This window comes from Enterobacter sp. LM3 (assembly GCF_046622475.1).
In the GTDB taxonomy this organism is placed as follows: Bacteria; Pseudomonadota; Gammaproteobacteria; order Enterobacterales; family Enterobacteriaceae; genus Enterobacter; species Enterobacter cloacae_P.
The window spans coordinates 57,101-113,692 of the sequence record NZ_JBJURN010000002.1; the positions used below are offsets into that span (position 1 = coordinate 57,101).

At 54.4% G+C, this 56,592-nt stretch carries 55 protein-coding genes and 1 pseudogene (2 of these 56 only partly in view); 20 read left to right on the forward strand and 36 right to left on the reverse strand.

Features of this window, described 5'->3' with window-relative positions; all coding sequences use genetic code 11:
* A protein-coding gene (gene proQ / locus ACJ9N4_RS02375; protein ID WP_411500215.1) for an RNA chaperone ProQ crosses the window boundary here: on the reverse strand, positions 1–79 show its beginning. It extends 608 nt beyond the left edge of the window; only the first 79 of its 687 coding nucleotides appear in the window; it begins with the start codon at positions 77–79; the stop codon falls past the left edge of the window.
* A gap of 96 nt (positions 80–175) precedes the next feature.
* The gene (locus ACJ9N4_RS02380) at positions 176–673 is read right to left on the reverse strand and encodes a GAF domain-containing protein (protein WP_182271790.1); all 498 of its coding nucleotides are present in this window, start codon (positions 671–673) and stop codon (positions 176–178) included.
* Positions 674–805: 132 nt separating this feature from the next.
* Between ACJ9N4_RS02380 and yebS the strand changes: the two genes are divergently transcribed.
* From yebS to ACJ9N4_RS02400, 4 genes are all read left to right on the forward strand, one after another.
* Positions 806–2,089 (forward strand): membrane integrity lipid transport subunit YebS, encoded by a 1,284-nt coding sequence (gene yebS / locus ACJ9N4_RS02385; RefSeq protein WP_182271791.1) that lies wholly within the window; start codon positions 806–808, stop codon positions 2,087–2,089.
* Positions 2,058–4,691: an MlaD family protein gene (locus ACJ9N4_RS02390; RefSeq protein ID WP_411500216.1), complete on the forward strand. Its 2,634-nt coding sequence runs from the start codon at positions 2,058–2,060 to the stop codon at positions 4,689–4,691. The genes yebS and ACJ9N4_RS02390 overlap by 32 nt, the downstream gene beginning before the upstream one ends.
* A 76-nt stretch (positions 4,692–4,767) precedes the next feature.
* Positions 4,768–6,210 carry a 16S rRNA (cytosine(1407)-C(5))-methyltransferase RsmF gene (gene rsmF / locus ACJ9N4_RS02395; protein WP_411500217.1) on the forward strand — a complete coding sequence of 481 codons (1,443 nt, stop codon included), beginning with the start codon at positions 4,768–4,770 and terminating at the stop codon, positions 6,208–6,210.
* 105 nt (positions 6,211–6,315) lie between these two features.
* Positions 6,316–6,555, forward strand: coding sequence for a YebV family protein (locus ACJ9N4_RS02400; RefSeq protein WP_182271794.1), 240 nt, complete (start codon positions 6,316–6,318; stop codon positions 6,553–6,555).
* 38 nt (positions 6,556–6,593) lie between these two features.
* Here ACJ9N4_RS02400 and pphA read toward each other — a convergent pair whose 3' ends face one another.
* Positions 6,594–7,238: a protein-serine/threonine phosphatase gene (pphA, locus tag ACJ9N4_RS02405; RefSeq protein WP_182271795.1), complete on the reverse strand. Its 645-nt coding sequence runs from the start codon at positions 7,236–7,238 to the stop codon at positions 6,594–6,596.
* A 178-nt stretch (positions 7,239–7,416) separates the two neighbouring features.
* On the opposite strand from pphA, the gene ACJ9N4_RS02410 reads away from it, so the two are divergent.
* Positions 7,417–8,358, forward strand: coding sequence for a VirK/YbjX family protein (locus ACJ9N4_RS02410; RefSeq protein ID WP_182271796.1), 942 nt, complete (start codon positions 7,417–7,419; stop codon positions 8,356–8,358).
* A gap of 475 nt (positions 8,359–8,833) precedes the next feature.
* Here the strand turns inward: ACJ9N4_RS02410 and ACJ9N4_RS02415 are convergent, their stop codons facing one another.
* Genes ACJ9N4_RS02415 through yobA form a run of 3 tightly spaced genes read right to left on the reverse strand, consistent with a single transcriptional unit; the run spans position 8,834 to position 10,431 of the window.
* On the reverse strand, positions 8,834–9,172 hold the full coding sequence (locus ACJ9N4_RS02415; RefSeq protein WP_182271799.1) for a YebY family protein: 339 nt from the start codon (positions 9,170–9,172) through the stop codon (positions 8,834–8,836).
* A gap of 16 nt (positions 9,173–9,188) precedes the next feature.
* Positions 9,189–10,058: a copper homeostasis membrane protein CopD gene (gene copD, locus ACJ9N4_RS02420; RefSeq protein WP_196390106.1), complete on the reverse strand. Its 870-nt coding sequence runs from the start codon at positions 10,056–10,058 to the stop codon at positions 9,189–9,191.
* A gap of 1 nt (position 10,059) precedes the next feature.
* The gene (yobA, locus tag ACJ9N4_RS02425; RefSeq protein WP_182271801.1) at positions 10,060–10,431 is read right to left on the reverse strand and encodes a CopC domain-containing protein YobA; all 372 of its coding nucleotides are present in this window, start codon (positions 10,429–10,431) and stop codon (positions 10,060–10,062) included.
* Between the two features lie 137 nt (positions 10,432–10,568).
* Between yobA and ACJ9N4_RS02430 the strand changes: the two genes are divergently transcribed.
* From ACJ9N4_RS02430 to exoX, 3 genes are all read left to right on the forward strand, one after another.
* Entirely contained in the window at positions 10,569–10,799 is a 231-nt protein-coding gene (locus ACJ9N4_RS02430; RefSeq protein WP_182271802.1) for a DNA polymerase III subunit theta, read from the forward strand.
* Positions 10,800–10,909: 110 nt separating this feature from the next.
* Positions 10,910–11,560, forward strand: a complete 651-nt coding sequence (locus tag ACJ9N4_RS02435; protein WP_196390107.1) for a carbon-nitrogen hydrolase family protein — start codon at positions 10,910–10,912, stop codon at positions 11,558–11,560.
* A 24-nt stretch (positions 11,561–11,584) separates the two neighbouring features.
* Entirely contained in the window at positions 11,585–12,247 is a 663-nt protein-coding gene (exoX, locus tag ACJ9N4_RS02440; protein WP_182271804.1) for an exodeoxyribonuclease X, read from the forward strand.
* On the opposite strand, the gene ptrB is transcribed toward exoX, so the two are convergent.
* On the reverse strand, positions 12,244–14,304 hold the full coding sequence (gene ptrB, locus ACJ9N4_RS02445) for an oligopeptidase B (protein WP_411500218.1): 2,061 nt from the start codon (positions 14,302–14,304) through the stop codon (positions 12,244–12,246). The genes exoX and ptrB overlap by 4 nt on opposite strands.
* Before the next feature lie 195 nt (positions 14,305–14,499).
* Here ptrB and purT point away from each other — a divergent pair, with 195 nt between their 5' ends.
* Entirely contained in the window at positions 14,500–15,678 is a 1,179-nt protein-coding gene (gene purT, locus ACJ9N4_RS02450) for a formate-dependent phosphoribosylglycinamide formyltransferase (protein WP_411500219.1), read from the forward strand.
* Positions 15,679–15,719: 41 nt separating this feature from the next.
* Here purT and kdgA read toward each other — a convergent pair whose 3' ends face one another.
* The 3 genes from kdgA to zwf all read right to left on the reverse strand — a co-directional run bounded on the left by kdgA (position 15,720) and on the right by zwf (position 19,922).
* Positions 15,720–16,361 carry a bifunctional 4-hydroxy-2-oxoglutarate aldolase/2-dehydro-3-deoxy-phosphogluconate aldolase gene (kdgA, locus tag ACJ9N4_RS02455; RefSeq protein WP_006811025.1) on the reverse strand — a complete coding sequence of 214 codons (642 nt, stop codon included), beginning with the start codon at positions 16,359–16,361 and terminating at the stop codon, positions 15,720–15,722.
* A 39-nt stretch (positions 16,362–16,400) separates the two neighbouring features.
* Positions 16,401–18,212, reverse strand: coding sequence for a phosphogluconate dehydratase (edd, locus tag ACJ9N4_RS02460; RefSeq protein WP_182271807.1), 1,812 nt, complete (start codon positions 18,210–18,212; stop codon positions 16,401–16,403).
* A gap of 234 nt (positions 18,213–18,446) precedes the next feature.
* The gene (gene zwf / locus ACJ9N4_RS02465) at positions 18,447–19,922 is read right to left on the reverse strand and encodes a glucose-6-phosphate dehydrogenase (protein ID WP_182271808.1); all 1,476 of its coding nucleotides are present in this window, start codon (positions 19,920–19,922) and stop codon (positions 18,447–18,449) included.
* Between the two features lie 355 nt (positions 19,923–20,277).
* Between zwf and ACJ9N4_RS02470 the strand changes: the two genes are divergently transcribed.
* Together ACJ9N4_RS02470 and pyk are read left to right on the forward strand one after the other, a co-directional pair.
* Positions 20,278–21,147 (forward strand): MurR/RpiR family transcriptional regulator, encoded by an 870-nt coding sequence (locus ACJ9N4_RS02470; protein ID WP_182920023.1) that lies wholly within the window; start codon positions 20,278–20,280, stop codon positions 21,145–21,147.
* Positions 21,148–21,263: 116 nt separating this feature from the next.
* Positions 21,264–22,706, forward strand: a complete 1,443-nt coding sequence (gene pyk / locus ACJ9N4_RS02475; protein ID WP_182271810.1) for a pyruvate kinase — start codon at positions 21,264–21,266, stop codon at positions 22,704–22,706.
* 51 nt (positions 22,707–22,757) lie between these two features.
* Here pyk and lpxM read toward each other — a convergent pair whose 3' ends face one another.
* The 3 genes from lpxM to znuA all read right to left on the reverse strand — a co-directional run bounded on the left by lpxM (position 22,758) and on the right by znuA (position 26,130).
* On the reverse strand, positions 22,758–23,729 hold the full coding sequence (gene lpxM / locus ACJ9N4_RS02480) for a lauroyl-Kdo(2)-lipid IV(A) myristoyltransferase (protein WP_182271811.1): 972 nt from the start codon (positions 23,727–23,729) through the stop codon (positions 22,758–22,760).
* 121 nt (positions 23,730–23,850) lie between these two features.
* Positions 23,851–25,170, reverse strand: coding sequence for a murein DD-endopeptidase MepM (mepM, locus tag ACJ9N4_RS02485; RefSeq protein ID WP_182271812.1), 1,320 nt, complete (start codon positions 25,168–25,170; stop codon positions 23,851–23,853).
* A 15-nt stretch (positions 25,171–25,185) separates the two neighbouring features.
* Positions 25,186–26,130, reverse strand: a complete 945-nt coding sequence (znuA, locus tag ACJ9N4_RS02490; protein ID WP_182271813.1) for a zinc ABC transporter substrate-binding protein ZnuA — start codon at positions 26,128–26,130, stop codon at positions 25,186–25,188.
* Positions 26,131–26,207: 77 nt separating this feature from the next.
* Here znuA and znuC point away from each other — a divergent pair, with 77 nt between their 5' ends.
* Both znuC and znuB read left to right on the forward strand, forming a co-directional pair.
* Complete coding sequence (gene znuC / locus ACJ9N4_RS02495; RefSeq protein ID WP_182271814.1) at positions 26,208–26,963, forward strand: zinc ABC transporter ATP-binding protein ZnuC; 756 nt, start codon at positions 26,208–26,210, stop codon at positions 26,961–26,963.
* Positions 26,960–27,745: a zinc ABC transporter permease subunit ZnuB gene (znuB, locus tag ACJ9N4_RS02500; protein WP_411500220.1), complete on the forward strand. Its 786-nt coding sequence runs from the start codon at positions 26,960–26,962 to the stop codon at positions 27,743–27,745. The genes znuC and znuB overlap by 4 nt, the downstream gene beginning before the upstream one ends.
* A gap of 59 nt (positions 27,746–27,804) precedes the next feature.
* Here the strand turns inward: znuB and ruvB are convergent, their stop codons facing one another.
* From ruvB to aspS, 6 genes are all read right to left on the reverse strand, one after another.
* Positions 27,805–28,815, reverse strand: a complete 1,011-nt coding sequence (gene ruvB, locus ACJ9N4_RS02505) for a Holliday junction branch migration DNA helicase RuvB (protein ID WP_182271816.1) — start codon at positions 28,813–28,815, stop codon at positions 27,805–27,807.
* Between the two features lie 8 nt (positions 28,816–28,823).
* A complete protein-coding gene (gene ruvA / locus ACJ9N4_RS02510) occupies positions 28,824–29,435 on the reverse strand; it encodes a Holliday junction branch migration protein RuvA (protein ID WP_182271817.1) in 612 nt (203 codons plus the stop codon).
* Positions 29,436–29,708: 273 nt separating this feature from the next.
* Entirely contained in the window at positions 29,709–30,230 is a 522-nt protein-coding gene (gene ruvC, locus ACJ9N4_RS02515; RefSeq protein WP_014832404.1) for a crossover junction endodeoxyribonuclease RuvC, read from the reverse strand.
* Between the two features lie 37 nt (positions 30,231–30,267).
* Positions 30,268–31,008 (reverse strand): YebC/PmpR family DNA-binding transcriptional regulator, encoded by a 741-nt coding sequence (locus tag ACJ9N4_RS02520; protein WP_182271818.1) that lies wholly within the window; start codon positions 31,006–31,008, stop codon positions 30,268–30,270.
* Positions 31,009–31,035: 27 nt separating this feature from the next.
* The gene (gene nudB, locus ACJ9N4_RS02525) at positions 31,036–31,479 is read right to left on the reverse strand and encodes a dihydroneopterin triphosphate diphosphatase (RefSeq protein ID WP_182919884.1); all 444 of its coding nucleotides are present in this window, start codon (positions 31,477–31,479) and stop codon (positions 31,036–31,038) included.
* Position 31,480: 1 nt separating this feature from the next.
* Complete coding sequence (gene aspS / locus ACJ9N4_RS02530) at positions 31,481–33,253, reverse strand: aspartate--tRNA ligase (protein WP_182919883.1); 1,773 nt, start codon at positions 33,251–33,253, stop codon at positions 31,481–31,483.
* A 263-nt stretch (positions 33,254–33,516) separates the two neighbouring features.
* Between aspS and ACJ9N4_RS02535 the strand changes: the two genes are divergently transcribed.
* The 5 genes from ACJ9N4_RS02535 to cmoB are packed head-to-tail and all read left to right on the forward strand — an operon-like array spanning position 33,517 to position 37,098.
* Complete coding sequence (locus tag ACJ9N4_RS02535) at positions 33,517–34,083, forward strand: hydrolase (protein WP_182271819.1); 567 nt, start codon at positions 33,517–33,519, stop codon at positions 34,081–34,083.
* The gene (locus tag ACJ9N4_RS02540; RefSeq protein ID WP_196390113.1) at positions 34,080–34,898 is read left to right on the forward strand and encodes a DUF72 domain-containing protein; all 819 of its coding nucleotides are present in this window, start codon (positions 34,080–34,082) and stop codon (positions 34,896–34,898) included. The genes ACJ9N4_RS02535 and ACJ9N4_RS02540 overlap by 4 nt, the downstream gene beginning before the upstream one ends.
* Before the next feature lie 52 nt (positions 34,899–34,950).
* Complete coding sequence (locus ACJ9N4_RS02545) at positions 34,951–35,346, forward strand: MAPEG family protein (RefSeq protein ID WP_182271829.1); 396 nt, start codon at positions 34,951–34,953, stop codon at positions 35,344–35,346.
* Between the two features lie 40 nt (positions 35,347–35,386).
* On the forward strand, positions 35,387–36,130 hold the full coding sequence (gene cmoA / locus ACJ9N4_RS02550; RefSeq protein ID WP_182271830.1) for a carboxy-S-adenosyl-L-methionine synthase CmoA: 744 nt from the start codon (positions 35,387–35,389) through the stop codon (positions 36,128–36,130).
* The gene (gene cmoB / locus ACJ9N4_RS02555) at positions 36,127–37,098 is read left to right on the forward strand and encodes a tRNA 5-methoxyuridine(34)/uridine 5-oxyacetic acid(34) synthase CmoB (RefSeq protein ID WP_182271831.1); all 972 of its coding nucleotides are present in this window, start codon (positions 36,127–36,129) and stop codon (positions 37,096–37,098) included. Before cmoA ends, cmoB begins: the two co-directional genes overlap by 4 nt.
* A gap of 203 nt (positions 37,099–37,301) precedes the next feature.
* Here the strand turns inward: cmoB and cutC are convergent, their stop codons facing one another.
* Both cutC and ACJ9N4_RS02565 read right to left on the reverse strand, forming a co-directional pair.
* On the reverse strand, positions 37,302–38,045 hold the full coding sequence (gene cutC, locus ACJ9N4_RS02560; RefSeq protein ID WP_182271832.1) for a copper homeostasis protein CutC: 744 nt from the start codon (positions 38,043–38,045) through the stop codon (positions 37,302–37,304).
* Positions 38,046–38,123: 78 nt separating this feature from the next.
* Positions 38,124–38,684 (reverse strand): VOC family protein, encoded by a 561-nt coding sequence (locus ACJ9N4_RS02565; protein ID WP_411500221.1) that lies wholly within the window; start codon positions 38,682–38,684, stop codon positions 38,124–38,126.
* Between the two features lie 239 nt (positions 38,685–38,923).
* Between ACJ9N4_RS02565 and argS the strand changes: the two genes are divergently transcribed.
* On the forward strand, positions 38,924–40,657 hold the full coding sequence (argS, locus tag ACJ9N4_RS02570) for an arginine--tRNA ligase (protein ID WP_182271834.1): 1,734 nt from the start codon (positions 38,924–38,926) through the stop codon (positions 40,655–40,657).
* A gap of 33 nt (positions 40,658–40,690) precedes the next feature.
* On the opposite strand, the gene ACJ9N4_RS02575 is transcribed toward argS, so the two are convergent.
* The 13 genes from ACJ9N4_RS02575 to ACJ9N4_RS02635 all read right to left on the reverse strand — a co-directional run bounded on the left by ACJ9N4_RS02575 (position 40,691) and on the right by ACJ9N4_RS02635 (position 54,534).
* Positions 40,691–41,083 carry a flagellar protein FlhE gene (locus tag ACJ9N4_RS02575; protein ID WP_182271835.1) on the reverse strand — a complete coding sequence of 131 codons (393 nt, stop codon included), beginning with the start codon at positions 41,081–41,083 and terminating at the stop codon, positions 40,691–40,693.
* Positions 41,083–43,161, reverse strand: coding sequence for a flagellar biosynthesis protein FlhA (flhA, locus tag ACJ9N4_RS02580; protein ID WP_182271836.1), 2,079 nt, complete (start codon positions 43,159–43,161; stop codon positions 41,083–41,085). Before flhA ends, ACJ9N4_RS02575 begins: the two co-directional genes overlap by 1 nt.
* Entirely contained in the window at positions 43,154–44,302 is a 1,149-nt protein-coding gene (flhB, locus tag ACJ9N4_RS02585; RefSeq protein ID WP_182271837.1) for a flagellar biosynthesis protein FlhB, read from the reverse strand. Before flhB ends, flhA begins: the two co-directional genes overlap by 8 nt.
* A 151-nt stretch (positions 44,303–44,453) precedes the next feature.
* Positions 44,454–45,098 (reverse strand): protein phosphatase CheZ, encoded by a 645-nt coding sequence (gene cheZ / locus ACJ9N4_RS02590; RefSeq protein WP_182271838.1) that lies wholly within the window; start codon positions 45,096–45,098, stop codon positions 44,454–44,456.
* A gap of 10 nt (positions 45,099–45,108) precedes the next feature.
* Positions 45,109–45,498 carry a chemotaxis response regulator CheY gene (cheY, locus tag ACJ9N4_RS02595; RefSeq protein WP_060460463.1) on the reverse strand — a complete coding sequence of 130 codons (390 nt, stop codon included), beginning with the start codon at positions 45,496–45,498 and terminating at the stop codon, positions 45,109–45,111.
* 17 nt (positions 45,499–45,515) lie between these two features.
* Positions 45,516–46,565, reverse strand: coding sequence for a chemotaxis response regulator protein-glutamate methylesterase (locus tag ACJ9N4_RS02600; protein WP_182271840.1), 1,050 nt, complete (start codon positions 46,563–46,565; stop codon positions 45,516–45,518).
* Positions 46,562–47,428, reverse strand: a complete 867-nt coding sequence (gene cheR / locus ACJ9N4_RS02605) for a protein-glutamate O-methyltransferase CheR (protein WP_182919875.1) — start codon at positions 47,426–47,428, stop codon at positions 46,562–46,564. Before cheR ends, ACJ9N4_RS02600 begins: the two co-directional genes overlap by 4 nt.
* 124 nt (positions 47,429–47,552) lie before the next feature.
* Entirely contained in the window at positions 47,553–49,220 is a 1,668-nt protein-coding gene (gene tar / locus ACJ9N4_RS02610) for a methyl-accepting chemotaxis protein II (protein WP_182919874.1), read from the reverse strand.
* Positions 49,221–49,304: 84 nt separating this feature from the next.
* Positions 49,305–50,267, reverse strand: a complete 963-nt coding sequence (locus ACJ9N4_RS02615) for a spore coat protein U domain-containing protein (RefSeq protein WP_182919873.1) — start codon at positions 50,265–50,267, stop codon at positions 49,305–49,307.
* A complete protein-coding gene (locus ACJ9N4_RS02620) occupies positions 50,264–52,648 on the reverse strand; it encodes a fimbria/pilus outer membrane usher protein (RefSeq protein ID WP_182919872.1) in 2,385 nt (794 codons plus the stop codon). The genes ACJ9N4_RS02615 and ACJ9N4_RS02620 overlap by 4 nt, the downstream gene beginning before the upstream one ends.
* Positions 52,624–53,382 (reverse strand): molecular chaperone, encoded by a 759-nt coding sequence (locus tag ACJ9N4_RS02625; RefSeq protein WP_182271845.1) that lies wholly within the window; start codon positions 53,380–53,382, stop codon positions 52,624–52,626. The genes ACJ9N4_RS02620 and ACJ9N4_RS02625 overlap by 25 nt, the downstream gene beginning before the upstream one ends.
* A 16-nt stretch (positions 53,383–53,398) precedes the next feature.
* On the reverse strand, positions 53,399–53,947 hold the full coding sequence (locus tag ACJ9N4_RS02630; protein ID WP_182919871.1) for a spore coat U domain-containing protein: 549 nt from the start codon (positions 53,945–53,947) through the stop codon (positions 53,399–53,401).
* Positions 53,948–53,961: 14 nt separating this feature from the next.
* Positions 53,962–54,534, reverse strand: coding sequence for a spore coat U domain-containing protein (locus ACJ9N4_RS02635; protein ID WP_182271847.1), 573 nt, complete (start codon positions 54,532–54,534; stop codon positions 53,962–53,964).
* A 419-nt stretch (positions 54,535–54,953) separates the two neighbouring features.
* On the opposite strand from ACJ9N4_RS02635, the gene ACJ9N4_RS02640 reads away from it, so the two are divergent.
* Entirely contained in the window at positions 54,954–56,213 is a 1,260-nt protein-coding gene (locus ACJ9N4_RS02640; protein WP_182271848.1) for a dicarboxylate/amino acid:cation symporter, read from the forward strand.
* 100 nt (positions 56,214–56,313) lie between these two features.
* Here ACJ9N4_RS02640 and ACJ9N4_RS02645 read toward each other — a convergent pair.
* Both ACJ9N4_RS02645 and ACJ9N4_RS02650 read right to left on the reverse strand, forming a co-directional pair.
* A pseudogene (locus ACJ9N4_RS02645) lies at positions 56,314–56,541 on the reverse strand (IS4 family transposase); the annotation flags it as partial.
* Positions 56,450–56,592: the 3' portion of a hypothetical protein gene (locus ACJ9N4_RS02650; protein ID WP_182919870.1), read on the reverse strand. 55 nt of this gene lie beyond the right edge of the window; the window shows 143 of its 198 coding nt (coding positions 56–198); the start codon falls outside the window, past its right edge; it ends in the stop codon at positions 56,450–56,452. The gene ACJ9N4_RS02650 and the pseudogene ACJ9N4_RS02645, both read right to left, overlap by 92 nt.

Consider the following 56,592-nt stretch of genomic DNA (forward strand, 5'->3'; position numbering starts at 1 on the left):
CGCTGAAGCACTGTGGGAAACGCTCGGCCAGAAATGCGATAACTTCTTTACTGCTATTCAACTTAGGTTGATTTTCCATGAAATTTCCTGATTACAACGGACGTTGCCAACAAGCGCAGGCATGAACAGGCGTCATTATAATGACGCTATCAGTAAATGCTACGTTATCCGTTGATTATCCTGCGACGCTCGCAAAGAATTTTTGATAATCGGTTGCTGCAAGAACGTTTTCCAGGTTCGCTACCAGCTCGCGCAGCCCTTGTTCGTCCTCGGTTGTAAAGCGACTGAAGACCGTACTGTCGATATCCAGAACGCCAATAATCTGATTTTTCACCACCAGCGGAAGGACGATTTCGGCGTTGCTGGTCGCATCGCAGGCAATGTGCCCATCAAAGGCATGAACATCTTCTACGCGCTGAACCTGATTTGTCGCAACAGCGGTGCCACACACTCCGCGTCCCACCGGAATACGCACGCAGGCAATTTTCCCCTGGAATGGCCCAAGCACCAGCGTTTCACCTTCAAGAAGATAAAAACCGGCCCAGTTCACACCAGACAGACGCTCAAACAGTAACGCACTTGTATTTGCCAGAGTGGCTAAGAAGCTGGTTTCACCTGCCATCAATGCCTTAAAATCGCGGTTAAGATCCGCGTAGAATTCTGTTTTGTTCATTATTCAATCACTTGGTTGTCTTACAAAACTACCGCATAGCCTATTAAAATAAGCATTAAATGCGCTTATGCTCAAGATGAATCCGTTCATGAGTTAATATAACGTTCAACATTACTTATTTGTGCGCAACTGATGGCCTTAAAAATAACCAGAATTACGCCGACCAAAAAGATAACTGTCCGTACGGTAAGCGAAGCGCTGCCTCGAGCACATTATCAGCGTTGCCCTCAGTGCGATACGCTTTTTATGTTGCCGAAGATGAAATCGCACCAAAGTGCCTTTTGTCCTCGCTGTAACGCCAAAATTCGCGACGGCCGCGACTGGTCACTCACTCGACTCGCTGCAATGGCGGTCGCCATGCTGTTGCTGATGCCGTTTGCCTGGAGCGAACCGCTGCTGAAACTCTATCTTCTGGGCGTGCGCATTGATGCCAACGTGCTGCAGGGGATCTGGCAGATGACACGCCAGGGTGATCCACTCACCGCCTCAATGGTGCTGTTCTGCACCGTTGGCGCACCGCTGGTTCTGGTCGCCGCCATCGCTTACCTTTGGCTTGGCAACATTCTGGGGATGAACCTGCGCCCTGTCCTGCTCATGCTGGATAAACTCAAAGAGTGGGTGATGCTGGATATTTATCTGGTTGGCATTGGCGTCGCCTCAATTAAGGTACAAGACTATGCGTTCTTACAGCCCGGCATTGGCCTGGTGGCCTTTATCTCGCTGGTGTTGCTCAGTATTTTGACCCTGATCCACCTGAATGTTGAACAGCTCTGGGAGCGATTTTATCCGCAGCGCCCTGCCACGCGCCCCGATGAAAACCTCCGCGTCTGCCTGGGATGCCACTACACCGGGTTAGCTGACGCGCGCGGACGCTGCCCCCGCTGCCATATCCCGTTAAGACTTCGGCGCAACAACAGCCTGCAAAAATGCTGGGCGGCGCTGATTGCCTCGGTGATGCTCCTGATCCCTGCCAACATGATGCCGATTTCCATTATTTACGTGAATGGCAGCCGTCAGGAAGATACCATCCTCTCCGGTATTGTCTCGCTCGCCCATAGCAACGTTGGCGTGGCGGCAATTGTCTTTATCGCCAGTATTCTGGTGCCGTTTACCAAAGTGGTGGTGATGTTTACCCTGCTCATCAGTATTCACTTTAAATGCGAGCAGGGGTTACGCTCGCGCATTCTGCTTCTGCGGCTGGTCACCTGGATTGGCCGCTGGTCGATGTTGGATCTGTTTGTGATTTCGTTGATGATGTCGCTCATCAATCGCGATCAGTTACTTGCTTTTACAATGGGACCCGCAGCTTTTTACTTCGGCTCTGCGGTGATATTGACTATTCTTGCTGTGGAATGGCTGGATAGCCGCTTACTTTGGGATGCACATGAGTCAGGAAACGCCCGCTTCGCCGACTGAAGCGCGAATTAAAACAAAACGCCGCATTTCGCCATTCTGGTTGCTGCCCGTCATTGCGTTGATGATCGCAGGCTGGCTTATCTGGACGAGCTATGAAGATCGCGGCAATACCATCACCATTGATTTCCAGTCTGCTGACGGCATCATCGCCGGGCGTACGCCTGTGCGTTTCCAGGGTGTAGAAGTTGGTACCGTACAGGATATACGGCTTGGCAAAGGGCTGAACAAAATTCAGGTGCGTGCCAGCATTAAATCAGACATGCAGGATGCGCTGCGCAGCGAAACACAGTTCTGGCTGGTAACACCCAAAGCGTCTCTGGCCGGTGTTTCAGGGCTGGATGCGCTGGTTGGCGGTAACTACATTGGCATGATGCCCGGTAAAGGTGAGCCGCAGGAGCATTTCGTCGCGCTCGATACGCAGCCCAAATACCGTCTGAACAACGGGGATTTGATGATCCACCTCCAGGCCCCGGATCTCGGTTCGCTGAACAGTGGCTCGCTGGTGTACTTTCGCAAAATCCCGGTAGGCCGCGTCTACGATTATGCTATCAACCCCAACAAACAGGGCGTCACTATTGATGTGCTCATCGAACGCCGGTTCACGAACCTGGTGAAAAAAGGCAGCCGTTTCTGGAATGTTTCAGGTGTGGATGCTGACGTCAGCCTGAGCGGTGCGAAAGTGAAGCTTGAGAGCCTGGCCGCACTGGTCAATGGTGCCATTGCCTTCGATTCCCCGGAAAACTCTGGCCCTGCCACCACAGATGATACATTTGGATTGTATGCCGACCTGGCACACAGCCAGCGTGGCGTGATCGTCAAACTCACTCTGCCCGATGCCAAAGGGCTGAAAGCCGGTTCTACTCCACTCATGTATCAGGGATTGCAGGTTGGGCAGCTCACTAAAATGACGCTCAATCCCGACGGTTCTGTGACCGGGGAGATGACCGTTGATCCGAGCGTGGTTGATCTCCTGCGCGAAAAAACGCGTATTGAAATGCGCAGTCCGAAGCTGTCGCTGAGCGATGCCAGCATCAGCAGCCTGCTGACCGGCAGCACTTTTGAGCTGATCCCGGGTGAAGGCCAACCGAGCAACAGCTTCGTTATCGTCCCTGCGGATAAATCCCTTCTGCAAAAACCAGGCGTTATCACGCTGACGCTGAATGCCCCGGAAAGCTACGGTATTGAAGCCGGTCAGCCGCTGATTTTGCATGGCGTGCAGGTCGGCCAGGTGCTGGAGCGTACGCTGTCGGAGAAAGGTGTGAGTTTCTCGGTGGCCATCGATCCTCACTATACCGACCTGGTGCATGGCGACAGTAAATTCGTGGTCAACAGCCGTGTCGACGTGAAGGTGGGTCTGGACGGCGTGGAGTTCCTTGGTGCCAGCGCCAGCGAATGGGTGAACGGCGGGATCCGTATTTTGCCAGGTGAGAAAGGCCCGATGCGCGACAGCTATCCACTGTATGCCAATCTGGACAAAGCAGTTGAAAATAGCCTGAGCGATCTGCCAACCACCACACTGACCTTGAGCGCCGAGACGCTGCCAGACGTGCAGGCCGGCTCCGTTGTGCTCTACCGTAAATTTGCCGTCGGGGAAGTGATCACCGTTCGCCCGCGGGCAGACGCATTTGATATCGAACTGCACATCAAACCTGAGTACCGCAAGCTGCTCACGCCAAACAGCGTGTTCTGGGCCGAGGGCGGTGCAAAGGTTCAGCTCAATAGCAGTGGATTGACCGTTCAGGCCTCTCCGCTCTCCCGCGCGTTGCGCGGTGCGATTAGCTTCGATAATCTCAGCGGCGCAGGCGCTAACCTGCGCAAAGATGATAAACGCATCCTGTTCCCGTCTGAAACCGCTGCCCGTGCCGTTGGTGGGCAGATTACCCTGCATGCCTTCGATGCGGGCAAACTGGCTGAAGGGATGCCCATCCGCTATCTGGGCATTGATATCGGGCAGATCCAGAAGCTGACGCTGATTACCTCACGTAATGAAGTGCAGGCTACAGCGGTACTCTACCCGGAATATGTCCAGACCTTTGCCCGCACGGGTTCGCGTTTCTCCGTGGTGACACCGAAAATCTCAGCGGCAGGGGTTGAGCACCTCGACACCATTTTGCAGCCGTACATTAACGTCGAACCCGGCCAGGGCAATGCCCGTCGTGATTTTGAACTGCAGGAAGCCACCATTACCGACTCGCGCTATCTTGATGGCCTGAGCATCGTAGTGGAAGTACCGGAAGCGGGCTCGCTAAACATCGGCACACCGGTTCTGTTCCGCGGTATTGAAGTGGGTACAGTAACTGGCCTGACGCTGGGAACATTGTCCGACCGCGTCATGGTGGCACTGCGCATCAGCGAGCGTTATCAGCATCTGGTACGTAATAACTCCGTGTTCTGGCTGGCATCCGGATATTCACTGGACTTTGGTCTGACCGGTGGAGTAGTGAAAACCGGGACATTCAACCAGTTCATTCGCGGCGGTATCGCCTTCTCCACGCCACCGGGTACACCTCTGGCACCGAAGGCGCAGCCTGACAAACACTTCCTGCTGCTCGAAAGCGAACCAAAAGAGTGGCGTGAATGGGGCACTGCGCTGCCGCGTTAATCTCAGGGCTCCGGTGTCAACGCACCGGAGCCTTTATGTTACACTGCGCACCTGAATGTTTCCCTGTGGTGTGCCCGTGGCTCAAAATTCCGTATTTCTTCCTGAACAATTCCTGGCGCAAATGCGCGAGGCGCTTCCTTCTCACCTCTCATTAGACGACTTTATCGCCGCCTGCCAGCGTCCGTTACGCCGTAGCATTCGCGTCAACACCCTGAAGATTAGCGTCGACGCATTTCTTGAGCTGGTTTCACCTTACAACTGGCAACTCACGCCGGTACCGTGGTGTGAAGAGGGTTTCTGGATCGAACGTGATGACGAAGAAGCCCTGCCGCTGGGAAGTACCGCTGAGCATCTGAGTGGTCTGTTTTATATTCAGGAAGCCAGTTCCATGTTGCCGGTTGCCGCACTTTTTGCGGATGACAACGCGCCAGAGCGGGTGATGGATGTCGCAGCAGCACCAGGGTCTAAAACCACGCAGATTGCCGCACGCATGGGCAACCGCGGTGCCATTCTCGCCAATGAATTTTCCGCCAGCCGCGTTAAAGTGCTGCACGCCAATATCAGCCGCTGTGGTATTCATAATGTGGCGCTGACGCACTTCGACGGTCGGGTGTTCGGTACCGCATTACCAGAATCGTTTGATGCCATCCTGCTGGATGCACCGTGTTCTGGAGAAGGCGTCGTGCGTAAAGATCCCGATGCGTTAAAAAACTGGTCAGTGGAAAGCAACCTTGAGATCGCAGCCACACAGCGTGAACTGATCGATAGCGCGTTTCACGCCTTGCGCCCAGGTGGCACGCTGGTTTACTCCACCTGTACGTTAAACCGCGATGAGAATGAAGACGTCTGTCTGTGGCTGAAAGCACAGTATCCGGACGCCGTCGAGTTCCTGCCGCTGGATGGCCTGTTTGTTTCGGCAAAAGAGGCCGTTACCCCCGAAGGGTTCCTGCACGTTTTTCCGCAGATCTATGATTGCGAAGGTTTCTTTGTGGCACGACTGCGTAAAACCCTCGCCGTTCCCCCCCTGCCCGCACCTGGCTTTAAGGTGGGAAAATTCCCCTTCACGCCGTTAAAAGGCCGTGAAGCAGAGCAGGTAAAAATTGCAGCCAACAAGGCCGGGCTGGTCTGGGATGAAAGCCTTCATCTCTGGTTACGTGATAAAGAGATCTGGCTTTTCCCGGCGAATATCGAACCACTGATTGGGAAAGTCCGTTTTTCCCGCATCGGGATCCGTCTGGCGGAAGTCCATAACAAAGGTTACCGCTGGCAGCATGAGGCGGTCATTGCCCTTGCCGGAAGTGAAAATACTTTTGCCCTGACGCATCAGGAAGCCGAAGAGTGGTACCGTGGCCGCGACGTTTACCCTGAAAACACCCCATCGCAGGATGAAGTGGTGGTGACTTATCAGGGCTATCCGCTTGGGTTGGCGAAAAAGGTGGGATCGCGGCTGAAAAACAGCTACCCGCGTGAACTGGTACGCGACGGTCGCCTGTTTACCGGTAACGAACGCACAGCCTAAAAAAGCGCACTTTTTTACTGGCGATTTTGCTCTCCTTGTCTACGATAAAAAATGGATGCCCGCACTGGTCATACCAGATTTTTAGTACAAACCCCGGAGAGCATTATGACGAAAACCAGCGTGCGTATTGGCGCTTTTGAAATCGACGATGCAGAATTGCGCGGCGAAACACAGAGCGATCGAACGTTAAGTATTCCCTGCAAGTCCGACCCGGATTTATGTATGCAGCTTGATGCCTGGGACGCAGACACCAGCATCCCGGCTATTCTTGATGGCGAACACTCTGTCCTTTATCGTGAGCATTACGATCGTAGTACCGATGCCTGGGTCATGCGCCTTGCCTGACCTAAAGAGAACCCGCCCGAAGGCGGGTTATTTATTTCCTACTGCAGTTGCGCCAGCGTAAAGTAACCTCCGAAGACGGCCCCGGTATCGATGTAGTGCAGGTTGTTAAAATCATACCGCTTATCAACAGGCGTATGCCCGAACCAAAAATGATCCGCGCCGCTAATCCCCTGCCCTTTCCCTGCCATAAAGCCCATTAACCGGTTTCGATCCCACAGCACGCGCTGTGCGTTCACGGGTTTACCCCACTGATACTCTGCTGCGGGGTAGTCGGCATGCGCGATCACATTCAGACCATTCTTGCAGGTTATTTCGATAATGTGCGGTAAATTCCGGCTAGCCTCGAGTAACGTCAGTGCCTGTTTTTGTTGTTCGCACTCAAGCCGTGCAAACCACATTCCGCCATTGATTGTCCAGAGCGCAAAATCGTTATTATCCAGACTGTCGAGCGCCATTTGTTCATGGTTACCCCGAACCGCACGAAACCACTTTTCATGCATGAGTTGCAGGCATTTAACACTATCTGGCCCGCGATCAATCAAATCTCCTACCGAGATAAGTAAATCCTCATAAGGATTAAAATGACGACGTTTCAGTTCATCCATAAGCCACTGATAGCAACCATGTATATCGCTCACAACCCAGACGTGACGCCACTTTTCACCATCGATTCGCTGATACATAAGCCCTCCTGTAAAGGAGTATAGTTGCAACAGAAAACAACCAACGGGCAACGATGTTACTGCGCTTTTCACAAAGTTAAACAGACAGTAAACTAGGGATAAATAAATAGTTCACCAGTATTAATAGACTTTTGCATGCCCCCTAAAATGTGCAATGCATAAACTTTGAGGTTTTCACGTGTCAAATTCGCGCCTGCAAAACGATGCACCACATTCGCATCACACAAATATCATTTCTGAACTGGTGAAAGGTAAACTCGTCCCAGGCCCAATCTGGCAAAAACGCGAGTATCGTCTGAAATTCCTGTTACGTTCGCTTCTTTTCTGGTCTTCGACACACCGTATGCTGGACGCATTGTCCCGCCGCAATGATTTTGACCAGCTGCTGGCCTCGCAAATCACCCTGCCGAGTAAAACCCACCGTCAGTATCTGATGCGTGGCATGAACGCCAACGATCGTGCAGATGCCATCATTAACCACTACCAGTGGATTGATTCCCTGAAAGACGCCGATCTGGTTAAGGCGTTAACGGGCCCGCAAGAGCAGTCCATTGTTGAGTTTCATGCCAAAGATGGCGTCTGTTATAACGTCAACGCCATGAACGCCAGCAAAGCCGAGCGCGAAGGTGAATGTACGCTGTGGTTGCGCGATAGCGAGAATACCCTGCTTGCGAGCCTGACGTTTTGCGTTGCGCGCGAGAATGGTCAGCCCGTGCTGGTGATTGGCGGCCTGCAAGGCCCACGCCGTAGCGTGTCCCGTGATGTCATTAAGCAAGCGACCCGCGCCTGTCATGGCCTGTTCCCCAAGCGTGTGTTGATGGAAGTTCTGTTCCAGCTGGCGACGCTTTCAGGCATCAAAGCGATTTATGCGGTCAGCGATGAAGGGCACATCTTCCGCGCGCTGCGTTATCGTCTGAGTAAAGGTCGCCATTTCCACGCCAGCTACGATGAGTTCTGGGAGTCCATCGACGGCCAAAAACGTTCTACTTTCCGCTGGCAGCTGCCATTACAAATGGAACGCAAATCCCTCGAAGAGATTGCCAGTAAAAAACGAGCTGAATATCGCCGCCGCTTCGAGTTGCTTGATGAGATTGAGGCGGCAATTAAAGCGCGCTTTTAAGCGACGTATAAAAAAGCCTCGCATTTGCGAGGCCCCAGACCAGAAAAAATGACCGGAAAAGACCTGAACAGCAGAAAAAAAGAATTTGTGACGATCTGATTTTTTGCGTGTAAATGGGTTGGGATTGTTAAAAATGGTGTGGTATAACGGAAAAACGCCGAATATAAAAGTTCGGACGATTTTAGGGCATTTTCGGTCGGAGCACCGTAAGTGACTGAAATTAAAAGCAGATAAAAAGAGACCGAATACGATTCCTGTATTCGGTCCAGGGAAATGGCTCTTGGGAGAGAGCCGTGCGCTAAAAGTTGGCATTAATGCAGGCTAAAATCGCCTTGCCTTTTAAGAATAGATGACGACGCCAGGTTTTCCAGTCCACAGTTAAAGCGGCCTGAAAAAAAGCGTCAGAGCATCATTAAATGTGAAAAACCGCAGTGCTTTCGCAAGCATCTGCGGTTTTTTATTGGAAACCAGAACGCTAGCAGAGCTTATCGGCACGCTCGATAAACGGTACCAGGCTCATCTTCTGCCCCGGTTTCGCCGGGTCATCAATCTGGATCACGCTTATCGGCTGCCCGCTGCTCTTACCGCTGGCCACCTGCTGCTCAGCGATATCGTTTAACGGGTATTGCACCAGCGTGCTTGGGTTGATCGCATACAACGCATGCCCTGGACGACAGGTCAGCATGACCTCTTCACGATCGAAAGCCCATTTGTCCTTACCCACTTCAAAACGGCTGACGGTAATAACCTGCGGTGCCGCCAGGGCACTCCCCGCGCAGGCCAGCAATAAGAGAGAAAGTACTGTCTTTTTCATATGATATTTAACCTTGTCAAAAGGGTTCCCAGGTCGCAAACAGACTGACCGTTGCCAGAACCAGCGCACCCAGCACCACCTCTGCCTGTGTCATTCTGATAAAAAGCTGTTGTTCTCGCCCGGTTTCAGGACGAAATCGTGGCACCAGAAAATACCGATTCATCAGCGCAATTACCACCATCAATGCCACCAGCGCACATTTGAACAACAGAAGCTGTACGTAGCCCGTATGCCAGGGGACATTGACACCCAGAATAAAGAGCGCATTGATAATGCCAGAGAGCACCACTCCTGCGACGGCGTAATGCCCAACACGAGAGAAGCGCATCATGGTGTAGATTGCGGCGGTCTGCCAGCGCCCTTTCGCCAGGCGCATGCAAAACAACAGCGGCAATAATCCGCCCAGCCAGGTGGCTGCACATAGCAGGTGAATCGCGTGGTTGAGACGCTGTAATGTCCCCGACGCACCTTCATGCATCGCTGCGTGCCCTACGCCCGCCAGCAGGACAAACTGCCCCATCGCGAGCAACAGCAATCGCGCCCCTTTTTGCGGGGCCAGCCATGCCGCACCGGCCGTGACCATCGCCAGAATTATCTGCCACAGCCAGATACTGCCAAACCGCGTCGTGGCGACGACATGCCAGGTATCAGGGCGCAGCACATCCTCCCAGCCATTGCCCATCAACCCGCCCTGAAGGCCATACATCAGGACCGCAGTAACCAGGCTAACGAGCGACGCGATTTTTTGCTGCAACTGAAAGCGTCGGGTCATCAGGCGATGCAGTGAAAACGGAGCAAGCCAGGTGCTGTATAGCGCATTACCAAAAATCAGCATCAGCGCGCCAAAGTGGATAAAGCGCAACGCCACATCAATCGGTAGCAACATACTATTTCACGCTAAAGTGGTAGCTGCCTTTGGTTTTGTGGCCGTCCACAGAGACCACATGCCAGTCAACCTGATAAGTCCCTGCACTCAGTGTTTGTTCCAGTGGAACAATAAGCTGAGCCTTGTCCTTTTCATTACGCTTAACCGCACCGGTTTTGATAGCCTGCTGTTGTGCATCGGTTACTACCACACCGCTAAACCCCGGTTCAATGCCCTCGGAGAAATTCAGCGTAAGAACCTGCGGAGCCGCCACCTGGGTATCTGCTGCCGGTGATTGTTGTTTAAGGTGAGCATGCGCCAGCACAGAGGGCGTCATTGCTGAAGAGAGCAGAAAAGCCAGTGCGCAAACCGCGCGTGAAGTGGATAAGCTCATCGCAATTATTCCTTTTTGTTATGCCTGTGTAGTAAAGAATAACTCTGTATAATAAACGAGTCGAGGATCATCCTGCCTGCACTTGTCATCGTCGGGCAATCGCGGTAACGTTGCCGCCGCATAAAAAGGAGAAGGTAATGAAGATCAATCTGGCCGCCCTTCCTCAGGACGAGATGGACAAAGTGAATGTCGATCTCGCTGCCGCTGGCGTTGCATTTAAAGAGCGTTACAACATGCCCATCGTGGCAGAAGTGGTTGAACGTGAGCAACCTGCCCACCTGCGTGACTGGTTTCGCGAACGCTTAATTACGCACCGTCTCGCCTCCGTCAATCTCTCGCGTTTGCCGTACGAACCTAAAGTTAAATAAGCTTAACGAGCCGTTACATTTCCTTACGCTGATTATGGCAGGATAAGAAAACCCTGATTAAATTAGGTGTATTCTTAAATCCCTGCGACTCAGTGTATAAGGAAGTCACGATGTCACGATGGAATATTGCGGCAGCTCAGTATGCCGGGCAGCACCACAGTGTAGATGACCATGTCGAACACCATCTCCGTTTCATTGAAGAAGCGGCACGGCAGCAATGCGATTTGCTGGTGTTTCCTGAACTCTCGTTAACCGGCCCGGGGACAACGACTTTACCTGCCCCACCCGGCGATCGGCAGTTGGAACCTCTGCTTGCCGCCGCACAGTTCCACCGCATTACCGTCATTGCGGGGCTCACACTTGATCTTCAAGGCCAACGCCAGAAAGGGCTCGTCCTTTTTACGCCGTACCACGATGGCATTCTGCGATATCCTCAGGGTAACGGTGCAAGCCTGATCCCCGGCGAGAAACAGCTCACCATCATTGATACACAGTCAGACTCCCCGAATCTTGACCCTCAGGCAACCTTGTTTACCAGCTGTCAGGCCGTGGGGGAAAACCGCTGGCGGCAGTCCATCAGTATGCTGCAGCGCTTTGCACATAAGTATGCCATCGCGGTGTTAATGGCCAATGCCCGTAGCGGTAGCGCACTGTGGGATGAAAAAGGTCAGTTGATCGTGCGTGCGGATAAAGGCGAGCTGTTATTAACCGGCTCTCTGGGCCGACAGGGTTGGCAAGGCGATATCATTCCATTAGGCTAAGCGTTTTATGGTCAGGAGCGATCAATGCTGCGCGTCATCGATACCGAAACTTGCGATCTCCAGGGCGGAATAGTGGAAGTGGCCTCTGTCGACGTTGTTGACGGAAAGATAGTCAACCCTATGAGCCACCTGGTGCGTCCGGACCGTCCAATTAGTCCGCAGGCGATGGCCATCCACCGTATTACGGAGTCGATGGTGGCAGACAAGCCGTGGATTGAAGAGGTCATTCCCCACTATTACGGTAGCCCGTGGTATGTTGCGCATAACGCCAGTTTTGACCGCCGGGTATTGCCGGAAATGCCCGGGGAGTGGATCTGCACCATGAAGCTGGCGCGCCGCCTGTGGCCAGGGATCAAATACAGCAACATGGCGCTGTATAAATCCCGCAAGCTCAGCGTCAGAACGCCGGAAGGGTTACATCACCACCGCGCCCTGTACGACTGCTATATCACCGCCGCGCTGCTGATTGACATCATGAATACATCTGGCTGGACGCCGGATGATATGGCCACGATTACCGGACGTCCCGCATTGTTGACGACCTTTACCTTTGGTAAATACCGCGGCAAAGCGGTTTCCGATATCGCAGATAAAGATCCGGGCTATTTGCGCTGGCTGTACAACAACCTGGACAAAATGAGCCCGGAGCTCCGCTTAACGCTGAAGCACTATCTGGGCGACGCCTAACGTTCGGCACGGCCTGGCAGCGTATCCTGCGCCAGGCCAATCAGGAAGGCATACTCCAGCGCAACCCCTTCGTAGGATTTAAACCGCCCCGATTTTCCCCCGTGTCCGGAATCCATATCCGTGCACAATAGCAACAGGTTATCGTCGGTTTTCAGTTCACGGAGTTTTGCTACCCATTTCGCGGGTTCCCAATATTGCACTTGCGAATCATGCAGGCCAGTGGTCACCAGCAAATGCGGGTAGGCTTTCGCCTCTACGTTGTCATAAGGGCTGTACGTTTTCATATAGCGATAATACACATCGTCCTGCGGATTACCCCACTCCTCGAATTCACCCGTCGTTAACGGAATGGATTCATCCAGCATGGTGGTCACCACATCCACAAAAGGAACCTGCGCCACAATGCCTTTGAAGCGTTCAGGACGCTGATTAATGACCGCCCCCATCAGCATCCCACCGGCACTGCCGCCCATACCAAAGCAGAGCGTCGGATCGCCATAACCTTGATCCACCAACGCATCACAAACATCGAGATAATCATTGAAGGTATTTTTCTTTTTCAGGAACTTACCGTCTTCATACCAGTGGTGACCCAGTTCCCCACCGCCGCGCACATGGGCGATAGCAAAAACAAACCCACGATCGAGCAGGCTCAGCCTGCTGCTGCTGAAGTCCGCGTCCATACTGGAGCCGTAGGATCCGTAGCCGTATACCAGGATCGGATTTTTACCTTTCCGGAAATGTTCCTTCCGGTACACCAGTGACACCGGTACCTCCACTCCATCGCGGGCGATTACCCACAGGTGTTCACTGCGGTATTTCTCCGCGTCGAAACCCGTCACTTCCACCTGTTTAATCACCTGCCGCTGCCCGGTGTCCATATCCAGTTCAAACAATGTGTCTGGCGTGGTCATCGATGAGTAGCCGTAGCGCAGCCGCGATGATTCCGGTTCGGGGTTAAAACCAATCCACGTTACATAGGCCGGATCGTCGAACGCAATCCCCACCACTTCATGCGTTTTGCGGTTAATTTGTCGCAGGCTGGTCAGCCCCCGCTGACGCTCCTCCACCACCAGCCAGTCGGTGAAGAGCGTAAATCCTTCGAGCATCACCTGTTCCCGGGCGGGAATTAAGACCTCCCATTTGTGCTCATCACGTACTTTGGTCTTATAGAGGCCAAAGTTTTTGCCTTCACGGTTAGAACGCAAATAAAAGCTGTGCTGGAAGTGATCCAGGCTGTACTCATGATCTTTGCGACGCGGCAGAAAACAGAGCGGCTGCGCATCGGGCAGTTCGGCATCCAGCAGCAAGACTTCAGAGGTGGTCGCGCTGGCGAGCGAAATGATGACGTAGCGGCGCGACGAGGTTTTATGCAGGCTAACGTAAAACGTATCGTCTTTCTCTTCATACACCAGTTCATCATCAGAGGAAGCCGTGCCCACGGTGTGACGCCATACCTGCCAGGGCAGTAAGGTCAAAGCATGCTTTTTGACGTAATAGACCGTTTCAGAGTCGTTCGCCCAGACAAAATCCGGTGAGACATTCTCCAGCGTTTCTGGATACCAGTTCCCCGTCTCCAGGTTACGGAAACGCAGTCCGTACTGGCGGCGAGAGAGGTAATCTTCCGCCAGCGCCATAATGGCGTTATCAGGTGAGACAGACATGCCACCCAGTGTATAAAACTCGCTGTGGGCCGCGCGCTGGTTAGCGTCAAGCAGGGTTTCCCAGTCATCCCACTCGGCACTTAACACCGGCTGTCGCTGATAGACAGGATATTCATTGCCGGGGTCATAGCGGTGGCGGTAACGGTAGCCATTTTTGGTCCAGGGCGCAGAAATGTCGCGCTGGGGGATGCGTTGCACCATCTCACTCAGCAGTTGATCCTGCAGCGCCTGCTGGCTGGACATGACCTTCCGGCCATACTCATTTTCCTGGTGCAGATAGTCGAGCACATCTGGCTGAGCGCGCGAATCGTCCCGCAGCCAGTAATAGTTATCTATACGTGTATCGCCATGCGTGGTGATCGCATAGGGCGTACGTCGGGCTTTCGGTGGCATGTCATGTTTCTTTTGAGTTTCACACCCTATAAGGTTGGCAAAACACACACATCATGCAAGCGAAACATGGCCTCCACTCGCAGAAAGACGCATTCTCTGGCTGGCTAAATTTCTTACCGGTCTCCCGGCTCCCGGAACAAGACAGACGCAAACGTTTTCGTTTATACTGCGCGCAACTTTTTCAGGGGGATTGTTATGACTCGTTTAGGAACCGCGCTGCGACCTGCAGCGACGCGCGTAATGCTGCTAGGATCGGGAGAACTGGGAAAAGAGGTTGCCATTGAGTGCCAGCGCTTAGGCGTTGAAGTCATCGCGGTTGATCGTTATGCAGATGCCCCTGCGATGCACGTAGCCCACCGCGCTCATGTGATTAACATGCTGGATGGCGACGCCCTGCACGCCCTGATTACCAAAGAAAAACCGGATTTCGTGGTACCGGAAATCGAAGCCATTGCTACCGATATGCTGATTGCCCTTGAGCAGGAAGGTCAACGCGTAGTGCCCTGTGCAAAAGCGGCGAAGCTGACCATGAACCGTGAAGGTATTCGCCGTCTGGCGGCTGAAGAGCTGCAACTCCCCACCTCCAGCTACCGTTTTGCTGGTAACAAAGCCGAATTCCTTCAGGCCGTCAACGAGATTGGCTACCCGTGCATCATTAAGCCGGTAATGAGCTCCTCCGGTAAAGGGCAAAGCTTTATCCGCGACAGTAGCACGCTGGATAAGGCCTGGGACTATGCGCAACAGGGTGGCCGCGCCGGTGCCGGGCGCGTGATTGTCGAAGGTGTGGTTAAGTTTGATTTCGAAATCACCCTGCTCACCGTCAGCGCCGTGGATGGCGTTCATTTCTGCGACCCGATTGGTCACCGTCAGGAAGATGGCGATTATCGTGAATCCTGGCAGCCGCAGCAGATGAGTCCTCTGGCCCTGGAACGTGCGCAGGAAATAGCCCGTAAGACGGTGCTGGCGCTGGGCGGTTACGGCCTGTTCGGTGTGGAGCTGTTTGTCCGCGGTGATGAGGTCATTTTCAGTGAAGTCTCCCCTCGCCCGCACGATACTGGCATGGTGACCCTGATCTCACAGGATCTCTCTGAGTTCGCCCTGCATGTGCGTGCCTTCCTCGGCCTGCCTGTCGGTGGTATTCGTCAGTACGGCCCGGCGGCATCGGCGGTGATCCTGCCGCACTTGACCAGCCAGAACGTCACCTTCGATAACGTTGAAAGTACCGTCGGCGCAGGTTTGCAGGTCAGGTTGTTCGGTAAACCGGAAATCGACGGTTCACGTCGTCTTGGCGTGGCGTTAGCGACGGGTGAGAATATAGATGATGCCGTGGCAAGAGCCAAAACGGCCGCCGCGAATGTCAACGTAGCAGGATAAAAAAACGGGCCAGAAGGCCCGTTTTTCATTCGACTACACGCTTACTGCTTAGCACCTTCAACTGCTTCACGAGCCAGTTTCGTAATGCGATCCCAGTCACCGGCTTCCAGCGCGTCAGCCGGAACCAGCCATGAACCACCGATGCACAGCACGCTTTTCAGCGCCAGGTAGTCACGGTAGTTCGCCGGAGAGATACCGCCGGTTGGGCAGAAACGAACCTGAGAGAATGGACCGGCAATGGCCTGCAGCGCTTTGGTGCCGCCGTTCGCTTCTGCCGGGAAGAATTTGAACTCTTTCAGACCGTAGTCCATGCCCAGCATCAGTTCAGACACGGTGCTGATACCAGGGATCAGCGGAATAGAACCTTCGGTTGCGGCTTTCAGCAGAGGCTCCGTCAGACCCGGGCTGATCGCGAACTGTGCGCCTGCTTCGGTCACTTCAGCCAGCTGCTGCGCGTTCAGAACAGTCCCCGCACCGATGATCGCGTCCGGTACTTCTTTGGCGATAGCGCGGATAGCGTCCATCGCACAGGCGGTACGCAGAGTCACTTCCAGAACGCGAACCCCACCTGCAACCAGCGCTTTCGCCATCGGTACAGCGTGCTCCAGTTTATTTACCACAATAACCGGCACGACAGGGCCAGTGGTCAGGATTGCTTCTGCACTTGTTTTCCAGTTTTTCATCAGAGTTTTCTCTCGCCAGATCGATAAAATCAAGTCGTCTTAAAACGTAATACAGGTTGCGCCCTGCTCCGCGCCGGAGAGTTTCTCACGCAGCGCACTAAACATTTCGCGTCCGGTACCCACACGCGACGCGCTAAGGTCAGGAATATGTGGCTTACGTGCTGCCAGCTCTGCTTCATCCACCAGCAGGGTTAACTCGCCTGTCTGACCGTTGACGCGGATCATGTCGCCATCGCGAACTTTCGCCAGCAGGCCGCCGTCGTAAGCTTCAGGGGTCACGTGGATCGCTGAAGGCACTTTACCTGATGCCCCAGAAAGGCGTCCATCGGTCACCAACGCAATTTTGAAACAGCGGTCCAATAATACACCAAGTGGCGGCATAAGTTTATGCAATTCTGGCATCCCGTTGGCTTTTGGCCCCTGGTGGCGCACCACCACCACGCAATCTTTGTCGAGCAGGCCAGCGTCAAAGGCTGGTAACACGTCGTGCTGGCTTTCAAACACCACCGCCGGCGCTTCGATAATCTGATTCTCTTCCGGTACGGCAGACGTTTTCATTACTGCACGACCCAGGTTACCGCTCAGCACTTTGGTACCACCGTGGTGAGAGAACGGTTTGTCGATGGTGGCGATAACCTGCGCATCGAGGGACGCGCTCGCGCCTTCACGCCAGTCCAGCTCGCCGTTGTTCAGCCACGGCTCCAGGGTGTAGCGCTGCAGACCAAAGCCCGCCACAGTGTTCACATCTTCATGCAGCAGACCGCCTTTGAGCAGTTCACGCATCAGAACCGGCACGCCACCGGCTGCCTGGAAGTGGTTAATGTCCGCCGGGCCATTCGGGTACAGACGCGCCATCAGCGGTACAACAGCAGAAATATCGGAGAAATCGTCCCAGTTGATCAGGATGCCCGCCGCGCGTGCCATCGCTACCAGGTGCATGGTGTGGTTAGTTGAACCACCGGTTGCCAGCAGCGCGACAATTCCGTTAACAACGACTTTTTCGTCGATCATTTTACCCAGAGGCAGCCACTCGCTGCCGTTACCGGTCAAACGCGTCACCTGGCGGGCAGCGGCTTCAGTCAGCGCCTGACGCAGCGGAGCATCCGGCTGGATAAAGGACGAACCTGGCAGCTGCATCCCCATAAACTCCACCACCATCTGGTTGGTGTTGGCCGTACCGTAGAAGGTGCAGGTACCCGGCGCGTGGTAAGAGGCGGCTTCCGCTTCCAGCAGCGCCTGACGGTCTGCTTTGCCTTCAGCATACAGCTGGCGAATACGTACTTTTTCTTTGTTTGGCAGGCCGCTGCTCATTGGACCTGACGGCACAAAAATTGCGGGCAGATGACCAAACGACAGTGCCGCCATCGCCAGCCCCGGGACTATCTTGTCACACACGCCCAGGTACAGCGCACCATCGAACATGTTGTGAGACAAGCCAACCGCCGCAGACATCGCAATCACTTCGCGGCTCAGCAGAGACAGCTCCATTCCGTCCTGACCCTGGGTTACACCGTCGCACATCGCTGGCACACCACCCGCGACCTGACCGACTGCATTCACGCTGTGCAGCGCTTTACGGATGATATCCGGGTAAACCTCATACGGCTGGTGCGCGGAAAGCATATCGTTATAGGAGGTAATAATGGCGATATTGTTACGCAGCATGCTTTTCAGCGAGGCTTTATCATCGGGTTGGCAGGCGGCAAAGCCGTGGGCCAGGTTACCGCAGGCCAGCTGAGAGCGGTGGACAGTGTTACTCTTTGCCTGTTCAATCCGGGCGAGGTAGGCCGAGCGCGTCTCTTTTGAGCGCTCGATAATGCGTTTTGTTACGCGTAACAATACAGGATTCATAAAAGCTCCTTTAATTTATCTGTCCGTGCTCGGGAGTTTACAAAGTTGCTGGCAGTTGTTAACAACGCTGAAACGCTTGCTGTCCGGAGCCCAGGGGCAAAATCACTTCCGGCAGTGTAATAAAAAAAGCTCCGCGGGTGAATCCACGCGGAGCTTAAAAGATTAAAAATTATGCGACTAACTGTGCCAGATCATGTTACCGGTAAAATAACACCTCCGGGTTAGTGGATAATCTTACTCAAACTCGTTCCATGAGCGACCATCACGGGTGATCATCGCAACCGATGCGACTGGCCCCCAGGTCCCCGCCTGATACGGTTTTGGCACATCCTGATCGGCAGCCCAGGCTTCGGTGATGGAGTCGACCCATTTCCACGCCTCTTCCACTTCATCGCGACGCACGAACAGCGCCTGGATACCACGCATGGTTTCCAGCAGCAGACGCTCGTAAGCATCAGCCAGGTGCGTCTGGTTGAAGGTTTCGGAATAACTCAGATCCAGCTTGGTGGTCTGCAGGTTGTGCTTGTGATCCAGGCCTGGGACTTTGTTCAGGATCTGAATATCCACACCTTCGTCCGGCTGCAGACGGATGGTCAGTTTGTTCTGCGGCAGTTCCTGCCAGGACTCTTTGAACAGGTTCAGTTCCGGGTTTTTGAAGTACACAACCACTTCAGAGCATTTGGCTGGCAGACGTTTACCGGTACGCAGATAGAACGGAACACCCGCCCAGCGCCAGTCGTCGATATCCACACGGATCGCCACAAACGTCTCTGTGTTGCTGGATTTGTTCGCACCCTCTTCTTCCAGATAGCCCGGTACTTTTTTACCCTGTGCAAACCCGGCGGTGTACTGACCGCGAACGGTTTTCTCACGTACATTTGAACGGTCAATGCGGCGCAGTGATTTCAGGACTTTCACTTTGGCATCGCGGATGCTGTCAGCCGTCAGATCGGATGGCGGAGACATCGCAATCATGCACAGGATTTGCAGCAGGTGGTTCTGGATCATGTCACGCATCTGACCGGCCTGGTCAAAGTAGCCCCAGCGACCTTCAATGCCCACCTCTTCGGCCACGGTAATTTCCACGTGGTCGATAGTGCGGTTATCCCAGTTGTTTACAAACAGGGAGTTAGCAAAACGCAGCGCCAGCAGGTTCAGTACCGTCTCTTTGCCCAGGTAATGGTCAATGCGGTACACCTGACACTCTTCGAAGTATTCGCCCACCTGGTCGTTAATTTCGCGTGAGGTCGACAGAGATGTACCCAGCGGTTTTTCCATAACCACGCGTGCTGGTTTGTTATTCAGTTTTGCCTCGCCCAGCCCTTTGCAGATTGCGCCGAAGGTGCTTGGCGGCATGGCGAAATAGTTAATGGTGACACGGTTTTTCTGATCCAGCATTTCACCTAAACGGGTGAACGCGCTGACGTCGTTAACGTCCAGGTTGCAGAAATCAAGACGGCCACTCAGGGTATCCCACAAACTTTCATCAATTTTCTCTTTCATGAAAGTTTCGAGCGCCTCGCGCACCACTTTGGTATAAGCGTCCTTGTCCCAGTCGGCGCGCCCTACACCCAGGATACGGGTATCCGGATGGAGTTGGCCCGCTTTCTCCAGTTGATACAGGGAAGGCAGCAATTTACGGCGTGCAAGATCGCCTTTCGCGCCGAAAATGACCAGGTCACATGCCTGGGCTGTTTGCGTTACCGCCATGTCATTCTCCTCAGTTGGATAACCTGGTGCTTCTGCCAGGTATCGTTGTAATTTTATTACAATGCACTGTACTGCTTTTACGTCATTCCCGAAACCATTAGCGCTTAACGTCACGTGCGATACGGTGATTTTTGACCTGCCAAACGCATGCGGCACGGCAATAACGCGAAAACCGATGATTCTTTGTTCTGTCCGGCCACGGTAAAACCCGACATCGATCAAGTAATGAAAAAAAACAACAACATTTCTTGTCGACTGTTACCCTTTAAGAAACCACAGGGGTAATATCGGCTAAATCGAATCATGATTTCATCAATCAATGAAATCGTTTCCACCCATGAGCGCCTTGTTAACGATGAACATGCTGGAAAAAATCCAGTTTCAACTGGAACACCTTAGCAAATCCGAGCGAAAAGTGGCCGAAGTTATTCTCGCCTCCCCCGCTCAGGCGATTCATTCAAGCATCGCCGCTCTGGCACAGGAATCGGGCGTCAGCGAACCGACGGTAAATCGATTCTGCCGCAGTCTGGAAACGCGCGGTTTCCCTGATTTTAAACTGCATCTGGCCCAAAGTCTGGCAAACGGCACGCCCTATGTTAATCGCAATGTGGATGAAGACGACAGCGTAGATGCATACACGGCGAAAATATTTGAGTCGGCAATGGCCACGCTTGACCACGTCCGCCAGTCGCTGGATATGAGCTCGGTAAATCGCGCGGTCGATTTACTGACGCAGGCCAAGCGTATTGCCTTCTTCGGTCTCGGGTCGTCAGCAGCTGTGGCACATGATGCCATGAACAAGTTCTTCCGCTTTAACGTTCCGGTGATTTATTCCGATGACATTGTGCTGCAACGCATGAGCTGTATGAATTGTAGCGAAGATGATGTTGTGGTGCTTATCTCGCACACGGGTCGTACCAAGAGTCAGGTTGAACTGGCACAGCTGGCGCGTGAAAACGATGCCATGGTGATCGCCCTGACGACGGCGGGCACACCGCTGGCGCGAGAAGCGACGCTCGCCATCACTCTGGATGTGCCTGAAGACACGGACATGTATATGCCGATGGTGTCTCGTCTGGCGCAGCTTACGGTGATTGACGTGCTGGCAACCGGTTTTACCTTACGCCGGGGCACAAAATTCAGAGATAACTTGAAGCGTGTCAAAGAAGCGCTCAAGGAATCGCGTTTTGATAAAGAATTGCTCATAAAGAGTGATGTTCCCTAATAACTAAGATGTAAACGATTTACGGCATTCGGTCCCCTCTCTGTTGCTTTGCAGCAGAAGAAGGCCGATTCAATGTTCACGCAACACCAAAGTTGTTTCAGTCAACGGAGTATTACATGTCCAGAAGGCTTCGCAGAACCAAGATCGTAACCACCTTAGGCCCGGCTACCGATCGCGATAATAACCTTGAAAAAATTATCGCCGCTGGTGCCAACGTGGTGCGTATGAACTTCTCTCACGGTACGCCAGAAGACCATAAATTACGTGCTGATAAAGTGCGCGAAATCGCGGCCAAACTGGGTCGCCATGTTGCTATCCTCGGTGACCTGCAAGGTCCCAAAATTCGCGTATCCACCTTTAAAGAAGGCAAAGTTTTCCTCAATATCGGTGATAAATTCTTGCTGGATGCCAACCTGGGCAAAGGCGAAGGCGATAAAGAGAAAGTCGGTATCGACTATAAAGGTCTGCCGGCTGACGTGGTGCCTGGCGACATCCTGCTGCTCGACGACGGTCGCGTACAGCTGAAAGTGCTGGACGTTCAGGGAATGAAGGTGTTCACCGAAGTGACCGTCGGTGGTCCGCTTTCTAACAACAAAGGGATCAACAAACTCGGCGGTGGCCTCTCTGCAGAAGCGCTGACCGAAAAAGACAAAGCGGATATCGTAACCGCTGCGCTGATTGGGGTTGATTACCTGGCCGTCTCCTTCCCGCGCTGCGGCGAAGATCTGAACTATGCACGCCGTCTGGCTCGCGATGCCGGTTGTGATGCGAAAATCGTGGCCAAAGTTGAACGTGCTGAAGCCGTTTGCGACCAGGACGCAATGGACGACGTGATCCTGGCGTCTGACGTGGTCATGGTTGCCCGTGGTGACCTGGGTGTGGAAATTGGCGACCCGGAACTGGTCGGTATCCAGAAAGCACTGATTCGCCGCGCACGTCAGTTGAACCGCGCCGTGATCACCGCGACCCAGATGATGGAGTCCATGATCACCAACCCAATGCCAACCCGTGCAGAAGTGATGGACGTGGCCAACGCCGTGCTGGACGGTACCGATGCCGTGATGCTGTCCGCAGAAACAGCGGCGGGTCAGTACCCGGCAGAAACCGTCGCCGCAATGGCGCGCGTATGCCTGGGTGCTGAAAAGATCCCAAGCATTAACGTCTCTAAGCACCGTCTGGATGTACAGTTCGACAATGTGGAAGAAGCGATTGCGATGTCCGCCATGTACGCGGCTAACCACCTGAAAGGCGTTACGGCGATCATCACCATGACCGAATCTGGCCGTACCGCGCTGATGACTTCCCGTATCAGCTCCGGCCTGCCAATCTTCGCCATGTCCCGCCACGAGCGCACCCTGAACCTGACAGCGCTGTATCGCGGCGTCACGCCAGTTCACTTCGACAGTGCCTGTGACGGTGTTGCGGCGGCGACTGATGCGGTTAACCTGCTGCGTGATAAGGGCTATCTGGTATCCGGTGATATTGTCATCGTGACGCAGGGCGACGTGATGAGCACCATCGGTTCGACTAACACCACACGCGTTATGACAGTCGAGTAATCAAGGCTGGATATGCGCTCCCCTCTCCCTTTCAGGGAGAGGGGATATTTTTTATTTACCCGGGAAAAGCTCTCTACGTTTGTACGGCTCTTTTTCGCCCGGTTTACGCGTTTTGAGCAGCTTCAGTATCCACGTGTATTGCTCTGCATGTGGCCCCACCAGAAGCTCCACCTCTTCGTTCATGCGCCGCGCAATGGTGTTATCGTCGGCAGTCAGCAAGTCATCCATCGGTGGACGCACTTCAATGCTCAGACGATGCGTTTTGCCATCATAAACAGGGAACAGCGGAACAACTCTGGCACGGCAGACTTTCATCAAGCGGCCAATCGCAGGCAGTGTCGCCTTGTAGGTCGCAAAGAAATCGACAAACTCACTGTGCTCAGCACCGTGATCCTGATCCGGCAAATAGTAGCCCCAGTATCCCTGACGCACGGACTGAATAAACGGCTTGATTCCATCGTTACGCGCATGCAGGCGACCACCAAAGCGGCGACGCACGGTATTCCAGACGTAATCAAAGATCTTATTCCCCTGATTATGGAACATCGCCGCCATTTTCTGGCCTTGCGATGCCATCAGCATGGCGGGAATATCCACACCCCAGCCATGAGGAACGAGAAAAATCACCTTCTCATCATTGCGACGCATCTCGTCGATGATTTCCAGCCCTTTCCAGTCCACACGATTGAGGATTTTCTCTGGCCCTTTCAGTGCCAGCTCTGCCATCATCGCCATTGCCTGCGGGGCAGTGGTATACATGGCATCAATAATCGCTTCGCGCTCGGCGTCGCTCTTTTCAGGGAAACAGTAATAGAGGTTGATCTGCGCGCGGCGGCGGGCGCTTTTACCCATCCGTCCGGCAAGACGGCCTACCTTTCCCAGCAGAGGATCACGCACGGATGCTGGCAGTAACGCGATACCGGCGAAGGCATATACGCCAAGCCAGGCTCCCCAGTTGCGCGGGTGACGAAACGACGGCTCAAACTCAGGAATATACTCAATGTTATTTTTTTTTGTTTCCATGCTGATTCCAGGGAAGGTAATGCGAAAAAAACGAATAATGCGAATAGTGTAGCGAGGCTGAGGCTCAGGCACAAAAGAAAAAGCCGGTGCGCACTGGCACCGGCTTTATGCTGAACAGCGTTTAGTCAAAACGCAGTTGCGGTATCACCTCTTTCACCTGAGCCAGGTAATCATTACGATCTTTACCCGTCAGGCCTTCGGTGCGCGGCAGCTTCGCCGTCAGCGGATTCACCGCCTGCTGGTTAATCCACACTTCATAGTGCAGATGCGGACCCGTAGAGCGTCCGGTATTACCCGAGAGCGCAATACGATCGCCGCGCTTCACTTTCTGCCCCGGCTGCACCAGCATTTTACGCAGGTGCATATAACGGGTGGTGTAGGTACGTCCATGACGAACCGCCACGTAATACCCTGCAGCCCCGCTGCGTTTAGCCATGACCACTTCGCCATCACCCACCGCCAGCACTGGCGTACCCTGCGGCATCGCGAAATCGACACCACGATGTGGTGCAACACGTCCGGTGACCGGGTTCAGACGACGCGGGTTGAAGTTGGAAGAGACGCGGAACTGTTTAGCCGTCGGGAAGCGCAGGAAGCCTTTCGCCAGCCCGGTACCGTTACGGTCATAAAACTTACCGTCTTCGGCGCGAATGGCGTAGTAATCTTTACCTTCGGAACGCAGGCGAACACCCACCAGCTGACTTTGCTCGCGTTTGCCATCCAGCATTTCACGGGACATCAGCACAGAGAACTCATCGCCTTTTTTCAGTTTACGGAAATCCATTTGCCACTGCATGGCCCTGATAACCGCGCTGATTTCAGCGCTGGTCAACCCGGCATCACGTGCGCTGGAGACAAAACTCGCTCCAACGGTGCCTTTCAGCACGCTGTTCACCCAGTCGCCCTGCTGCATTTCGCTGTCCATCTTGAAACCGTTTGCAGTACGCTCATAGGTGCGGGTTTCACGACGCGACACTTCCCACGTCAGGCTCTGTAAATCGCCCTCCGCGCTCAATGTCCAGGAGAGTTGCTGACCAATTTTAAGGTTGCGTAATGCTTTATCCGCGGCTGCCAGCTGGCTGATATCCCCCATTTCAATGCCGTACTGGTTCAGAACGCTGCTCAGCGTATCGCCCGTCGAGACGACATATTCATGGGTACCTGAGTCATTTTCGGTTTTATCATCCAGCTCATCCTGAGGGATGGCTTCATCTTCCTGAGCCGTCTGGTCGATGGGTTCGCTGGCCTCTGGCAGTAAAGAACGGATCTCGCTCTTTTCAAGCTCAATGGTTTTGATGATAGGGGCAGAACTTGGGTGGTACACATAGGGCCGCCAGACGGCGACCGCTAAGGTGAGAACAGTAAGCGACCCCAGCATAACGCGATGGGGTCGGGGCAAATTGTTAAATGCCAGAGCGACAGAGCGGGCTATCTGTTGCACGTATTCACTTCCTCGTTAATCTCCTTTCAGGCAGCTCGCATACTGGTTCGCCAGTTGGCTGAGGAACTGCGAATAGCTCGCTTTGCTCAACTGGATATTCGTTCCTAGCGGGTCAAGGGTTCCCATGCGCACGGATGTTCCCCTGGCCACGGCTTCTACGACCGCTGGCCTGAACTGTGGCTCAGCAAAAACGCAAGTCGCTTTTTGCTCAACCAACTGTGTTCTGATTTCATGTAAACGCTGCGCACCGGGCTGAATTTCAGGGTTGACGGTAAAGTGACCAAGTGGGGTCAGGCCGTAGTGTTTTTCGTAATAGCCATAGGCGTCATGAAAAACGAAATACCCTTTTCCTTTCAACGGTGCGAGCTCGTTACCCACCTGCTTATCGGTTGCGGCTAATTGAGCCTCAAAATCCTTCAGGTTGGCGTCTAGTTTGGCTCGACTTTGCGGCATAAGTTCCACTAATTTGTCATGGATTGCAACCGCTGAAAGCCGCGCTATCTCTGGGGAAAGCCAAAGATGCATGTTGTACTCGCCGTGATGGTGATCTCCATCACCTTTTTCACTGCTGGCATGCGCGTGGTCGTGTTCGCCACCGTCGTCATCAGCCCCTTTCATGAGCAGCGGTTTCACGCCTGACAGTTCGGCAATAGTGACCTGTTTCTGTTCAGGAACCTGTTTTGCCGATTTCTGCATAAACGCTTCCATTTCTGGCCCAATCCAGACAACTAAGTCCGCGTTTTGTAAGCGTTTTACATCCGACGGCCGCAAGGAATAGTCATGTTCGGAGGCACCATCAGGCAGCAAAACCTGAGTCTCTGTCACCCCGTCTGCAATGGCCGAAGCAATGAATCCGAGCGGTTTAAGCGAAGCGACAACGGCGGCGTTACCATCTTGTGCTGTTGTACCCCAAAGAGCAGCGGATAATGCTGCGAAAAGAAGCGTATTTTTATGTAACATAATGCGACTAATCATCGTAATGAATGTGTGGAATGTGATATTATAACATTCGTTGACTTCTGCAAGCTTAAATTGACATGACGACTTTGGTTTCTCTCGAAAATATTTCGGTCTCATTCGGTCAGCGCCGCGTCCTTTCTGACGTGTCACTGGATCTGAAACCCGGCAAAATTCTGACGCTGCTCGGCCCTAATGGTGCAGGTAAATCCACGCTCGTTCGCGTAGTGCTTGGCCTGGTAAGACCTGACGAAGGCGTGATCACGCGCGAAGAAAAATTGCGTATCGGCTATGTGCCGCAAAAATTACACCTGGACGCCACGCTGCCGTTGACGGTCAGCCGCTTCCTGCGTCTTCGCCCTGGTACACATAAAGCCGACATTCTCCCGGCGCTGAAACGTGTCCAGGCGGGTCATCTTGTCGACGCCCCGTTGCAGAAACTCTCTGGTGGTGAAACCCAGCGCGTTTTACTTGCCCGTGCGCTGCTGAGCAGCCCACAGTTGCTGGTGCTGGATGAACCGACGCAGGGTGTGGATGTGAATGGTCAGGTTGCACTTTATGATTTAATCGACCAGCTGCGCCGCGAGCTTAACTGCGCGGTACTGATGGTTTCCCACGACCTGCATCTGGTGATGGCAAAAACCGACGAAGTGCTGTGTCTGAACCATCATATCTGCTGTTCCGGCACGCCGGACGTGGTGTCGACGCACCCGGAGTTTATCTCTATGTTTGGCCCCCGCGGTGCTGAACAGCTGGGAATTTATCGCCATCATCATAATCACCGCCACGATTTACAGGGACGAATTGTCCTGCGCCGGGGAAATGGACACTCATGATTGAACTGTTACTGCCCGGCTGGCTGGCCGGGATTATGCTTGCCTGCGCCGCGGGCCCGCTTGGCTCGTTTGTGGTGTGGCGCAGAATGTCCTATTTCGGCGATACCCTGGCGCATGCCTCTCTGCTCGGGGTTGCCTTTGGCCTGTTACTGGACATCAATCCGTTCTATGCGGTGATTGTGGTCACGCTGCTGCTGGCTGCCGGTCTGGTCTGGCTGGAAAAGCGCCCTCACCTCGCCATTGATACGCTGCTTGGCATTATGGCGCATAGCGCCCTGTCGCTGGGGCTGGTCGTGGTGAGTCTGATGTCCAATATCCGCGTTGACCTGATGGCCTACCTGTTTGGTGACCTGCTGGCCGTGACGCCGGAAGACCTGATTTCTATCGCCATCGGGGTTGTGGTGGTGCTGTGCATTTTGCTGTGGCAGTGGCGTAACCTGCTGGCAATGACCGTGAGCCCGGATCTGGCGTTTGTCGACGGCGTGAAACTGCAGCGCGTGAAGCTGCTACTGATGCTGGTAACTGCGTTGACCATCGGGGTAGCAATGAAATTTGTCGGTGCGCTGATTATCACCTCACTGCTGATCATTCCGGCGGCCACAGCACGTCGTTTTGCCCGTACGCCGGAGCAAATGGCGGGTGTAGCGGTTATCGTGGGGATGATTGCGGTAACAGGCGGGCTGACTTTCTCGGCATGTTATGACACACCGGCAGGCCCATCAGTAGTGCTGTGCGCGGCGCTGCTGTTTATTTTCAGTATGATGAAGAAAACAGCAAGTTAAGACCGAGGGCGCTGATGCCCTCACCCAGGCCCTCTCCCACAGGGAGAGGGAACACAGCATTACGGCATCTCCGGTGGGGTGATCCCGAAATGATTCCACGCTCGTACCGTTGCCATACGTCCACGCGGCGTACGCTGTAAGAAGCCCTGCTGGATCAGATACGGCTCCAGTACGTCCTCAATTGTTTCACGTTCTTCACCAATTGCCGCCGCCAGATTGTCCAGCCCGACAGGGCCGCCAAAGAACTTGTCCAGTACCGCCAGCAGCAGCTTACGATCCATATAGTCGAAGCCTTCAGCATCCACATTCAGCATGTCCAGTGCCTGTGCGGCAATCTCAGCGGAAATCGAGCCATCGTGCTTCACTTCAGCAAAGTCACGCACGCGGCGCAGCAAGCGGTTAGCAATACGCGGTGTACCGCGAGAGCGTTTCGCCACTTCGAACGCCCCTTCTTCGCTCATCTCCAGCCCCATATAGCGGGCACTACGGCCAACGATATGCTGAAGGTCAGGAACCTGATAAAACTCCAGGCGCTGTACAATGCCAAAACGGTCACGCAGTGGCGAGGTTAACGACCCGGCACGCGTCGTCGCACCAATCAGGGTGAACGGCGGCAGGTCGATTTTGATAGAGCGTGCCGCCGGGCCTTCACCAATCATAATATCCAGCTGATAGTCTTCCATCGCCGGATAGAGCACCTCCTCCACCACTGGTGACAGGCGGTGGATCTCATCGATAAACAGTACATCGTGAGGTTCAAGGTTGGTCAGCATCGCCGCCAGGTCACCTGCTTTTTCCAGCACCGGGCCAGACGTGGTACGCAGGTTTACGCCCATTTCATTGGCTACAATATTCGCCAGCGTGGTTTTACCCAGGCCTGGAGGGCCAAAAATCAGCAGGTGATCGAGCGCATCGCCACGCAATTTTGCCGCCTGGATGAAAATTTCCATCTGGGAACGAACCTGTGGCTGGCCGATATACTCATCAAGCAGTTTGGGGCGGATCGCGCGATCCACCACGTCATCTGCCTGAATAGTGCCTGCCGATACCAGGCGGTCTGCTTCAATCATCCTTTACCTCACAATGCAGCGCGCAGCGCTTCACGAATCAGGGTTTCACTGCTGGCATCCGGTTTGGCGATTTTACTCACCATGCGGCTGGCCTCCTGAGGTTTATAGCCCAGTGCTACCAGCGCAGCAACCGCTTCCTGTTCGGCGTCATCCGATGCTGGCGCACCAGGAGAGGTCAGCACCAGGTCTGCCGCTGGGGTAAACAGATCGCCGTGGAGACCTTTAAAGCGGTCTTTCATCTCGACAATCAGACGCTCGGCGGTTTTCTTACCAATACCCGGTAGCTTAATCAACGCAGCGGGATCTTCGCGCTCAACGGCATTCACAAACTGTTGGGCAGACATCCCGGACAGAATAGCCAGTGCCAGCTTTGGCCCGACGCCATTGGTTTTAATCAGCTCGCGGAACAGCGTACGTTCCTGCTTGTTATTAAAGCCGTACAGCAACTGGGCATCTTCACGCACCACAAACTGGGTAAAGACAATCGCCTCTTTACCCGCGTCCGGCAGCTCATAGAAGCAGGTCATTGGCATATGGACTTCATAGCCCACGCCACCTACTTCCAGCAGCACTAACGGGGGTTGTTTTTCAATGATGATGCCTCTGAGTCTGCCTATCACGTGACGCTCCTGCGTTCTGGAAGAAATTAACTGCCGACGTATACCCTAAATAATTCGAGGTGCAGGACAAAACGCCTTTAGCGTTTTGAACAGCGCTTGCGCTGGCCCCGAAGGGGAGAGGCCATAGGCCGAGTCACGCGGCAAGGGAGTGAATCCCCTGGAGCTTACACCAGTAAGTGACTGGGGTGAGCGAGTGCAGCCAACGCACATGCAGCTTGAATTATGACGGGTATAATAAAAAAAGGCTGGATAAACATCCAGCCTGATTTCTCATTATCGTAACCTGCCTCGCGCCAGATTGAGCCGCGACTCGCTCATTTGCATCGCGTTCTGGCTGACATGACAGTGGGTTATCGCAATGGCCAGCGCATCGGCGGCATCGGCCTGTGGGTTCGCGGGAAGCTTCAGCAAGGTGCGCACCATGTGCTGTACCTGACTTTTCTCCGCGCTACCAATCCCCACCACCGTCTGCTTAACCTGTCGTGCCGCGTATTCAAATACCGGAAGATCCTGGTTCACGGCAGCAACAATGGCCACGCCGCGTGCCTGACCGAGCTTTAACGCCGAATCGGCGTTTTTCGCCATAAAGACCTGCTCGATGGCGAAATAGTCCGGCTGAAACTGGGTGATAATCTCCGTCACGCCTGCATAAATGAGCTTCAGGCGGGACGGTAAATCGTCAACTTTGGTGCGAATACAACCGCTGCCCAGGTAGGTTAACTGGCGTCCAACCTGACGGATGACGCCATAACCGGTGACGCGCGAGCCGGGGTCTATCCCGAGGATAATCGACATCACGCGTCTCCTGTAACGATAAAATTAAGCCACGCCATTACAGCGTAGCCGCAACCTCATCAGAGATTTCACCGTTGTGATACACTTCCTGCACGTCATCGCAATCTTCGAGCATGTCGATCAGACGCAGCAGTTTCGGTGCTGTTTCAGCATCCATATCCGCTTTGGTTGACGGGATCATAGACACTTCAGCGTTGTCCGCTTTCAGGCCAGCCGCTTCCAGGGCGTCACGCACTGCACCCATCTCTTCCCACGCGGTGTACACGTCGATAGCACCATCATCGAAGGTCACAACGTCTTCAGCACCGGCTTCCAGCGCCGCTTCCATGATCACATCTTCATCACCTTTCTCGAAGGAGATCACGCCTTTTTTGCTGAACAGGTACGCTACAGAACCGTCGGTACCCAGGTTGCCACCGGTTTTGCTGAACGCATGACGCACTTCCGCAACGGTACGGTTACGGTTGTCAGACAGACATTCAACCATTACCGCAGTACCGCCAGGGCCGTAGCCTTCATAAATGATGGTTTCCATATTCGCGTCTTCGTCACCGCCCACGCCACGTGCGATAGCACGGTTCAGGGTGTCACGCGTCATGTTGTTAGACAGCGCTTTATCAATAGCCGCACGCAGACGTGGGTTAGAACCCGCATCGCCGCCGCCCAGACGTGCTGCCGTTACCAGCTCACGAATGATTTTGGTAAAGATCTTACCGCGCTTGGCATCCTGTGCCGCTTTGCGGTGTTTGGTGTTGGCCCACTTACTATGACCTGCCATAAAAAGTTCTCCAAAAATCGCGCCTTCTCAGGCAGCGTTAATTACAAATTCTTCAATCGCCTGCCGGTTGCTCCACGACTTGGTTAGCGCGGCGGCATCCGCCGCATTCACCCAACGGTAGGCCAGGTGTTCGGTGAACACGACCTCCCGTTCGCGGGGGAGCGCAAGGCAGAACCACGATTCCGTATTGCGCTCAATACCCGGAGCATAGCGATGACGTAAATGGCTAAAAATTTCAAACTCCACCGTGCGCTGACAGTCCTTCAGGGTCAGTTGCTCGCAAGCAACATCAATGGTGACCTCTTCCTTTACTTCGCGCGCGGCGGCCTGCAACGCGGTTTCCCCCTCTTCCAGACTGCCGGTAACCGACTGCCAGAAATCAGGGTCATCGCGCCGCTGCAACATCAGCACCCGCTTCGTGTCCTGGGCGTAGATTACAACTAAGACAGAAACGGGACGCTTATATGCCATATCAGTTTTTCTCTTCCTTTTTCACCACGTCAATGCCCAGCTCAGCCAGAGAGGCCGGGTTGGCAAAGCTTGGCGCTTCGGTCATCAGACACGCCGCAGCGGTGGTTTTCGGGAAGGCGATAACGTCACGAATGTTGTCAGTGCCGGTCAGCAGCATGGTCAGACGGTCAAGACCGAATGCCAGGCCTGCGTGCGGAGGCGTACCGTATTTCAGCGCGTCCAGCAGGAAGCCAAATTTCTCGCGCTGCTCTTGCTCGTTGATGCCCAGAATGCCAAACACGGTCTGCTGCATTTCACCACTGTGAATACGCACAGAGCCACCGCCAACTTCGTAGCCGTTGATGACCATATCGTAGGCATTTGCCACCGCGTCTTCTGGTGCCGCTTTCAGCTCTGCCGCAGTCATATCTTTTGGCGAGGTGAACGGGTGGTGCATTGCGGTCAGGCCGCCTTCACCGTCGTCTTCAAACATTGGGAAGTCGATAACCCACAGCGGAGCCCATTTGGTTTCGTCGGTCAGGCTCAGGTCTTTACCCAGCTTCAGACGCAGTGCGCCCATCGCATCAGCAACGACTTTCTTGTTGTCTGCGCCGAAGAAGATCATGTCGCCGTCCTGCGCGCCAGTGCGCTCAAGGATCGCTTCCACGATGTCCGCGTTCAGGAACTTCGCCACCGGGCTGGTAATGCCTTCCAGGCCTTTTGCACGCTCGGTCACTTTAATATAAGCCAGACCTTTCGCACCGTAGATCTTGATGAAGTTGCCGTAGTCGTCAATCTGCTTACGGCTTAAGCTCGCACCGCCCGGTACGCGCAGCGCAGCTACACGACCTTTCGCATCGTTAGCCGGGCCGGCAAATACCGCGAACTCAACGGCTTTCACCAGGTCTGCCACGTCCACCAGCTCCATCGGGTTACGCAGGTCTGGTTTATCAGAGCCATAGCGACGTTCTGCTTCGGCGAAGGTCATGATTGGGAAATCACCCAGCTCAACGCCCTTCACGTCGTTCCACAGACTACGCACCAGCGCTTCCATCACTTCACGCACTTGCCCGGCGGTCATGAAGGAGGTTTCTACGTCGATCTGGGTAAATTCAGGCTGACGGTCAGCACGCAGGTCTTCGTCACGGAAGCATTTTACGATCTGATAGTAGCGGTCAAAACCGGACATCATCAGCAGCTGTTTGAACAGCTGTGGTGACTGTGGCAGCGCGTAGAATTTGCCTTTATGAACGCGGGATGGCACCAGGTAATCGCGCGCGCCTTCTGGCGTGGCTTTGGTCAGCATCGGGGTTTCGATGTCGAGGAAACCGTGGTCATCCATAAAGCGACGTACCAGGCTGGTAATTTTCGCACGGGTTTTCAGGCGCTGAGCCATTTCCGGACGACGCAGATCCAGGTAGCGATACTTCAAACGCGCTTCTTCGGTGTTGACGTGGTTAGAGTCCAGCGGCAGCGCTTCAGCACGGTTGATGATAACCAGATCGGACGCCAGCACTTCAATTGCGCCGGTTGCCATGTCGGTGTTGACGTTTTTCTCGTCACGCGCACGCACGGTGCCGGTCACCTGAATGCAGAACTCATTACGCAGCTCAGAAGCCAGCTTCAACGCGTCCGCACGATCCGGATCGAAGAACACCTGAACGATACCTTCGCGGTCGCGCATATCGATGAAGATAAGGCTACCAAGATCACGTCGACGGTTGACCCAACCACACAGGGTGACCTGCTGTCCGACGTGGGACTGACGCAGCTGCCCGCAATATTCTGTACGCATGAGATATCCCTTAATTAGCCGCAGGCTAAATGTTGCCTGGTATGCAGGCTACTATGTCGCAGCTTTCTGTATGTCACAACTGGATGAAAAAAGGCGGCTATTATACTGGAAATTCCGCCGGACGATAAGAGCGAAGCACGCCAGACGCACGTTTGCTGCGCTCTTATTGCGCATTCTCACAAAAATTAACAAAATTATCCGACCCACAGCAGGGCACAACGTCGTAAGGTATAGCCCAGGTTGTTTATTTAACTGGAGTTATTATGTTTACACTCGATGCCACCAGAACTGCACTTGTGGTGATTGACCTGCAGGAAGGGATCCTCCCCTTTGCCGGTGGCCCGCATACCGCTGACAGTGTGGTCAGCCGTGCCGCCCGCCTGGCGGAAAAATGCCGTGCCAGCGGTGCACCTGTTGTCATGGTTCGCGTCGGTTGGTCTGCGGATTTCGCCGAAGCGTTAAAACAGCCTGTTGACGCCCAGCCAGCGGCGCGAGCTCTGCCAGAGAACTGGTGGACGTATCCGGCATCGCTTGGTAAATGCGACAGCGATATTGAAGTGACAAAACGCCAGTGGGGCGCATTCTACGGTACCGACCTGGAACTACAGCTGCGTCGTCGTGGCATAGACACCATCATCCTGTGCGGGATTTCCACCAACATTGGTGTAGAGTCCACCGCCCGTAACGCCTGGGAGCTGGGCTTTAACCTGGTGATCGCCGAAGATGCGTGCAGCGCAGGCTCAACGGATCAGCACCAGGGTAGTATGACCCACATTTTCCCACGCATCGGTCGCGTGCGCAGCACAGATGAAATCTTAAGCGCCTTATGATGTACGTGGGCCTGCCTCAATGGTCGCACCCCAAATGGGTGCGCCTTGGCATCACCAGCCTTGAAGAGTATGCCCGACACTTTAACTGTGTTGAAGGCAATACCACGCTTTATGCCCTCCCCAGAGCAGAAATTGTTGAGCGTTGGCGTGAACAGACTACCGATGATTTCCGCTTTTGCTTTAAGTTTCCGGCCACCATTTCGCATAACGCTGCGCTGCGTAACTGCGGCGATTTGACCGAAGAATTTTTCAGCCGCATGGTGCCACTGGCTAATCGTATCGGCCAGTACTGGCTCCAGCTTCCTGCGACGTTTGGCCCGCGTGACCTGCCCGCACTCTGGCCGTTTCTCGACGCCCTGCCCCGGGAATTTACTTATGGTGTGGAAGTCAGGCATCCTGAATTTTTTGCCAAAGGTGAGGCCGAAAAAGCCCTTAATCGCGGTCTGCATGACCGCTCGGTCAACCGGGTGATCCTCGACAGCCGCCCTGTACACAGCGCCATTCCGCATAACGAAGCCATCATTGATGCACAACGCAAAAAGCCCAAAGTACCCGTCCATGCCGTCGTGACTGCGCATAACCCAATGGTCAGATTTATCGGTAGCGATAACATGCCGCAAAATCGGGACATGTTCGCCGTGTGGCTGCAAACGTTGCCAAAATGGGAGCAAAGCACCACGCCGTATCTCTTTTTACACACCCCGGATATCGCCCAGGCACCGGAACTGGTCGATGTTCTGTGGCAAGCCTTACAGGACGTGGTTCCGTCGGTGGGCAACGCCCCCTCTATTCCACAACAATCTTCTCTTTTCTGAGGAAGCCCCCTATCATAGAGAGGTACCATCTGCCAAAAAACAGGGAGTTTGTATGGTCAGCGCGCTGTATGCGGTGTTAGGTGCATTACTGCTGATTAAGTTTTCGTTTGATGTTGTTCGGCTGAGAATGCAATACCGCGTCTCCTACGGTGACGGCGGTTTTTCGGAACTGCAAAGTGCTATCCGCGTCCACGGCAACGCGGTCGAATACATCCCCATTGCGCTCATTTTACTGCTGTTTATGGAGATGGATGGTGCAGAAACCTGGATGGTACATATCTGTGGTCTGCTTTTGCTTGCTGGCCGGTTAATGCACTATTACGGCTTTCATCACCGCTTATTCCGCTGGCGTCGTTCCGGCATGAGCGCGACCTGGTGTTCGCTTGTGCTGATGGTGCTGGCTAACCTTTGGTATATGCCGTGGGAGTTGGTTTTCTCCTTCCATTAGCGCACAATACGCCACTTTATTTTTCCCGGATTTTTACGTTATGTCAGATCGCGACACGCTTTTTTCCGCGCCTATCGCCAGCCTGGGCGACTGGACCTTTGATGAACGGGTAGCCGAAGTCTTCCCGGATATGATCCAGCGCTCTGTTCCCGGTTATTCCAATATCATCTCCATGATCGGCATGCTGGCTGAGCGTTTCGTTCAGCCCGGTACGCAGGTGTATGACCTGGGCTGTTCGCTCGGCGCGGCAACGCTGTCGGTTCGTCGTAACATTCGCCACGAGGGCTGTAAGATCATTGCCGTCGATAACTCACCCGCAATGGTTGAACGCTGCCGTCGTCATATTGACGCTTATAAGGCCCCGACGCCGGTTGAAGTGGTGGAAGGCGATATTCGCAATATTGACATCCAGAATGCCTCAATGGTGGTGCTGAATTTTACCCTGCAGTTCCTGGTGCCTGAAGACCGTCAGCTGTTGCTGGATAAAATTTATAAAGGTCTTAACCCCGGTGGCGCGCTGGTGTTATCAGAGAAGTTTAGCTTTGAAGACGCTGACGTAGGCGAGCTGCTGTTCAACATGCACCACGACTTTAAACGCGCCAACGGCTACAGCGAGCTGGAGATCAGCCAGAAGCGCAGCATGCTCGAAAACGTAATGCTGACGGATCCCGTTGAAGCTCACAAAGCACGCCTGCGTAAAGCCGGATTTGAACACAGCGAATTGTGGTTCCAGTGCTTTAACTTTGGCTCTCTGGTCGCGCTGAAAGCTGAGGATGCGGCATGATCGAGTTTGGTAACTTCTATTCACTGATTGCGAAAAACCACCTCTCCCACTGGCTGGAAACCTTACCGGCGCAGATTGCTACCTGGCAGCGCGATCAGCAGCACGGTCTGTTAAAGCAGTGGTCAAACGCGGTGGAGTTTCTGCCTGAGCTGAAACCCTATCGTCTGGACTTGCTCCACAGCGTAACCGCAGAAAGCGAAACTCCCCTCTCAGCCGGGCAGGCAAACCGTATTGAAACACTGATGCGTAACCTGATGCCGTGGCGCAAAGGGCCGTTCTCGCTCTATGGCATCGACATCAATACCGAATGGCGTTCAGACTGGAAATGGGATCGCGTTCTTCCCCATCTGTCCGACCTTACCGGGCGCACGATTCTGGACGTTGGCTGCGGTAGCGGCTATCACATGTGGCGCATGATTGGTGCGGGTGCCCATCTGGCAGTCGGTATCGACCCAATGCAGCTGTTCCTGTGTCAGTTTGAAGCGGTGCGTAAATTGCTGGGCAACGACCAGCGCGCCCACCTGCTGCCGCTGGGGATTGAGCAACTGCCAGCCCTGAAGGCATTTGATACCGTGTTCTCGATGGGGGTGCTGTACCACCGTCGTTCCCCGCTGGAGCATCTGTGGCAATTGAAAGATCAGCTGGTCAGCGGCGGCGAGCTGGTGCTGGAAACGCTGGTTGTCGAAGGTGATGAACATGCCGTTCTGGTGCCGGGTGACCGTTACGCGCAAATGCGCAATGTCTACTTTATCCCTTCCGCGCTGGCGTTGAAAAACTGGCTGGAGAAGTGCGGTTTTGTGGATGTGCGCATTGCGGACGTCTGCGTCACCTCAATCGAAGAACAGCGCCGGACGGACTGGATGGTGACCGAATCCCTGGAACAATTCCTCGACCCGGCGGATCACAGTAAAACCATTGAAGGCTACCCTGCGCCAATGCGTGCGGTATTGATTGCGACGAAGCCGTAGCCTTTTGCCGGGTGGCGGCTACGCCTTACCCGGCTTACTCGTAGCACGTTTTCTCCAGAATAGTTCACGTTGCAGCAAGACGGCAACGCAGCGGCGGCTTGAAATATGAAGGCGAAAAAAAGGCCCCTGTTTAATTGGCAGGGGCCTGGTACAAGCAAGCATCATATTGGGCGACATGATGCGCGGTAAAAATCAGTACGTTGCTACACGTGATGACGCTCAATTATCGATTTCATTACCGCAACCGACTCTCCATCTACACCGTAGCGCGAGTACTCATCCGCTTCAGCATCCGTCGACATTGACAACCCTGTATTGCGATAACGCATGGGTGACGGTATCCACTTACCCGCTGAGCTATGAAGCTCTTCCACCCCTGCGTTTAAAAACAGTTCCAGATTGCTGGCACGTACTCCTGCGCCAGCCATTACTATTGGAACACCGGAATGTGCTTTTAGTTCCGTAATTAATTTTAATCCTTTTTCAGCAGAGGACTGCTGACCCGATGTCAGCACTCGCGACACGCCAAGTTCTGCAAGCGTATCAAACGCCTGAAGAGGATCTTTACACATATCAAACGCGCGATGAAACGTGACTGCCATCCCCTTTGCCGCGCTCATCACCTGACGCATACGCGGTAGATCGATATGACCGTCTTCATCCAGCAAACCGATAACCAGCCCCGGGAACCCCAGGTCACGAACGAGTGCGATATCTTCAAGCATGGCACTAAACTCACCCGCCGTGTAACAAAAATCACCGCCGCGTGGACGAATAATTGGGTGAACCGGGATGCTGACCTCCTGGCGGGCAGATTTCAGCACACCGTATGAAGGCGTCAGCCCACCTTCTTTGGGAGCTGCGCACAGTTCAATACGGTCGGCCCCCTGTTTTTGCGCGGTCACGGCACACTCCACGCTGTAACAACAAATCTCCAGCAGCGCCATTCAATCCTCCTTAAATTCCACTAAACGCACCATCATGACACACCGTCCGTACCCCGTCCCGGCGTGAACTCACAACTCTCAGGCTTCGCTGGCAACTATCTGTTCAATCGTCCACGGATGGAACTTCACCGTCACCTGCCCGTCCGTCACGGCAAGCGTTGGGTTGGGTAAACGCTCCCGCTCACCTTTGGGGGAACTTGTTTTCACAAAAATACCCGGCTGGCTTAAGCCCTCGTCGGATAACAGCGCCAGCGCGCGGGCATTCAACGTGTCCGGCTCACCCGGCAGCACAATTTCAATATGCTCCCAGCCTTCATGCGGGTAACGTTTCTCCCCAGGCCACGGCAGTTCGACAACGCTGAACTGCCAGTGCGCCACACATACCGGTTCATGCAGTTTGAACAGGCAGACAGGACGGCCGTTAATCATATTCTCAGAGAGCAGCTCACCGCACTGTTCGAACCCGCGACGCCAGCGCTCAGCGGTGGCGTTTTGATGGCAGCGCAGGGAAATGTGATCGGCCTCAAGCGGCGCGATATCCAGACCAAGACGGGTGGCAAGTTCTGTGAACGCCAGGGTGAAGCGCGGTAAATCTGAGGAAATATCATGCAGTTCGTCAATGGAGTGCCAGTTCGCCATATGTCAGTCTCTTATCGTGTCGCAAAGCCGCTAATTTACTCTGTTGTCCCTTTTCGACCAACCGCAGAATAACGGATTTTATGACTGCATGATTATGCACACCTTCTTAGCCTGGATTCTGAGCAATCTTCGGCCCCCGTAATGCTGACGCCAGAAGGCATTTGCAGTATACTCCCGCCCTAAATTCTTTAACTGATGCAGGTGGTTATTAACCCGCATCAAAAACGTAAGGTATCCAGGTGAATATTCAGGCTCTTCTCTCAGAAAAAGTCAGTCAGGCACTGATTGCCGCAGGCGCGCCTGCGGATTGCGAACCGCAGGTTCGTCAGTCAGCAAAAGTACAGTTTGGTGACTATCAGGCTAATGGCGTGATGGCAGTCGCTAAAAAACTGGGCATGCCGCCGCGACAACTCGCTGAGCTGGTGCTGACTCATCTGGATCTCACCGGTATCGCCAGCAAAACCGAAATCGCCGGCCCGGGCTTTATCAACATTTTCCTTGAGCCTGCCTTCCTGGCAAGCAATGTTGACGCCGCGCTGAAGTCTGACCGCCTGGGTGTCACCCAGCCAGAAGTGCAGACCGTGGTGATTGACTACTCTGCGCCAAACGTGGCGAAAGAGATGCACGTCGGCCACCTGCGCTCCACCATCATTGGTGATGCGGCTGTCCGCACCCTGGAGTTCCTCGGCCATAAAGTGATCCGCGCAAACCACGTGGGTGACTGGGGTACTCAGTTCGGTATGCTGATTGCTTACCTGGAAAAACAGCAACAAGAAAACGCGGGCGAGATGGCGCTTGCGGACCTGGAAGGTTTCTACCGTGAAGCCAAAAAACACTACGACGAAGACGAAGTGTTTGCTGAGCGCGCACGTAGTTATGTCGTGAAACTGCAGGGTGGCGACCAGTACTTCCTGGAAATGTGGCGCAAGCTGGTTGACATCACCATGTCCCAGAACCAGTTAACCTACAACCGCCTGAACGTAACGCTGACCCGTGACGATGTGATGGGTGAAAGCCTGTATAACCCAATGCTGCCTGGCATTGTGGCCGACCTGAAAGCCAAAGGTCTGGCGGTTGAGAGCGAAGGCGCAACGGTAGTGTTCCTTGATGAGTACAAAAACAAGGAAGGCGAACCGATGGGCGTGATCATCCAGAAAAAGGATGGCGGCTATCTGTATACCACCACCGATATCGCCTGTGCGAAGTACCGTTACGAAACCCTGCACGCTGACCGTGTGCTGTACTACATCGATTCCCGTCAGCACCAGCACCTGATGCAGGCGTGGACTATCGTGCGTAAAGCAGGCTACGTGCCTGACTCTGTGCCGCTGGAACACCACATGTTCGGCATGATGCTGGGTAAAGACGGCAAACCGTTCAAAACCCGTGCGGGTGGTACCGTGAAACTTTCTGACCTGCTGGACGAAGCGCTGGAACGCGCCCGTCGCCTGGTGGCCGAGAAGAACCCGGATATGCCAGCTGATGAACTGGAAAAACTGGCCAATGCCGTCGGTATCGGTGCGGTGAAATATGCGGATCTCTCCAAGAACCGTACCACCGACTACATTTTCGACTGGGACAACATGCTGGCGTTTGAAGGCAACACGGCACCGTACATGCAGTACGCCTATACCCGTGTGCTCTCGGTATTCCGTAAAGCCGACATCGACGAAAGCGTGCTGGCAAAAACAACTGTCACCCTCACTGAAGATCGTGAGGCACAGCTGGCAGCGCGCCTGTTGCAGTTTGAGGAGACGCTGACGGTTGTCGCGCGTGACGGTACTCCACATGTGATGTGTGCTTACCTGTACGACCTGGCTGGTCTGTTCTCCGGCTTCTACGAGCACTGCCCTATCCTGTCCGCAGACAGCGAAGCGGTGCGTAACAGCCGCCTGAAGCTGGCGCAACTGACCGCGAAAACCCTGAAGCTGGGTCTGGATACTCTGGGTATCGAAACCGTAGAGCGTATGTAAGCAGAACCGTCCGCCTCAAGGGGCGGACGGTGATTAGCGGTAGTTAACAATCACAGAATTGCTCTGAACATTCAGCGCCGGGATCAAACGTCCTCCCCCCGGCACTTCCCAGACAAAGTGTAAAGGCTCCACCGCTGGCACACCGTTGAGCGCCTGCGTGGTGCCACTTTCCCCGTCAATTTCCGTACAGCGAGTCTGCGAACACAAACGCACCCGCAGCCCGGCAGGCGTTGGGCCAATCAGCTTATAGTTCCACACCACCATCGTCATCAGCCCGGAAACCGCATCAGGCGGTGACAGCGGGTTCGAAGACATCGACACACCACGATTATTGAGCGTTACGCCCATGCTGCTGGCCTGCCACATCCCTTCGCCCGCAGCCTGCGCCGCCAGCGGGAAAAATAAGATCCATAGCCACTTACGCATTATTTACCTCCAATCGTCGCGGTCATACGAATGTGGCGGTTATCCGACAGCTCCATGTTCGATAACACCACCAGTTGATTCAGGCTACGACGCAGGAAGCGCGACAGTAACGGTCGCAGCGCGTGGTTAACCAGCAGAACCGGTGGCGCACCCAGCATCTCCTGACGCGCCAGCGCCTCCTGGGTTTGTGCCAGTAAGCGGTCAGCCAGACCCGGCTCCAGCCCACCACCACCCTGCAATGCCTGAAGCAGCAGACGTTCAAGTGGCGTATCGAGACCAATCACCTGCACTTCGCCGGTTCCCGGGAACCATTGCTGGGTGATTGCACGACCCAGCGCCACGCGCACGACCGCCGTCAACTCGTGCGGATCGCTTTGCAGCGGTGCATGTTCGGCCAGCGTTTCCAGAATGGTGCGCATATCGCGGATAGGAACTTTTTCGTCGAGCAGATTTTGCAGCACCTTGTGCAGCGTGGTTAACGTCAGCACACCCGGCACCAGATCTTCGGTCAGCTTCGGCATCTCCTGCGTCACACGGTCGAGCAGTTGCTGTGCTTCCTGGCGACCAAACAGCTCTGCCGAGAATTGACCAATCAGGTGGTTAAGATGGGTCGCCACCACGGTACTGGCTTCCACTACGGTATAACCCTGGATTTGCGCCTGCTCTTTCAGTGCGCTTTCAATCCAGATAGCCGCCAGACCAAAGGCCGGATCGATGGTTTGTTCACCCGGCAACGTTCCTGCCGCCGTGCCCGGGTTAATCGCCAGCCAGCGACCTGGATAGGCATCACCGCTGCCAATTTCCACCCCTTTCATCAGAATGCGATAGCGCGCAGGCGGGAGATCCATGTTGTCACGGATGTGGACAACCGGTGGCAGGAAGCCCATATCCTGGGCGAATTTTTTACGGATACTGCGGATACGGCCAAGCAGTTCACCATCCTGCTGGAAATCCACCATTGGGATCAGGCGATAACCCACTTCCATTCCCAGTGAATCTTCCAGCTGAACATCATTCCAGGTTGCTTCGACGGCTTGCGTGTTCTCCGGTACTTTTACCGGCGCAGGCTCCGCAACTGGCTTGCTTTCACGTCCGCGCATCCACCAGGCAAGACCCAGCAAACCGGCGGTGAACAGCAGGAACACCAGGTTTGGCATACCCGGAACCAGGCCGAGCAGACCGAGCACCGCCGCCGCCAGCAGCATTACGCGCGGATTGCTGAAAAGCTGTCCGACCATCTGCTCACCAACGTCCTGATCGGTGCTGACGCGGGTCACGATAACACCCGCAGCGGTAGAGATAACCAGCGCCGGGATCTGGGCGACGAGGCCGTCACCGATGGTCAACAGCGTATAACTTTCCGCCGCATGCCCCATGTCCATACCGTGCTGCAACACCCCAACCAGAAGGCCGCCCACCACGTTAATCACCATGATAAGAATGCCCGCGATGGCATCCCCACGCACAAACTTACTCGCACCGTCCATCGAACCGTAGAAGTCCGCTTCCTGGGTCACTTCTGCACGGCGTTTTTTGGCTTCATCCTCGGCGATAAGCCCGGCGTTCAGGTCGGCGTCGATCGCCATCTGTTTACCCGGCATCCCGTCCAGCACGAAGCGCGCGCCCACTTCGGCGATACGCCCGGCACCTTTGGTGATAACCATAAAGTTGATGATAACGAGGATAACGAACACCACGATACCGATAGCAAAGTTACCGCCCACGAGGAAGTGGCCGAAAGCCTCAACCACTTTACCCGCCGCTGCCGCGCCGGTGTGACCTTCCATCAGGATGATACGCGTGGACGCCACGTTCAGCGCCAGTCGCAGCAAGGTGGTAAACAGCAAAATGGTCGGGAACGCCGCAAACTCAAGGGTACGCTGGGTGAACATCGCCACCAGCAGCACCATGATGGACAACGCAATGTTGAATGTGAAAAGCAGATCGAGGATGAATGCCGGTAGCGGCAGTACCATCATCGACAAAATTAGCAGGATGAGGATCGGCCCGGCAAGGATCTGCCATTGAGTCGATTTCAGGTTGCCGGGCAGGCGCAACATTGCCACCAGATTAGCCATCAGTGTCCTTCTCGTTCATAAAATCCAGCGCGGCAGGCACCGGAAGGTTTTCAGGTTTCACAGGCCGTTGACCGCCAGCCAGACGCCAGCGTTTCAATTGCCATACCCAGGCCAGCACTTCCGCCACGGCGGCGTAGAGTTGTCCCGGGATTTGTTGTCCGATTTCCGCGTGGCGATATAAGGCACGCGCCAGCGGCGGGGCTTCCAGAATTGGCACGCGGTTTTCGGTACCGATTTCGCGGATGCGCAGTGCTATCAACCCCGCCCCTTTCGCCACCACTTTCGGCGCGCTCATTTTGTTTTCGTCGTATCGCAGCGCAACGGAGTAGTGGGTCGGGTTAGTGACGATGACGTCGGCTTTTGGTACATCCTCCATCATCCGTCGACGGGCGGCGGCACGCTGCATCTGGCGAATACGCCCTTTTACATGCGGGTCACCTTCCATTTGCTTATATTCATCACGGATATCCTGGCGTGACATCCGTAACTTCTTGAAGTGACTATAAAGCTGGAAGATAACGTCAAAGCCCACCATTGGAATAATGCTCAGCACCACCAGCAGCGAGCCCAACCCGATGAGATTCATGGCGTTACTCATTGCACTTAACGGTGATTCACTGATCAAGCGCATCATGTCGGGCCAGTTGTGCAACAGGTAAAACCCGGCGGCACTTCCCATCAGGGTGGATTTGAGGATCGCTTTAACCAGCTCGGCACCGGTCTGGGCGGAAAACATACGGGCTATACCCGGGAGCGGGTTGAGTTTGGAGAATTTAGGCTGCAACGATTTGCCGCTAAACACCAGGCCACCGAGCATAACCGGTGACACAATCGCCACCAGCACCACGCCTGTGATAAGCGGCAGCAAGGCGGTCATCGCCCCTTTAAGCAGCAAAATAATTTGTCCGAGGATCAGATTGGGGTCATTAACCATACTGTGGTCAAAACGTAACCCTGCTGAGAGCATTCCTGCCAGTCTGCGGGCGAGCGACTCCCCACCCAACCAGATAACGCACACACCCACAATCAGGATCAGCAGGGATGTCAGTTCTCGGGATCGGGGGATCTGCCCTTCCTCACGCGCTTTTTCAAGTCGGTGGGGTGTGGGGGCTTCCGTTTTGTCGTCGTTATCTTCTGCCACAGTGCATGCTCGCAGCCCATTTAGTCACAGGTATCATGCCAGTGCAGCGGAAATCCAATGGCGGGAAAAGCCAGTTTATTCTGGCTCTTTTCGGTGATTCTTCGCGTTTACCGCCTCAGGCCGCGTCCGCAACCTGAGGCGGGAAGTACAATCAGAAGCCGAGGCTGTCCAGCAGGTCGTCCACCTGATCCTGGCTTGCCACAACGCCTGCTTTGGTGGCGTCAAGCTGCGGGCCATTGAGCAGGCTTTCGTTCTCGCGCTTCGGACGAGAGGCCGGTTCCGGGATGTTCTCCAGCAGTACCATCAGTAACTGACGTTCAATCTCCTGAATCACATCCATCATGCGCTTGATAACCTGACCGGTCAGATCCTGGAAATCCTGCGCCATCATGATGTCCAGCAACTGCGCGTTGGTGAAGCTGGTGTGACCCGGCACATCACCAAGATACTGACGCGTATCGGTCACCAGTTCACGGGCATCCGACAGCTCAATAGGATTCTCAAACCACTCGTCCCAGCGTTTGGTCAGCGCTTTCGCGCCCTTCTCCATCGCATCCTGATGCGGTTGTGATGCTTCAACGCTGTTCAGCGCACGTTCAGCCGCCTGAGCGGTCATCTGTACGACATAGTCCAGACGGTCACGCGCGTCCGGAATCGCTTCTGCCGCTTCTGCGATAGCCTGGTCAAGCCCCAGTTCACGCAGGCTGTCACGCAGCATGCGCGTAAGGCTACCGATGCGGGCAATAATATCGCTGGGCGAATGTTCTTCAACGGGTTTCATAGCAGGTTGCAACATATCCAACACCTCACATGCCGAGTTTCTCGAAGATCTTGCCGAGCTTCTCTTCCAGAGTCGCCGCAGTGAATGGCTTCACCACATAGCCACTTGCGCCCGCCTGTGCAGCGGCAATGATATTCTCTTTTTTCGCTTCCGCGGTCACCATCAGAACCGGCAGAGAGGCCATTCCTGCATCTGCGCGAATGGTTTTCAGCAGTTCCAGACCATCCATGTTTGGCATGTTCCAGTCGGAGATAACAAAACCAAAGCCGCCTGTCTGCAGTTTGTTCAGCGCATCAACGCCGTCTTCTGCTTCTTCAACGTTGTTGAAACCCAGCTCTTTCAGCAGGTTGCGCACAATGCGACGCATGGTGGAAAAGTCATCCACAACCAAAAACTTAAGCTCTTTATCCGCCATAAAATAATACTCCTGAGTCAAATACGTATTGCCTGTCCGGCACTGATTTTCGCCAGCATCTGCTGGCTTACCTGGCTAAGATCGACCACTTCGCTCACGCCACCCATATTGATGGCCTCGCGCGGCATGCCGAACACCACACAACTTGCTTCATTCTGCGCAATCGTCCAGGCTCCCGCCTGGTGCATTGCAAGCATTCCGGCGGCACCATCGTTGCCCATCCCCGTCAGGATCACCCCAACGGCGTTGCGCCCCGCATGTTTCGCCACCGAATGAAACAGCACATCCACCGACGGACGGTGCCGGTTGACCGGCGGCCCGTCATGAATTTTGATTTGATAGTTTGCGCCACTGCGCGCCAGTTCCATATGCTTGTCACCCGGCGCAATATAAGCATGTCCGGGGAGCACACGTTCACCGTCTTCCGCCTCTTTCACGCTGATCTGACACAGTTTGTTCAGACGTTCCGCGAACGAGCGGGTAAATCCTGGCGGCATATGCTGAGTAATAAGAATACCCGGGCTTGAAAGCGGCAATGGCTGGAGTACATGGCGAATTGCCTCTGTTCCACCGGTTGATGCACCAATCACCAGCAGTTTTTCCGAGCTGAGTAGCGGGCCGGCCTTCAGTGTTGCCGGAGCGGCTATCGGTTTGTGGGCAGCAAGTTTCGCACGTGACGCGGTACGGATCTTCTCGGCAATCATTTCACTGTAGGCGAGCATCCCTTCACGAATACCCAGCTGCGGTTTGGTGACGAAATCCACCGCCCCCAGCTCCAGCGCGCGCAACGTGATTTCGGAACCTTTCCCGGTCAGTGATGACACCATCACGACCGGCATCGGGCGCAGACGCATCAATTTTTCCAGGAAATCAATGCCATCCATGCGCGGCATTTCGACATCCAGCGTAAGCACGTCGGGGTTATATTTTTTAATTAAATCCCGCGCAACCAAAGGATCTGGCGCGGTTGCCACCATCTCCATATCGCTGTGGCTATTGATAATTTCAGTCATGATCTGGCGCATCAGCGCCGAATCATCGACAGACAATACCCTGATTTTACTCATGCTTTTTCCTTACTCAGTGCATAGACCGTTTGCCCACGCAGGCTAAACTCACGCACGAGGTTGCTAAAGTTTTCCGAATGCCCGGCAAACAGTAAACCGTCAGGCTTGAGCAACGGAACAAAGCGACGCAGAATCTCCTGTTGCGTCGTTTTATCAAAATAAATCATTACGTTACGGCAAAAAATGGCATCAAATGGCCCCGGAACGTTGTACTGCTTATCCAGCAGGTTAACTGGCGCGAATTCAACGCAGTTCGCCAGTTCCTGGCGTACGCGCACCAACCCTTCATGCGGGCCTGTTCCACGCATGAAGTAACGTTGTAGCTGCTGAGGCGACAGCGTTTTCAGTTCATCCTGGCGATAAACTCCGTTGCGAGCCTTCTCCAGCACTTCGGTATCAATATCGCTGGCATACACTTTCCAGCGCCCTGGAGCCATGCCCAACGTGTCCGCGAGGGTGATCGCCAGCGAGTACGGCTCTTCACCCGTAGAGGCTGCCGCACTCCAGACGCGATACTCCCCGGTACGACGGCGCGCGTGCTCTGCCAGCACCGGGAAGTGATGTGCTTCCCGGAAGAATGCCGTCAGGTTGGTGGTTAATGAGTTAATAAAAGCCTGCCATTCGGCGCTGTTCTGGTTCGCTTCGAGCATGCTCAGATAGCGCCCAAAATCATCCAGCCCCAGCGTACGCAAGCGCCGAACCAGACGGTTGTAGACCATGTCTCGCTTATGATCGGCAAGCACAATCCCCGCGCGCTGGTAGATTAACTGACATATCCGACGAAAATGCGCGTCGGACAGCGCGAGGCGCTGTGTCATCTGTAACAATAATGACGTTTGCCCTGAGGGCATTGGTGATGTCATAGCGCCTTCTTAATCACATTCAGGATACAACTGGCACGGCCTGCGACCGCCCGACTTCTGTTACTGCTTCAACCTGCTCTTTCACATTAAATACAGCGGCAAGCCGCCACGGTTTACATGTCAGTTAAAATGTTTCCCAGTTGTCATCTTGTCCGGTCGCTCCGGCACGCGTACGTGTTGCAGCGGGCGCGGAGGCCGGGGTGTGTTGAGTCGCATGCGGGTCGACTGTATGTCCCGCGAGTGAAGCAAGACGAAATGCCGATACCGCCATCTTCAGACGGCTGGCCTGATCTTCCAGTGCAGCGGCCGCCGTGGCGGACTCCTGCACCAGCGCGGCGTTTTGCTGTGTCACACGATCCATTTCCGATACCGCCAGGGCAACCTGGTCGATACCGCGACTTTGCTCATCAGACGCAGAGGCGATTTCACCCATAATGTCTGTTACGCGGGTCACGGCATTCACGATGTCATTCATGGTTTCCCCCGCGCTTTCCACCAGCACTGAGCCGGTATCCACACGAGAGACGGAGTCTTCAATCAGGGCTTTAATCTCTTTTGCCGCATTGGCACTACGGCTGGCGAGGTTACGTACTTCCCCGGCCACCACCGCAAACCCACGGCCCTGTTCACCGGCACGCGCGGCTTCCACGGCAGCGTTCAGTGCCAGAATATTGGTCTGGAACGCAATGCCATCGATAACGCTGATGATGTCGGCAATCTTCTTCGAACTGTCGGCAATTTCATGCATGGTTTTCACCACGCCGTCCACCACACGACCACCGCGCTGTGCCGTCTCGGAGGCACTTTCAGCCAGTTGAGATGCCTGACGGGCGTTATCGGCGTTCTGCTTCACGGTAGCGGTAAGCTCTTCCATGCTGGCGGCCGTCTCTTCCAGCGCAGAAGCCTGCTGCTCAGTACGGGAAGAGAGATCGTTATTCCCCATTGCGATTTCGCTGGTGCCGGTATAGATGGCATCTGAGCCGTTACGCACGTTGGCAACGGTATCAATCAACGAGCGCTGCATATGGTCAACGCTGGTCGCCAGCTCGGTTATCTCATTGCGACCGGAAACGTTCAGCGTTTTGGTCAGGTCACCACCGGCAATTTCACGGATATGGGCAATCACGCGGCCAAGCGGGTTAAGAAGGATATGGCGAATGCCGTACCACACGGCCACCAGCACGATGACCAGGGCCAGCGCCAGAATGGCCATCTGCCATTTGGCAAAACGGTAATCATTCTGACTTTCCGCAAATGCTGTGTGATACAGCTCGCTACTGGCTTTGGCGTACTCGCCCAGTGCCGCACCCAGTGCGTTTTGCATCCCCTGCGTCGGCTGGGCAAAATAGGCGTCCATATTGCCGCCTTCCAGGAACTGAATAAGCTCCGTCAGACCGGCAAAGTAGGCGTTGTATTTTTCGTCAATATTCTGGCTCACCTGCTCCATTGCAGGCTGCGGGGTGATCTTCTTAAAGGCGTCGTAATGTTTTGCGGCGTCCGCGAGCGTGGCTCGCGCATTTTTCAACAGATCTGTTTTCGCACTGCTCTGCTGATTGTTTGGATCCATCATCATGCGGGCAGCCGAACGGCTCAGGTTGATGCGCGTTTGCAGCATCAGATCCCAGGTCGAGGTCAGTTCACTCTGCTGCTCGCGCAGATCGTTCGAGGTGACAAAGCTGTCCTGGTTTTGTTTCAACGACGAGAAAAAGAGCCCGCCAGAAGTGAGCTGAAGAAGTGCGAAAATGACCAGCACCATCATGAGCATTGTGACAACGCGGATACGGTTCAACATACAACACCTTCTCATAGATTTATTAACGGTGTTATCGGCACTGCCCACAGGAACTTTACATTTGCGAAAGGGAAAAGCGTGGGGTTAAAACGCAACGTCAACGATCAGCGTATCGCTGTAAGTACCCGCAGGCGGAGTACTCTGGTTGGTAAGGATTTTGGCGGTGTAGTTGTAAGTCCGCAAAAGCCCGTCGGTGCTGACCTGTGAGGACAACGCGCTGGCCCAGCGTTCAGTACCGCTGCCACCCCAGCGGTTGGTTGTGGCTTCTTTATAGATGTCGTAGCTCATGTAGTTACTGCCGCTGACCATCCTGCGCACGTTATTGAGCGCGTTTGCACCATTATTAATACCGATGGTGTAGGTACTGCCTTTGGTGCAGGTCACGGCGACAGCCTGTGAAACGGTCGGGAAACTTTGTACCAGCGGTGCGCTGTTGAAGTTCACATCGGGTGTGCTCATGGTGCTGCAGTCGTTGGTCACGGTCATATTGAGCAGAATGCTGGTCGTCGCCGTGCCGGTTTGCGAGATAGTACAAAGGCCAAGCGCACCGACTGAACAAACGTCATAGTTGACGCTAAAAGTGAGCTGTACCTGGTATGACCCTGCCGTAACGTTCTGCCCGGGTACCGTGCGAAAATAGAGCGGAATGTTGTACTGTTTTGAGCCCAGCAGACCGAGCAGGGTGTTACCACTCCAGGTATACGCTTTACTGATTTGCACTTCACTGCTGCTCGCGCAGCCCGATAGTCCGCACAGACGCGTGGGGATAACGTCCGTGACGGTCAAATCATCGGTGCGTTTCAGGGTAGCGCGGTTGTTACCTGATACCGACGCCGCCGTGTAGTTGAGCGTTATCGAGTCGTTAGTCAGCAGGTTAAGCACCGCATCACAGGACACAACCAGCGTACCGGTCGTTTCCACTTCCCCGGTGCCGCTGAGGGCAAATGAACTGACGCTGCCAAAAGACGCATTCACCGTACTGACGGTACACGCCGCCCAGCTACCGCCGGAGATAAGCAGTAAAATCCACAGCAGCACGCGCTTCATGGCTGCTCCCGGCAAACCAGTGGACCATAAGTTTGCAGCTTGTGTTCCGGGTTTGCATCCACTGTCAGCGTGGCCTGACAGTGCTTCCCGTCGGGCATTGTCACGTCGAGCGCATTCACATCATCAAGATTTTCCAGCCAGGCAATACCGTCATATCCCACAACGGCATTGCTACGCGCAGCTCGACTTACCAGACTTCCCACAGGAAGAACTTGCCCCTGCGCATCATGGAGAATAACGCTGGCCACCCGCTCCTGCTCCATCGGGAAATCCACCAGATAACCGCTGTGGCGGCGGACAGCAACCCGCCGTTCCGTCTCTTTCAGGCGGGTATCGGCGGGCAGGTTGAGGGTATTAATGCTGTAGCTTGCCGGGTAATAGGCCGACACGCCGCTGACCAGCAGATAGCCATGATTATTGGTTTTCCCGACCGGCTGGTTTTCATAGTTAACCGGGACATCCGGATGACCGTCGGTGCTGATCACCACGAAAGCATCATTGATTTTGTTCGCCGCAAACAGCTCACCATCCATCAGCACGAGGGAGCCCATCGCCTCACCCCACCAGGTCATCATGTCCTGCTCGCCATAGCCGCCCCCCTGCAGTTCAATGTTACTGTTGCGCCAGCCCAGCGTGGCCTGTTGATAGTTGTCCGACTGCGACTGGTTGGCCCACGCCATATTCCAGCTGAACCCGCCGTCGGATGGCATGGAGTGGTTGTAGTTAATGCGCTGCGTACTGCCGGCATCTGGCGTTTTCTCAAAAGAGACAGCAGCGCTTTCGCGTTCACCCAGCGGCACCTGCAGTGACAGCGCAAAGGTCCAGTCACCCTGTTGCCGATCGCGGCTGGCCGCCAGATAAACACTGCTACGGCCCCACAAATTGCGGCTCCAGGAGAGATTCAACAGCTCGGTTTTCTGCCTGTCAAAGCTCTCGACGCCTATCCAGGCTGTACCAATATTGCCGTACTGGCCGAGGTTAAACGTCAGGGAATATTGGTCGGTATTGCGGCTAAGGCTGGCGATGGGTTTGTCGTTTTCATCATAGACGGTCGGCTGGTCATACAATGCCAGGTTGCCAAACTCGCGGTCACGCCGGGTATGCTGCGTGGCCACGCTAAATGTGCTGGTGCTGTACTGGTACCCCCAGTTGATTTGCCCACCATCTTCCCCGCGCATGTGGCTGCGGGTATACGCGGAGTTCACCACACCAAAGCGCCCCAGCTTTACCACCGTCCCCGCCCCTCCCAGCGCCAGCTCTTCTGCCCCTTCGGCATGGCCTTCCAGCGTTAACCAGTCCGTCATCCCATAGCGATACGAGCCACTGCCTGCCGCCGGGCCATAGTCAAAGTTCTTGATACCGTAGTTGCGCCGCAGACTGCCCAGCGTCACGGCCCCGTCACTCAGCCCAGCATTAAGCAAATCGCTGGTGACGTAAAACGGCAACGTGGTGCTCACCTGGCGACCCAGCGCATCGGTGGTGATCAGTACCGCATCCCCCGCGCCGTTGATATACGGCAGATTGGTGAGCGTGAACGGCCCAGGCTGTAGCTGGGTCGAGCCGGAGCGGTAGCCATTAATAAAGAGGTCAACCGAGGTAGGAACCGCAGCCTCACCGGAGAATTCAGGCAACGGCCAGGTCACCAGGTCAGGACGCAGGGAAAAATCACGCCCGTAGCTGATCCCGCCCATCCGCACGCTGGAGCTCCAGCTCAGCGCGTCGCTGATCACGTCCCCTGCGCTCCAGGTGATTGCATCCTCCTCGTTGGTCATCAGCACAGTGGTGTCATAGCGTACATACCCTTGCTGCTGATCCGCATTACCGTCGAAATTTTCCCGGACATAGCCGGTCGAAGAGAGTGAACCCTTCTCGTTAAAATAACGAAACTCATGCCAGAGGGAGGCCTGTCCACCGAGATGTTCGGTACGGTTGGTATAGAGATCGTAATTCAGTAGCGCCCCCCGGCCAAAATGGGGTTTGTTTTGCGCCGTTTGTTCGCTAAAGGAGGTGACACGGGAAGCCACCCAGTCCCGGGGAACCGTTAGCAGTAAACGCTGTGCTGCGCTGTCATACTCCACGCGAACCTGCGACAGCGTGGAAAGATTAACCTCGCCTGTCGGTACGTGCTCTGGCGGCAACCCTGCGCGTAGCAGATCGGCACTGGAGATAAAAAACGCACCGCTACGCTGCGTCACAGGTACCACCAGACCGGTGTCATAGTGATTCAGTACGATGGCAAGCTGGAATACCGCCTCGCTATTGATCGCCTGCGCATCCGGTGGTGGCGGTAAACGGTCATCACCGGGTTCGGCCCAGGAGCGGATACTGACGCAAAGCAGAATCATCATCAGCGGCTTCAGTTGACGGGCGTCGACTGCCATTGTGCATCCCTGGCATTAATCTGCGCGCTTATCTGATCTGGCTGGCGTATTCCTGCTGGTATTGGCCAGCTGCGAAAGCTGTTTGGCAGAACATAACCCAGTAACCCCTGCGCCACCGTACGCGTCTGTCCCCCCTGTTCGAGCGCCACCTGGCTCAGCCTGACGTGAACATCCCCCTGATTACGCACCTCAAGTACGGGGTGACCACCTTCCTGCATCACCCGCCAGCTCAGGTTTTTAGTATCAACCAGCGCATGATATGCGCCCTCTTTGACCGTCGGGATCCCCTGACCATAAACGAAGAGTGGAATGGAATATCGCATCTGTAACCGCAGGCCAATAGCCGGGCTCGCTTTCACATCAGGCTGGGGAATTTCATCCACAATAATGCGGTAGGCTTGTTCAACCCCCTTCGGGATCGTGCCCTGTCGGATCAGGCGGATAAGCTGCTTGTTTCCTGTGCCGATTGTCACAATCGGCGGGCTGGCGACGACATCCTGCTGCGCGGTATAACGTTCAAAGCCATTCTCCTGCTGCCAGCGCACGATGCGAACCTGCATGGTTGTCGCACTGTTGCCCTGATTCTGGATCCATAACTCCGTCGCACTGGCGTCTGCCGACAGCCAGGGATCAATGGGCCATAACAGAATGGTCGCCGCTGCATTTGCATCATTCTTTGCGACGGTCACCCCCAACAGACTCACCAGGCACAAATGCCAGACAGACAGCTTCATCGATTATCTCCCTTTATCACCATGACAATGTCACAGTAAGTTGATCAGAATACGTGCCTGCGGGGCTGAACCCCGTCATAAGCGCCACGCCAAAAAGCGGTAGCGCGATGTTATTACTGTTGGTATAGGTCACCGCGATTGCCTGGTTGACCCCAATCTCACTGCTAGCGGCCAGCGAACTGCTGCTATAAAGTCGATAACCCACCACGTCAGTGCCACCGGCACGCTGCATCCTTCGTACTGAGGCGTAATGCAGCCCGCCGTCAATACTCATGCTCAACGACACGCCTGGCGTACAGGCGATAGACAACGCACCGCTGGGTACAAAACTGGTGCTAACCGGGGCGCTCTCCACGCCGTTATGCGTGCCAAAATCCAGCGAGCCAAGTAGCCCTCCGGTTCCGGTAGAGACCGAACATCCCGGCACAATGGTCGCGCTGACTTTAAAGGACTGAGAAGTCACTGCCAGAGCCGGGAGAGCCACCATTCCCCCCATCGCCAGCGTAAAAAACGTGCACAACACACCCTTTGCTCCCGCGCGCAAACGCGAAATGGCTTCCCTCATGACTGGCTCTGAAGTTAGTAGGTCACGCTAACGTTAATGGTATCGGTGTAGGTGCCTGGCACAACCGTGACGCTGTTGCCACCCCCGGTGATCCGCCCGTAGAGGGTATAGCTATCAACCCCGCCTGCCGTCGACGCAACCGGCAGAGCGACGTTATTGGCAACCACGGTGTTAAACCCACCGTCGCTGTAAAGGCTATAGGCCACCCCCTGCGCCGCATTGGCGGTATTAATCAGATAACGCTCGGGCGTGCCTGGCGTGCCAACAACATTGCCTGGTGCCGTGGCATTCGTGTTGCCGGTGATCGCCACCGAATAGCTGGCAGTTGTACACTGGATGGTGAAGGTATTGCCGCCGCTGGCTCCGCTCAGCTGGGTGGTCAGCGTGGAAAAGGTTGCAGGATGGGTCCCGAAATCCAGGGTGCCGAAGTTAATGCCGTTTTGGGTTGGCGAGCTGTTGATCAGACAGCCATTGGTGAGTGTCAGCGTTACCCCGATGGTGCCGCTACTGGTTACCGCCAGCGCCTGCGGGGCTGTTACGACGGGCAGCAAGGCTCCTGCACATATCAAAAGGCGTTTTCTTTTCATTTACCCACCTCCAGAAGACGTTTCCGTTCGCTTTCCAAATTTTATTTATACCGCTCAGCATGTTAGCCCCGCTAAATACGCCGCAAAGGGGGGTTATTGAGAATCTAGTTTATGGTTACTACTTCAACCACCCCCTGCTACACTTGTTGTATTGACAAGAAATTTACTTTAAATACAATTCGTTATAATGATTTAAAGAAAATTTTCTTTCCAGAGTCTGAGTATATACCCATGAAAATGTGATCTACCTCACAATATATCGTCGTAACAGCGACAACAAATTTAATAAAAATTAAAAATCAGTTGTATCTCCCCCCGCTTTACTTCAATTTATGTGCCGAATCTTTTCCTGCGCTGTAATAAAAATTCTATATGTAGCAGCGTGGGCTCACTCTTAAGCGCATAGAGGGTCTTTTTTCGTGGCAAGTGCAAACAAACTCACACTCTTCATTGTGATATTCATGCTGGCGGGTATTCTTTCAGGGGCGGCAATTCATGAATATGCCTCACCGGATGCCATCAAAACCTGGTCGGATAACATCACACTCCTGACCGATATTTTCCTGCGACTGATTAAAATGGTAATTGCACCATTGGTCTTCAGTACGTTAACGGTCGGTATCATGAAACTGGGCGAAACGTCCACCATTGGTCGCGTAGGCGGTAAAGCGATGGTGTGGTTTATTAGCTCATCCGTGCTGTCTATTCTGGTGGGGCTGTTTATTGTCACCCTGGAACACCCGGGTAGTGGTCTGAACCTGACAATCCCAACGGAAGCGGTGGATACCGGCCTGGCAGTCGGCGGAATGACGCTGAAAGCCTTCCTGTCTCATACCATTCCCACCAGCATCGCCGGGGCAATGTCGAACAATGAAATTCTGCAGATCGTGGTGTTCTCCATGTTCTTCGGCATTGGCGGCGCGTCTCTGGGGCAGAAATTCAACGCCCCGCTGGTGGCAGCGCTGGACGTCGTCTCTCACATCATGCTGAAAGTGACCGGTTACGTGATGTACGTGGCACCGCTGGCAATTTTCGCCGCCATTTCATCCGTTATTGCCACACAGGGTCTCGGCATCCTGCTGAACTATGCCTCCTTCATTGGCGGTTACTATGTGGCGATCTTCCTCACCTGCATGGTGTTGCTGGCAGTGGGCTACATGGTGCTGAAAAAAGAGGTGTTTCGTTTGGTCAGCATGCTGAAAGATCCGGTGCTGGTTGCGTTTACCACCAGCAGCTCTGAAGCAGCATATCCAAAAACGCTGGAACAGCTGGAACGTTTTGGCTGCTCACGCAATATCGCTTCTTTCGTCCTGCCAATTGGTTATTCCTTTAACCTGGTAGGTTCAATGGTGTACTGCTCTTTTGCCTCGATGTTTATTGCACAGGCGTACAACATTCACCTGAGTTTCTCGGAAGTTACGGTACTGATGCTGACCCTGATGCTGGCTTCAAAAGGGATTGCAGGCGTACCACGCTCTTCTCTGGTGGTACTGGCAGCGACTATCCCAAGCTTCAATATTCCGGTGGCAGGTATTCTGTTACTGATGGGTATCGATCACTTCCTGGATATGGGCCGTTCCGCTATTAACGTGTTGGGTAACGGTATTGCTACTGCGATGCTGTCGCAAAATGAAGGGAAGCGGGAAGCGGAAACGGAGCTGGTGGAGCAGGAAGCTTAAGATGTAAAAAAGGTGAGGTCTGTTGCCCTCACCCCAACCCTCTCCCACGGGAGAGGGAGCAAACACTAAAAACGGCAACCTGAGTTGTAATGCCAGTCAGTTAAGCAACTGACTGGCCCTTTTTCGGGGCTGTGGGGTATCTCCAGGGCCTCTCATTCACCACCCTCTGGAAGGCCCTTTCCCTTCTTGTCGGCAACCTGACCATCTGCCCCATACTTTCCAGATCTCGCATTAGCTCAGGGATACAAACTGGTGACGCTCCCTGCAGGGTCATCAGCATTCTCATGACCATTCCGCATGATTCTGAGAAGCTCAGCTGATTCGGCCAGACAGCGGGAAATGAGCTCCGGGTCCAGATAATCGCCCAGAGAAGTCAGCG

Excerpts from the sequence above, each read along its gene's own strand:
- ACJ9N4_RS02380 (WP_182271790.1), bottom strand. The coding sequence starts at position 673 with ATGAACAAAACAGAATTCTACGCGGATCTTAACCGCGATTTTAAGGCA.
- yebS (WP_182271791.1), top strand. The coding sequence starts at position 806 with ATGGCCTTAAAAATAACCAGAATTACGCCGACCAAAAAGATAACTGTC.
- ACJ9N4_RS02390 (WP_411500216.1), top strand. The coding sequence starts at position 2,058 with ATGAGTCAGGAAACGCCCGCTTCGCCGACTGAAGCGCGAATTAAAACA.
- ACJ9N4_RS02400 (WP_182271794.1), top strand. The coding sequence starts at position 6,316 with ATGACGAAAACCAGCGTGCGTATTGGCGCTTTTGAAATCGACGATGCA.
- pphA (WP_182271795.1), bottom strand. The coding sequence starts at position 7,238 with ATGTATCAGCGAATCGATGGTGAAAAGTGGCGTCACGTCTGGGTTGTG.
- ACJ9N4_RS02415 (WP_182271799.1), bottom strand. The coding sequence starts at position 9,172 with ATGAAAAAGACAGTACTTTCTCTCTTATTGCTGGCCTGCGCGGGGAGT.
- copD (WP_196390106.1), bottom strand. The coding sequence starts at position 10,058 with ATGTTGCTACCGATTGATGTGGCGTTGCGCTTTATCCACTTTGGCGCG.
- yobA (WP_182271801.1), bottom strand. The coding sequence starts at position 10,431 with ATGAGCTTATCCACTTCACGCGCGGTTTGCGCACTGGCTTTTCTGCTC.
- ACJ9N4_RS02430 (WP_182271802.1), top strand. The coding sequence starts at position 10,569 with ATGAAGATCAATCTGGCCGCCCTTCCTCAGGACGAGATGGACAAAGTG.
- ACJ9N4_RS02435 (WP_196390107.1), top strand. The coding sequence starts at position 10,910 with ATGTCACGATGGAATATTGCGGCAGCTCAGTATGCCGGGCAGCACCAC.
- exoX (WP_182271804.1), top strand. The coding sequence starts at position 11,585 with ATGCTGCGCGTCATCGATACCGAAACTTGCGATCTCCAGGGCGGAATA.
- ptrB (WP_411500218.1), bottom strand. The coding sequence starts at position 14,304 with ATGCCACCGAAAGCCCGACGTACGCCCTATGCGATCACCACGCATGGC.
- purT (WP_411500219.1), top strand. The coding sequence starts at position 14,500 with ATGACTCGTTTAGGAACCGCGCTGCGACCTGCAGCGACGCGCGTAATG.
- kdgA (WP_006811025.1), bottom strand. The coding sequence starts at position 16,361 with ATGAAAAACTGGAAAACAAGTGCAGAAGCAATCCTGACCACTGGCCCT.
- edd (WP_182271807.1), bottom strand. The coding sequence starts at position 18,212 with ATGAATCCTGTATTGTTACGCGTAACAAAACGCATTATCGAGCGCTCA.
- zwf (WP_182271808.1), bottom strand. The coding sequence starts at position 19,922 with ATGGCGGTAACGCAAACAGCCCAGGCATGTGACCTGGTCATTTTCGGC.
- ACJ9N4_RS02470 (WP_182920023.1), top strand. The coding sequence starts at position 20,278 with ATGAACATGCTGGAAAAAATCCAGTTTCAACTGGAACACCTTAGCAAA.
- pyk (WP_182271810.1), top strand. The coding sequence starts at position 21,264 with ATGTCCAGAAGGCTTCGCAGAACCAAGATCGTAACCACCTTAGGCCCG.
- lpxM (WP_182271811.1), bottom strand. The coding sequence starts at position 23,729 with ATGGAAACAAAAAAAAATAACATTGAGTATATTCCTGAGTTTGAGCCG.
- znuA (WP_182271813.1), bottom strand. The coding sequence starts at position 26,130 with ATGTTACATAAAAATACGCTTCTTTTCGCAGCATTATCCGCTGCTCTT.
- znuC (WP_182271814.1), top strand. The coding sequence starts at position 26,208 with ATGACGACTTTGGTTTCTCTCGAAAATATTTCGGTCTCATTCGGTCAG.
- znuB (WP_411500220.1), top strand. The coding sequence starts at position 26,960 with ATGATTGAACTGTTACTGCCCGGCTGGCTGGCCGGGATTATGCTTGCC.
- ruvB (WP_182271816.1), bottom strand. The coding sequence starts at position 28,815 with ATGATTGAAGCAGACCGCCTGGTATCGGCAGGCACTATTCAGGCAGAT.
- ruvC (WP_014832404.1), bottom strand. The coding sequence starts at position 30,230 with ATGTCGATTATCCTCGGGATAGACCCCGGCTCGCGCGTCACCGGTTAT.
- ACJ9N4_RS02520 (WP_182271818.1), bottom strand. The coding sequence starts at position 31,008 with ATGGCAGGTCATAGTAAGTGGGCCAACACCAAACACCGCAAAGCGGCA.
- nudB (WP_182919884.1), bottom strand. The coding sequence starts at position 31,479 with ATGGCATATAAGCGTCCCGTTTCTGTCTTAGTTGTAATCTACGCCCAG.
- aspS (WP_182919883.1), bottom strand. The coding sequence starts at position 33,253 with ATGCGTACAGAATATTGCGGGCAGCTGCGTCAGTCCCACGTCGGACAG.
- ACJ9N4_RS02535 (WP_182271819.1), top strand. The coding sequence starts at position 33,517 with ATGTTTACACTCGATGCCACCAGAACTGCACTTGTGGTGATTGACCTG.
- ACJ9N4_RS02540 (WP_196390113.1), top strand. The coding sequence starts at position 34,080 with ATGATGTACGTGGGCCTGCCTCAATGGTCGCACCCCAAATGGGTGCGC.
- ACJ9N4_RS02545 (WP_182271829.1), top strand. The coding sequence starts at position 34,951 with ATGGTCAGCGCGCTGTATGCGGTGTTAGGTGCATTACTGCTGATTAAG.
- cmoA (WP_182271830.1), top strand. The coding sequence starts at position 35,387 with ATGTCAGATCGCGACACGCTTTTTTCCGCGCCTATCGCCAGCCTGGGC.
- cmoB (WP_182271831.1), top strand. The coding sequence starts at position 36,127 with ATGATCGAGTTTGGTAACTTCTATTCACTGATTGCGAAAAACCACCTC.
- cutC (WP_182271832.1), bottom strand. The coding sequence starts at position 38,045 with ATGGCGCTGCTGGAGATTTGTTGTTACAGCGTGGAGTGTGCCGTGACC.
- ACJ9N4_RS02565 (WP_411500221.1), bottom strand. The coding sequence starts at position 38,684 with ATGGCGAACTGGCACTCCATTGACGAACTGCATGATATTTCCTCAGAT.
- ACJ9N4_RS02575 (WP_182271835.1), bottom strand. The coding sequence starts at position 41,083 with ATGCGTAAGTGGCTATGGATCTTATTTTTCCCGCTGGCGGCGCAGGCT.
- flhA (WP_182271836.1), bottom strand. The coding sequence starts at position 43,161 with ATGGCTAATCTGGTGGCAATGTTGCGCCTGCCCGGCAACCTGAAATCG.
- cheZ (WP_182271838.1), bottom strand. The coding sequence starts at position 45,098 with ATGTTGCAACCTGCTATGAAACCCGTTGAAGAACATTCGCCCAGCGAT.
- cheY (WP_060460463.1), bottom strand. The coding sequence starts at position 45,498 with ATGGCGGATAAAGAGCTTAAGTTTTTGGTTGTGGATGACTTTTCCACC.
- ACJ9N4_RS02600 (WP_182271840.1), bottom strand. The coding sequence starts at position 46,565 with ATGAGTAAAATCAGGGTATTGTCTGTCGATGATTCGGCGCTGATGCGC.
- cheR (WP_182919875.1), bottom strand. The coding sequence starts at position 47,428 with ATGACATCACCAATGCCCTCAGGGCAAACGTCATTATTGTTACAGATG.
- tar (WP_182919874.1), bottom strand. The coding sequence starts at position 49,220 with ATGTTGAACCGTATCCGCGTTGTCACAATGCTCATGATGGTGCTGGTC.
- ACJ9N4_RS02615 (WP_182919873.1), bottom strand. The coding sequence starts at position 50,267 with ATGAAGCGCGTGCTGCTGTGGATTTTACTGCTTATCTCCGGCGGTAGC.
- ACJ9N4_RS02620 (WP_182919872.1), bottom strand. The coding sequence starts at position 52,648 with ATGGCAGTCGACGCCCGTCAACTGAAGCCGCTGATGATGATTCTGCTT.
- ACJ9N4_RS02625 (WP_182271845.1), bottom strand. The coding sequence starts at position 53,382 with ATGAAGCTGTCTGTCTGGCATTTGTGCCTGGTGAGTCTGTTGGGGGTG.
- ACJ9N4_RS02630 (WP_182919871.1), bottom strand. The coding sequence starts at position 53,947 with ATGAGGGAAGCCATTTCGCGTTTGCGCGCGGGAGCAAAGGGTGTGTTG.
- ACJ9N4_RS02635 (WP_182271847.1), bottom strand. The coding sequence starts at position 54,534 with ATGAAAAGAAAACGCCTTTTGATATGTGCAGGAGCCTTGCTGCCCGTC.